Origin of the sequence: Duganella guangzhouensis (genome assembly GCF_009674535.1) — a bacterium.
Taxonomy (GTDB): domain Bacteria; phylum Pseudomonadota; class Gammaproteobacteria; order Burkholderiales; family Burkholderiaceae_D; genus Rugamonas; species Rugamonas guangzhouensis.
The window spans coordinates 458,357-515,298 of sequence record NZ_WKJK01000003.1 but is presented as its reverse complement, the minus strand read 5'-3'; the positions used below and the strand labels follow the sequence as shown (position 1 = coordinate 515,298).

At 65.4% G+C, this 56,942-nt stretch carries 49 protein-coding genes (2 of these 49 running past the window's edge); 18 read left to right on the top strand and 31 right to left on the bottom strand.

Annotated elements, in window-relative coordinates; genetic code table 11:
- The 8 genes from GJ699_RS08225 to GJ699_RS08190 all read right to left on the bottom strand — a co-directional run.
- Nucleotides 1–1,323, bottom strand: the 5' portion of a protein-coding gene (locus GJ699_RS08225; RefSeq protein ID WP_154374923.1) for an efflux transporter outer membrane subunit. Its footprint begins 78 nt before the window's first position; 1,323 of the gene's 1,401 nt are visible here — the first part of the coding sequence; it begins with the start codon at nt 1,321–1,323; its stop codon lies off the left edge, out of view.
- The gene (locus GJ699_RS08220) at nt 1,320–2,513 is read right to left on the bottom strand and encodes an efflux RND transporter periplasmic adaptor subunit (RefSeq protein ID WP_229261994.1); all 1,194 of its coding nucleotides are present in this window, start codon (nt 2,511–2,513) and stop codon (nt 1,320–1,322) included. Before GJ699_RS08220 ends, GJ699_RS08225 begins: the two co-directional genes overlap by 4 nt.
- A 100-nt stretch (nt 2,514–2,613) precedes the next feature.
- A complete protein-coding gene (locus GJ699_RS08215; RefSeq protein ID WP_154374921.1) occupies nt 2,614–3,201 on the bottom strand; it encodes a flavodoxin family protein in 588 nt (195 codons plus the stop codon).
- A 76-nt stretch (nt 3,202–3,277) separates the two neighbouring features.
- Nucleotides 3,278–3,628 carry a putative quinol monooxygenase gene (locus GJ699_RS08210; RefSeq protein ID WP_154374919.1) on the bottom strand — a complete coding sequence of 117 codons (351 nt, stop codon included), beginning with the start codon at nt 3,626–3,628 and terminating at the stop codon, nt 3,278–3,280.
- 14 nt (nt 3,629–3,642) lie between these two features.
- Complete coding sequence (locus GJ699_RS08205; protein WP_154374917.1) at nt 3,643–4,386, bottom strand: SDR family oxidoreductase; 744 nt, start codon at nt 4,384–4,386, stop codon at nt 3,643–3,645.
- 129 nt (nt 4,387–4,515) lie between these two features.
- Entirely contained in the window at nt 4,516–5,439 is a 924-nt protein-coding gene (locus GJ699_RS08200) for a sensor domain-containing diguanylate cyclase (protein ID WP_195763494.1), read from the bottom strand.
- An 83-nt stretch (nt 5,440–5,522) separates the two neighbouring features.
- Complete coding sequence (locus GJ699_RS08195; protein ID WP_154374913.1) at nt 5,523–5,840, bottom strand: hypothetical protein; 318 nt, start codon at nt 5,838–5,840, stop codon at nt 5,523–5,525.
- 42 nt (nt 5,841–5,882) lie between these two features.
- A complete protein-coding gene (locus GJ699_RS08190; RefSeq protein ID WP_195763493.1) occupies nt 5,883–6,665 on the bottom strand; it encodes a Crp/Fnr family transcriptional regulator in 783 nt (260 codons plus the stop codon).
- A gap of 300 nt (nt 6,666–6,965) precedes the next feature.
- Here GJ699_RS08190 and GJ699_RS08185 point away from each other — a divergent pair, with 300 nt between their 5' ends.
- Both GJ699_RS08185 and GJ699_RS34140 read left to right on the top strand, forming a co-directional pair.
- A complete protein-coding gene (locus GJ699_RS08185; protein ID WP_154374909.1) occupies nt 6,966–7,694 on the top strand; it encodes a polysaccharide deacetylase family protein in 729 nt (242 codons plus the stop codon).
- Nucleotides 7,695–8,122: 428 nt separating this feature from the next.
- Nucleotides 8,123–10,645, top strand: a complete 2,523-nt coding sequence (locus GJ699_RS34140) for a hypothetical protein (RefSeq protein ID WP_195763492.1) — start codon at nt 8,123–8,125, stop codon at nt 10,643–10,645.
- Here the strand turns inward: GJ699_RS34140 and GJ699_RS08175 are convergent, their stop codons facing one another.
- From GJ699_RS08175 to GJ699_RS08110, 14 genes are all read right to left on the bottom strand, one after another.
- Entirely contained in the window at nt 10,646–10,930 is a 285-nt protein-coding gene (locus GJ699_RS08175) for a hypothetical protein (protein ID WP_154374908.1), read from the bottom strand.
- Nucleotides 10,927–11,691 carry a WecB/TagA/CpsF family glycosyltransferase gene (locus GJ699_RS08170; protein WP_154374906.1) on the bottom strand — a complete coding sequence of 255 codons (765 nt, stop codon included), beginning with the start codon at nt 11,689–11,691 and terminating at the stop codon, nt 10,927–10,929. The genes GJ699_RS08175 and GJ699_RS08170 overlap by 4 nt, the downstream gene beginning before the upstream one ends.
- A complete protein-coding gene (locus GJ699_RS08165) occupies nt 11,681–12,865 on the bottom strand; it encodes a glycosyltransferase (protein ID WP_154374904.1) in 1,185 nt (394 codons plus the stop codon). The genes GJ699_RS08170 and GJ699_RS08165 overlap by 11 nt, the downstream gene beginning before the upstream one ends.
- Nucleotides 12,843–14,819 carry an acyltransferase family protein gene (locus tag GJ699_RS08160; RefSeq protein WP_154374902.1) on the bottom strand — a complete coding sequence of 659 codons (1,977 nt, stop codon included), beginning with the start codon at nt 14,817–14,819 and terminating at the stop codon, nt 12,843–12,845. Before GJ699_RS08160 ends, GJ699_RS08165 begins: the two co-directional genes overlap by 23 nt.
- Complete coding sequence (locus tag GJ699_RS08155; protein WP_154374900.1) at nt 14,806–16,128, bottom strand: O-antigen ligase family protein; 1,323 nt, start codon at nt 16,126–16,128, stop codon at nt 14,806–14,808. The genes GJ699_RS08160 and GJ699_RS08155 overlap by 14 nt, the downstream gene beginning before the upstream one ends.
- Nucleotides 16,109–17,029 (bottom strand): glycosyltransferase family 2 protein, encoded by a 921-nt coding sequence (locus tag GJ699_RS08150; protein WP_154374898.1) that lies wholly within the window; start codon nt 17,027–17,029, stop codon nt 16,109–16,111. The genes GJ699_RS08155 and GJ699_RS08150 overlap by 20 nt, the downstream gene beginning before the upstream one ends.
- Nucleotides 17,004–18,290 (bottom strand): lipopolysaccharide biosynthesis protein, encoded by a 1,287-nt coding sequence (locus tag GJ699_RS08145; protein ID WP_154374896.1) that lies wholly within the window; start codon nt 18,288–18,290, stop codon nt 17,004–17,006. The genes GJ699_RS08150 and GJ699_RS08145 overlap by 26 nt, the downstream gene beginning before the upstream one ends.
- 12 nt (nt 18,291–18,302) lie before the next feature.
- Complete coding sequence (locus GJ699_RS08140; RefSeq protein WP_154374894.1) at nt 18,303–19,379, bottom strand: GDP-L-fucose synthase family protein; 1,077 nt, start codon at nt 19,377–19,379, stop codon at nt 18,303–18,305.
- Complete coding sequence (gene gmd / locus GJ699_RS08135) at nt 19,376–20,554, bottom strand: GDP-mannose 4,6-dehydratase (protein WP_154374892.1); 1,179 nt, start codon at nt 20,552–20,554, stop codon at nt 19,376–19,378. The genes GJ699_RS08140 and gmd overlap by 4 nt, the downstream gene beginning before the upstream one ends.
- Before the next feature lie 26 nt (nt 20,555–20,580).
- Nucleotides 20,581–21,960 (bottom strand): undecaprenyl-phosphate glucose phosphotransferase, encoded by a 1,380-nt coding sequence (locus GJ699_RS08130; RefSeq protein WP_154374890.1) that lies wholly within the window; start codon nt 21,958–21,960, stop codon nt 20,581–20,583.
- Nucleotides 21,961–21,977: 17 nt separating this feature from the next.
- Nucleotides 21,978–23,642 carry an FAD-dependent oxidoreductase gene (locus GJ699_RS08125; RefSeq protein WP_154374889.1) on the bottom strand — a complete coding sequence of 555 codons (1,665 nt, stop codon included), beginning with the start codon at nt 23,640–23,642 and terminating at the stop codon, nt 21,978–21,980.
- Nucleotides 23,643–23,716: 74 nt separating this feature from the next.
- Entirely contained in the window at nt 23,717–24,832 is a 1,116-nt protein-coding gene (locus tag GJ699_RS08120; RefSeq protein WP_154374887.1) for a GNAT family N-acetyltransferase, read from the bottom strand.
- Nucleotides 24,833–24,843: 11 nt separating this feature from the next.
- Nucleotides 24,844–27,147 carry a polysaccharide biosynthesis tyrosine autokinase gene (locus tag GJ699_RS08115; protein ID WP_154374885.1) on the bottom strand — a complete coding sequence of 768 codons (2,304 nt, stop codon included), beginning with the start codon at nt 27,145–27,147 and terminating at the stop codon, nt 24,844–24,846.
- A complete protein-coding gene (locus tag GJ699_RS08110; RefSeq protein ID WP_154374883.1) occupies nt 27,144–28,247 on the bottom strand; it encodes a polysaccharide biosynthesis/export family protein in 1,104 nt (367 codons plus the stop codon). Before GJ699_RS08110 ends, GJ699_RS08115 begins: the two co-directional genes overlap by 4 nt.
- Nucleotides 28,248–28,469: 222 nt before the next feature.
- On the opposite strand from GJ699_RS08110, the gene GJ699_RS08105 reads away from it, so the two are divergent.
- A complete protein-coding gene (locus tag GJ699_RS08105) occupies nt 28,470–30,713 on the top strand; it encodes a glycosyltransferase family 4 protein (protein ID WP_154374881.1) in 2,244 nt (747 codons plus the stop codon).
- A 25-nt stretch (nt 30,714–30,738) separates the two neighbouring features.
- Nucleotides 30,739–31,020 (top strand): hypothetical protein, encoded by a 282-nt coding sequence (locus GJ699_RS08100; RefSeq protein WP_154374879.1) that lies wholly within the window; start codon nt 30,739–30,741, stop codon nt 31,018–31,020.
- A gap of 17 nt (nt 31,021–31,037) precedes the next feature.
- Here the strand turns inward: GJ699_RS08100 and GJ699_RS08095 are convergent, their stop codons facing one another.
- Together GJ699_RS08095 and GJ699_RS08090 are read right to left on the bottom strand one after the other, a co-directional pair.
- Complete coding sequence (locus GJ699_RS08095; RefSeq protein WP_154374877.1) at nt 31,038–31,595, bottom strand: hypothetical protein; 558 nt, start codon at nt 31,593–31,595, stop codon at nt 31,038–31,040.
- 118 nt (nt 31,596–31,713) lie between these two features.
- A complete protein-coding gene (locus GJ699_RS08090; protein WP_229261993.1) occupies nt 31,714–32,478 on the bottom strand; it encodes a hypothetical protein in 765 nt (254 codons plus the stop codon).
- A 162-nt stretch (nt 32,479–32,640) separates the two neighbouring features.
- On the opposite strand from GJ699_RS08090, the gene GJ699_RS08085 reads away from it, so the two are divergent.
- A complete protein-coding gene (locus GJ699_RS08085) occupies nt 32,641–33,372 on the top strand; it encodes an ABC transporter substrate-binding protein (RefSeq protein ID WP_371867502.1) in 732 nt (243 codons plus the stop codon).
- 46 nt (nt 33,373–33,418) lie between these two features.
- On the opposite strand, the gene GJ699_RS08080 is transcribed toward GJ699_RS08085, so the two are convergent.
- The 3 genes from GJ699_RS08080 to GJ699_RS08070 all read right to left on the bottom strand — a co-directional run bounded on the left by GJ699_RS08080 (nt 33,419) and on the right by GJ699_RS08070 (nt 37,488).
- The gene (locus tag GJ699_RS08080) at nt 33,419–35,800 is read right to left on the bottom strand and encodes a TonB-dependent receptor (RefSeq protein ID WP_154374873.1); all 2,382 of its coding nucleotides are present in this window, start codon (nt 35,798–35,800) and stop codon (nt 33,419–33,421) included.
- Nucleotides 35,801–35,896: 96 nt separating this feature from the next.
- A complete protein-coding gene (locus tag GJ699_RS08075; RefSeq protein WP_154374871.1) occupies nt 35,897–37,000 on the bottom strand; it encodes a FecR family protein in 1,104 nt (367 codons plus the stop codon).
- Nucleotides 36,997–37,488 carry an RNA polymerase sigma factor gene (locus tag GJ699_RS08070; protein WP_371867493.1) on the bottom strand — a complete coding sequence of 164 codons (492 nt, stop codon included), beginning with the start codon at nt 37,486–37,488 and terminating at the stop codon, nt 36,997–36,999. Before GJ699_RS08070 ends, GJ699_RS08075 begins: the two co-directional genes overlap by 4 nt.
- A gap of 458 nt (nt 37,489–37,946) precedes the next feature.
- Between GJ699_RS08070 and proV the strand changes: the two genes are divergently transcribed.
- From proV to GJ699_RS08040, 6 genes are all read left to right on the top strand, one after another.
- Entirely contained in the window at nt 37,947–39,182 is a 1,236-nt protein-coding gene (gene proV / locus GJ699_RS08065) for a glycine betaine/L-proline ABC transporter ATP-binding protein ProV (protein ID WP_371867492.1), read from the top strand.
- Complete coding sequence (gene proW, locus GJ699_RS08060; protein WP_154374865.1) at nt 39,179–40,249, top strand: glycine betaine/L-proline ABC transporter permease ProW; 1,071 nt, start codon at nt 39,179–39,181, stop codon at nt 40,247–40,249. Before proV ends, proW begins: the two co-directional genes overlap by 4 nt.
- A 15-nt stretch (nt 40,250–40,264) precedes the next feature.
- Nucleotides 40,265–41,296 carry a glycine betaine/L-proline ABC transporter substrate-binding protein ProX gene (gene proX, locus GJ699_RS08055; RefSeq protein WP_154374863.1) on the top strand — a complete coding sequence of 344 codons (1,032 nt, stop codon included), beginning with the start codon at nt 40,265–40,267 and terminating at the stop codon, nt 41,294–41,296.
- An 84-nt stretch (nt 41,297–41,380) separates the two neighbouring features.
- Nucleotides 41,381–41,842, top strand: coding sequence for a Fur family transcriptional regulator (locus tag GJ699_RS08050; protein WP_154374861.1), 462 nt, complete (start codon nt 41,381–41,383; stop codon nt 41,840–41,842).
- A 70-nt stretch (nt 41,843–41,912) separates the two neighbouring features.
- Nucleotides 41,913–42,575 carry a response regulator gene (locus GJ699_RS08045; protein WP_371867491.1) on the top strand — a complete coding sequence of 221 codons (663 nt, stop codon included), beginning with the start codon at nt 41,913–41,915 and terminating at the stop codon, nt 42,573–42,575.
- Entirely contained in the window at nt 42,572–43,849 is a 1,278-nt protein-coding gene (locus GJ699_RS08040) for an ATP-binding protein (RefSeq protein ID WP_154374857.1), read from the top strand. Before GJ699_RS08045 ends, GJ699_RS08040 begins: the two co-directional genes overlap by 4 nt.
- Nucleotides 43,850–43,864: 15 nt before the next feature.
- On the opposite strand, the gene GJ699_RS08035 is transcribed toward GJ699_RS08040, so the two are convergent.
- A complete protein-coding gene (locus tag GJ699_RS08035) occupies nt 43,865–44,566 on the bottom strand; it encodes an acid phosphatase (RefSeq protein WP_154374855.1) in 702 nt (233 codons plus the stop codon).
- Nucleotides 44,567–44,584: 18 nt separating this feature from the next.
- Nucleotides 44,585–46,810 (bottom strand): TonB-dependent receptor, encoded by a 2,226-nt coding sequence (locus GJ699_RS08030; RefSeq protein ID WP_154374853.1) that lies wholly within the window; start codon nt 46,808–46,810, stop codon nt 44,585–44,587.
- A gap of 218 nt (nt 46,811–47,028) precedes the next feature.
- Here GJ699_RS08030 and GJ699_RS08025 point away from each other — a divergent pair, with 218 nt between their 5' ends.
- From GJ699_RS08025 to GJ699_RS08010, 4 genes are read left to right on the top strand one after another with little or no spacing between them, the layout of a single operon-like run.
- On the top strand, nt 47,029–47,688 hold the full coding sequence (locus GJ699_RS08025) for a response regulator transcription factor (protein ID WP_154375125.1): 660 nt from the start codon (nt 47,029–47,031) through the stop codon (nt 47,686–47,688).
- On the top strand, nt 47,685–49,004 hold the full coding sequence (locus tag GJ699_RS08020) for an ATP-binding protein (protein ID WP_154374852.1): 1,320 nt from the start codon (nt 47,685–47,687) through the stop codon (nt 49,002–49,004). Before GJ699_RS08025 ends, GJ699_RS08020 begins: the two co-directional genes overlap by 4 nt.
- 47 nt (nt 49,005–49,051) lie before the next feature.
- Nucleotides 49,052–50,707 carry a glycosyltransferase family 39 protein gene (locus tag GJ699_RS08015; RefSeq protein ID WP_154374850.1) on the top strand — a complete coding sequence of 552 codons (1,656 nt, stop codon included), beginning with the start codon at nt 49,052–49,054 and terminating at the stop codon, nt 50,705–50,707.
- 42 nt (nt 50,708–50,749) lie between these two features.
- Nucleotides 50,750–51,172, top strand: a complete 423-nt coding sequence (locus GJ699_RS08010; RefSeq protein WP_154374848.1) for a CC0125/CC1285 family lipoprotein — start codon at nt 50,750–50,752, stop codon at nt 51,170–51,172.
- Here GJ699_RS08010 and GJ699_RS08005 read toward each other — a convergent pair.
- Together GJ699_RS08005 and GJ699_RS08000 are read right to left on the bottom strand one after the other, a co-directional pair.
- A complete protein-coding gene (locus tag GJ699_RS08005; protein WP_229261992.1) occupies nt 51,165–52,568 on the bottom strand; it encodes an ATP-binding protein in 1,404 nt (467 codons plus the stop codon). The genes GJ699_RS08010 and GJ699_RS08005 overlap by 8 nt on opposite strands.
- Nucleotides 52,565–53,299: a response regulator gene (locus GJ699_RS08000; protein ID WP_154374846.1), complete on the bottom strand. Its 735-nt coding sequence runs from the start codon at nt 53,297–53,299 to the stop codon at nt 52,565–52,567. Before GJ699_RS08000 ends, GJ699_RS08005 begins: the two co-directional genes overlap by 4 nt.
- A 165-nt stretch (nt 53,300–53,464) precedes the next feature.
- On the opposite strand from GJ699_RS08000, the gene GJ699_RS07995 reads away from it, so the two are divergent.
- The 3 genes in view from GJ699_RS07995 to GJ699_RS07985 are tightly spaced (each overlapping or abutting the next) and all read left to right on the top strand, a layout consistent with a single transcriptional unit that may run on beyond the window.
- Complete coding sequence (locus tag GJ699_RS07995) at nt 53,465–55,843, top strand: TonB-dependent receptor (protein WP_154374844.1); 2,379 nt, start codon at nt 53,465–53,467, stop codon at nt 55,841–55,843.
- On the top strand, nt 55,843–56,607 hold the full coding sequence (locus GJ699_RS07990; RefSeq protein ID WP_371867490.1) for a tetratricopeptide repeat protein: 765 nt from the start codon (nt 55,843–55,845) through the stop codon (nt 56,605–56,607). The genes GJ699_RS07995 and GJ699_RS07990 overlap by 1 nt, the downstream gene beginning before the upstream one ends.
- Nucleotides 56,604–56,942, top strand: the 5' end (the start) of a protein-coding gene (locus GJ699_RS07985; protein ID WP_154374842.1) for a Fe2+-dependent dioxygenase. The gene runs 348 nt beyond the window's last position; the window shows 339 of its 687 coding nt (coding positions 1–339); the start codon lies at nt 56,604–56,606; its stop codon lies off the right edge, out of view. Before GJ699_RS07990 ends, GJ699_RS07985 begins: the two co-directional genes overlap by 4 nt.

Here is a 56,942-nt window from a genome sequence, read left to right as displayed (position 1 = left end):
CAGCTCGTTTTGCACGTCCGACAGGCTGCGTTGGGTATCGAGCACGGTCATCAAGTCTTCCGCGCCGGCCTTGTAGCGGATCTCGGATAAATTGAACGCCAGACGGGTTTGTTCCAGTTCCACCTCTTTCAAGCGGCGCTGTTCGTCCAGACTGTTGATTTGGCCCAGCACCGTGTCCACTTCGGCCAGCGCCGCGAGGACGGTTGAGCGATAGGTCTGCACCAGTTCCTGTTTTTGTTCGATCGCGAGATCACGCTCGGTCCGCAGACGTCCACCGTCGAATATCGGCGCCACCAACGAGGCACCGATATTCGTGAACAAGTTCTGGGCGTTGAGCAGCGAGGTCAAGGCACTGCTTTGGGTGCCGGTCGATCCGGTCAGGCGTATGCTGGGAAACAAGGCCGCGCGCGCCACTTCGACGTTGGCGCTGGCGGCCGCCAGCACGGCTTCCGAACGCTGAATATCGGGCCTTCGCGACAGTAGTTCGGAGGGCAGGCCCGCCGTCACTTCGGGCAGGTGGATTGTGCTGAGTCCGCTATCGCTGATCTTGAAGGTTTGCGGCGACTGGCCAAGCAAGATGGCCAGCGCGGATTGCGCTTCGCGCTCCTGCTGCAGTAAAGCGGGGATGGCGGCACGTTGGCTGGCGACAGCGGAACGCTGGCGCGCCAGATCGACCGTGGTGGCGGCGCCAACGCTGCTCTGGGCCTCGACCAGCGACAACACATGTTCCGCGGTCCTGGTGTTCTCGCGCGCCACCTCAAGCCGGTCGTGCAGAGACAGCAGTTGCAGATAAGTCGACACGATGCCGCTGGTCACGGTGAGCGCCACGGTTTGGCGATCGTAGAAGTTAGCCCTGAGCGACGCCTCGGCGGCGGCCACGCCGGCGGCGTTCTTGCCCCAAAAATCGAGTTCGTAAGACACCTGCAACTGTCCGCTCGATGAAACGTTGGCGTTGTGATTGCCGGCAATCGGCAGATCCCGGCTGGCGCCGGCGTAGGCATCGACCGTCGGCAGCAGCGCGACCCCGGCAATCCGCGCCTGCGCCTCCGCCTGACGCACCCGCGACAGCGCTGCGGCCAGTTCCAGGTTGCTTTGCTGGCCCTGGCTGACCAGTTGGCTCAGTTCGGCGCTGCCGAAGCGTTGCCACCAGTGACTGTCCGGCCATTCCTGGCTACCCGGCTTGCCGGCCTGCGACCAGCCGGCCGGCAACGCGACGGCGGGCGCCGGTTCCGCTACGGGAATGGTGTGGGTGCAGCCAGCCAGAAAAACGCCGGCGAGGCAGCCGGCCAGTGACAAGCCGCAGGGCAGGGCGCGCCGTTTCATGGCTTACCCACTGGCGCGGTCGGCTTGGACTGAAGCACCAATGCCGGTGCGGGCACCGGACCGACCAGTACTTGTTCGCCCGCTTCCAGGCCGGACAGCACTTGTACCTGCTGCGCATTGCGCAAGCCGATTTTGACTTTGCGTGCCACGATGCGCCGCTCGGGGTTCACCACCTGGACCTGATACATGCCCGCCGCATCGCGCTGGCCCAGCAAGTTAGCCGGCAGCAGCAACGCATCCTTGGCCTGGGCGACGATGAACTGCACCTGGGTCGTCATGCCGCTCATCAGCTCCTGCTCCGGATTGTCGACCTCGAACAGCACATTGTAAAAAGTCGGCTTGCCTTGCTCGCCGCTGCCCTCGGCGGGCACCAGCAGCACCTGGCGCAGTTTGCCCGACCAGGTGCGGCCGGGATAACCCGGCGTCTGGAAGTTGGCGGTCATGCCGCGCCGCAGGCGGGTCACATCCACCTCCGCCACCCGCGCCTGGACGGTCATTTGCGACAGATCGGCAATCCGCATCAAGGGCTGGCCCGCTTGGCCGACGCTCACCGTTTGCCCGGCGCGCGCATTCAGCGCCACCACGGTGCCCGACAGCGGCGCCACCAGCTGCGTGTTGTGGCTGCTTTCTTCGTCGGACTTCAGCGTCACCTCCAGCTGCTGGATCTGGGCGTTGATGGCGTCGATCCGGGCGCGCGCCGTAGAAGCCCCCATGCGACTCGACTCAAAGGCGTCTTCGCGGGTGGCATTTTGTGCTTTGAGCAAGGTCTGACGCTTAAACTGCGACTCGGCGTAGTCGGTCTGGGCCTGCTGGTCCGCCAGTTCGGCGCGCAGCCGCGCCATTTGTGCGCGATTAGTTTCCAGCTGATTGGCGCGGATCGCAGGCGAAATCTCCATCACCAGCTTGCCTTCCTGCACCGTGTCGCCGATCGCAAACAGCACGTTCTTGATCTGGCCGGCGACTTGGACATTCACATCCGCAAAGCGGTGGAATTGTAATTTGCCTACCGCGTCGACCGTTTGCTGCAGCTCGCCGCGCTGCACCGTTACCGTATCGAGCTTGACCTCCGTGGCCGGTGCCTTCGGTGCGTCCAGAGCTTGCGCAAAGGAAATATCGGCGTTGAGCGCCAGCATGAGCGCCGCCGCCACCAGGCGGGCAGGTTGACGGCAGCCGTTTTTATCGTCGTTCATCGGTTTTACATCGTTAAAAACAGCTGCCATTTTAGCGCATTCAGGCGCTTTTCTATTTACCCATCTGTCTTACTCCGGCCGGGGGAATTGTGTCATGCGCTTAGCCGCGACCGCGCACGAATTGCAGCGCGGTCTCCGCCACGCGCGCGCCGAGGTGTTCGGCGGTGCGCAAGTCAGACTGCGATGGCGCCACGTCCGCGCCCTGATCCGCGTTCGATTGCGCGGCCGCACCCAGGAAGAAGCCGAGACGGTTCAAGTCTTCTTCCGAGCCCTTGCTGGAATTGTTGCCGGGAGGGAGGCCCAGGCTGACCCAGTGCATGCCGTGCTGGGCGGCGAAAATCGCGATCTGCTGCAGGCTGGCCAGCTTGTCGCCGGAGCGCGAGGCCGAATTGGTGAAGCCTGCGGCCAGCTTGTTGCGCCAGGTGCCGCCAGCCGCGAACACGGTCTTGGAGGTGGCATCCTGGAACGCTTTGAACTGGGCCGACGGGCCACCCATATAGGTCGGGGCGCCGAAAATGATGGCGTCGGCTTGTTCCAGTTCAGCCCAGGGCGCGTCTTCGCCGTTGACGGCATACAGGCGGGCGGTCACGCCGTCGACCCGCGCGGCGCCATTGCTGACGGCTTCCGCCTGGCGCGCGGTGTGTCCATAACCCGAGTGATACACCACGGCGACGATTGCTTTGCTCATTTTTTGCTCCTGAAGTGATTGTTGACCCGCTAGCATAGGATGACGTCCGCCTAATTGTTACGCTAGATAGGGGGTGTCACTCCTCTTCCGGAAGGCTGGTTGCGCGCAGTTGCAGGGCCGGCGAGACGGCGTCGAGGAATTCAATGCGGCGCTCGGCGGCCAGGCGGCCGGGCAGCTCGCGTTCGAAGTCGGCGCGATAGTGGCGCGGCAAGTGATGTTGCAGGAAGTATTCGCGATCGCAGCTCCAGCTTTCATACACCACCAGCGTGTTGGGATCGTTTTGCGAACGATGCAGGGTGCACTCGATGAAGTCCGGTTCGTGCGACATATCGGTCAATACCTGGCGCACGCCGGCTTCCAGCTCCGCATAGCGTTCCGGTTTGGCGGGCAGGTGCACGATGAAGGTTAAACGGGATGGGGTAGGCATGATGACTCCTTAAGTTACGCGGCGAAGCCACCGTCGATCAGCAGGTCGGCGCCGGTGATGAACCCAGCTTCCGGGCCGGCCAGATAGGCCACCATCGCCGCGATCTCGTCGGCATGGCCGTGGCGCGGGATCGCCATCAGGCCGTGCAGGGCGGCGGCGAAATCACCGTTGGCCGGATTCATGTCGGTATCGATCGGACCAGGCGACACGTTGTTGACCGTGATGCCGCGCGCGCCCAGGTCGCGCGCCAGGCCTTTGACCAGGCCGGTCAGCGCGGCTTTGCTCATGGCGTAGGCGGCACCGCCGGCGAACGGCATGCGCTGGGCATTGGTGCTGCCGATGTTGATGATGCGGCCGCCATCTTTCATATGGGCGGCGGCGGCTTTGCTTGCGACGAAGACGGCGCGGACGTTGACCGCCACGGTTTGGTCGAAATCGGCCAGCGAGAACTGGTCGACCGACCCCATAAGCAGTATTCCGGCGCTGTTCAGCAGGATATCCAGGCGGCCGAATTGGGCGGCGACGCCGTCGATGGCTTGGGTCAGCGCCGTGGCGTCCGTGGCGTCGGCTTTGACGGCGATGGCGGTGCCGCCGCTGGCTTTGATTTCCTCTACCAGCGCTTCGGCGGCGCTGGCCGACGAGGCATAGCCGATGGCGACCGTAGCGCCTTCGCGTGCCAGGCGGCGGGCGCTGGCGGCGCCGATGCCGCGCGAACCACCGTTGATGAAAGCGACTTTACCGTTCAGATTGGAGCTCATGATGTGTTCCCTTACGAAGTGGTTGGTTGATGAACACAGTATGGTCGCACCATTACCCGAGCGGTAGCCGGTAATTCGCATATTCAGTTTCAACCATTGGTATCAAATAAAGTTCGGTTGGTTGAGGGTTTATTTGGCGCCGTTGCTGAGTGGCCAGAGCCCGACGCCGTTACCACCGCTGTGCTTGATGCGGTACATGGAACGGTCGGCTTTGAGCAGCAGCGTGCGCGCATCCTGGCCATCGCGCGGGTGGATGGCGACGCCGATGCTGGCGCTGATGGTGACGCGATGGCTCTGCAGGGTGAAGGGCCGGCTCAGCGCCGCCAGCAGTTTCGCCGCCAGCGCTTCCGCCATGCTGGCTTCCGGCAGGTCGATCAACAACACCGCAAATTCATCGCCACCGAAACGCGCGATATGGTCGCCGGTGCGCACCGCGTTGCGCAGCCGGTGGGCGACCGCCGCCAGCAGCAGATCGCCGACGTCGTGCCCCAGCTGGTCGTTGACCGGCTTGAAATGATCGAGGTCGATAAACAGCGTGGCCAGCGTGCGCGGACTGTGCCGGGCATGGCCGATGGCGCTGGCCAATTCCTTGCGGAACTTGCTACGGTTCAGCAAGCCGGTTAAATCATCGTGGTCCGCCAGGTGCTGGATGTGTTCGCTGTGCTGGGTGCGCTGTGTGATGTCATGCCGTATCACGAAGAAATGCGTGATCACGCCGTCATCGTCAAACAGCGGGGTGATGAATTCCTCGACCGTATAGCGGCTGCCGTTGCGATGCGCGCCGATCACTTCATTGTGCAATTCGTGGCCGCGCTGCAATGCGCGCCAGGCGCGCGCATAGTCGCTGCTGTCGCGCTTGCCATCGCGCAGGATCGGCGCCTGCCTGCCCAGCAGTTCGTGCTCGGCGTCGCCGCTGAAGGCGACAAACGCGTGGTTGACCCAGATGATCTTGCCATGGGCGTCGGCCAGCAGCGCTGGCGTTCCGGTGGCGGCAAGCGCCTTGGCCAGCAATGGCTGCTGTGCGACCGCTTGGGTAGGGATAAATGGCAGCATGGTTTGCCTTCCATTGTGATCCATTGAAATCAGCATCGTGCCCTGTCCTCCAGATAAGATTTTTGCTGATTGTCACTTCGCGGCTATTCGCCGGTTTTCGGGTCATGTGACGGCGTGAACGGCATGGTGCAGGTCGGCTGATAGCGGGTTAACTGGTCGTAGATCACCATGACCTTGATGGCGGCCTGGGCGATCTGCGCGTCGTTGAGGGCGCGCACCAGCGTGGCACCGGTGGGGGCGGTTGCCGGTGCGGTCCAGCTTTTGCCGACGAGGTGAAGCAAGGCGTCAAATTCCGCCCGCACTTCCTGCGGAATTTCTTTGCGCTTCATGTGCAGCATGTCGGCGCTACAGGCGTGAGCCAGACGCTCCCGCTGGTCGCCGGGGCCAGCCAGGTGCTTCATCGCTCTACTGAATGTGATCCAGGCGGTGGACATGATGGCGCGTCAATCCGGTGAATGGCGTTGGCGCGGCATTCGCTTTAAGGTCAGCAGCACCTGCCGGTCATGAATGCAGACGGTACGGTGGTTGATGCTGATCAAGCCATCTTCTTCCAATGCGAGCAGGGCGCGGGTGGCGGTCTCCTGCGCCATGCCCAGGTAACTGCCCATGTCGCCGCGCGACATCGGCAGATTGAAGACGTTGCGCGCGTAGCCCATGCTGGCGAAGCGTTCCGACCAGTCCAGCAGGAAGCGGCCGATTCTGGCTTTGGCGCTCAAGCCACGGCGCTTGCTCACCGACAGTTCGCGCGCCAGCTCGCCGGCCATGACCAGGCACATGCTCCGGCTCAGACCGACGCAGTCGCGGCTGAGCAGGGCCAGGGTGTCGAGCGGAATGACGACCAGTTCGCAATCCGTCAACGCCGTCACGTCGACCGTATGGTGGCCGGAGGCGATGCCTTCAACCCCGACCAGCGAGGCGCGCATGGGAAAGCCGACCACCGGCGGGCGCTTGGCGTCGGCAGTCAGTGTGGCTTTCAGAAAACCGGTCTTGACGGCGTAAAGCTGCAGGCACGGCTGACCAGTCTGATAAAGCTGCTGATCGCGGCGCAGCCGCACGTGATGAAACCGGAAGTGGTGGTGGTGGCGTATGTCGGCGCTGATGTTGAGTAGTGTGCACAGCTCGGTCAGCGACGAGGAATGCAGAGGAGCTGCTGGCGCTGGCGCCACAGGCGGGGGTTCGTCCGCGCTGGACTTCGCATCTAAAAAAAGTTCCTGCATAGAAAACATTGACATCTCCTGATATTAAACAAACTCGCGGAATACCGGATACCGCAATCGGGCACTAAATGAATGACCATGAGAACGACGATGTTGAATACGGGGAAAAATTAAGTAAGGAAAAAAGCAGCAGTGTCAATAGGACAATGCTTAATTAGAGTATCAGACTGATCTGCAAATTACCGGAAGTTGCGAGTCTTTCTGATAATTCTCATGATAAAAGTCACAACGAATGCAATATATCGTGCACGGTTCCGTGTCAAAACTACAATCTTGTAAGTAATTAACTATCAAAAGGGAGTTTTCGATATGATATTTAGCTGTTCAGTGGATGATGGCCATCCCGCCGATATGCGGCTGGCGCAATATCTGGCGCGGCACGGAGTCAACGCGACGTTTTATCTCCCCATTAATAATGTGGAGGGATGGCCGGTATTGCAGGGCGCCCAGATGCGCGAGCTGGCGCAGGGATTTGAGATCGGCTCGCATACCCATGACCATTGTTTTTTGAACCGTCTGGATGATCAGCAGGCGCGGTTCCAGATCCAGCAGGGCAAGCGTGCGCTGGAGCAAATCCTCGGGCGTGGGGTGACGGGCTTCTGTTATCCCGGCGGGAAGTACCGGCCGGTGCACCTGCAAATGGTGCGGGCGGCGGGTTTTCACTATGCGCGCACCACCCGCAATCTGCATTTGGACCCCGGTCCCGGCCGCTTTGAACTGGCGACCAGCTGTCAGTTCTATGCGCACGGCCGCGCGGTCTATCTGCGCAACTTCCTGCGCGGTGGCCACTGGATGCGGCGCGCGCCGTTATTGTTGGATGGCTTGCGGCGGCGGCAATGGCAAGGCCGGCTGCACGCCATGCTGGACCAGGCGCTGGCGCGCGGCGGCGTATTCCATTTGTGGTTGCACAGTATCGATATCGAGCAGATGGCGGCTTGGGACGCGCTGGATGGTTTCCTGCGCCATGTGGCCGGTGCCGTGTCGCCCGCCCAGCGCTGGACCAATGCGCAATTGGCGGCGCATTATTTTTCTGACTAAATTTTCATTTAGTTATTATTAATTTTTGAATACCGCTTTTTAAGCGCGGGAGAAATATTGTCAAAAATTTTTTCTGCGCTTAAAAACTAGTTGTCACGGAAAGGTTGTTGAATATTCCATAATTAATTTATTAAATAATAATAAATTAATCGATGGTATGTGAATAAATGGATTTCTCATGGGGAACAGATTAAAAGAAATATTAATTCGTGGAACTGAGAATAAGATAAACGCCATGGAAAAAGGAAATTGTATAGGACATTTTGGCATGGAATTATTTCATTTTTTTTGAAGTGAAACTATTCCATGGAAAATTGCTAATTTGAAATTTTCCTTGTGGAATCAAAATACACTGACCTAATATTGCCGCACAACAAAAGGCGGCTACGTCGGAAAGTATTTTATTTATTTCTACAAGGGAATTTCAAATGATAGATTTGACTTTATTTGCCCGCCGTGGCGGCGTGGCCCTGTCGTCGGCCGCCTTGGCCGCCCTGGCGGCATGCGGCGGCGGCGCCGGCAGCACGGCCGACACGGCCGGGCAGCAAAATCTGCTGTTGGCGGAGACCACCAGCGCCACCCAGGCGCAGACGCTGAGCGCGGCGACCACCGTGACCACCGTGGCGAAGTCGGTGAACGCGGCCAGCTGCGGCTTCAACGACGTGCAAGCGGCCGTCAAGTCGGCCAGTAGCGGCATGACAGTGCAGATCCCGGCCGGCAGTTGCAGCTGGGGTACCCAGCAGTTGAATGTGCCGGCCGGCGTGTATCTGCGCGGCGCCGGCCAGGATGCCACCGTCATCAGCCGGGTGGGCGCGGTCGGCCGCGACACCTATCTGGTGGCTTACGATTGCTCCAACGGCAAGGTCGCCGATTTCTCCGCCATGACGCTGGTCGGCAACCGCAAGGGCTCGATCCAGGACAGCGGCCTCGGCTTGTTGAAGGGCTGCGCCGGCTTCAAGGTGACGGCCTCGACCTTCAAGAATTTCGTCCATGCGGCGGTCTATGTTGGCGATGCCGCCAATCAGCGCGGCGTGATCGCGCAAAACCGCTTTGTTGACAACTACAGTCCCGACCTGAAGGATCTGGGCTTTGGGGTGCTGGTCTCGGGCGGCGGCGCCTGGCCGGCGCTCAGCCTGGGTTCGGTCAACGCGGTCTACGTGGAAGATAATAGTTTTTCCGGCAATCGTCAAAGCGTGTCCTCGACCAATGGGGCAAGCTATGTGTTCCGGTATAACACCATTGCCGCGACCGACGCCACGAAAGACTTTTACATGACCGATGTCCAGGGCTTGAGCAGCGCCACCCACGGCACGCGCAGCTATGAGATTTACGCCAACACCTACCAGGCTTCCGGCCTCAGCGGCCTGGCCCGCACCGCGATCGGCGTTGGCGGCGGCGATGGCGTGATTTTCAACAACGTGATTCCAGCCACCATCAGCCGTGGCGTCGAGATCAGCACCGCCGGCTTCACCTGCGGCAAATATCCTGGCGCCGATCAGGTCCGCTCGCTGTACATCTGGGGCAATACGATCGGCAATACCAGCTATGCCAGCGGCGGCATCGCGAATAATTGTCCGTCGTCGGTGGCGCTGAACCGGGATTACTTCCTGACCACCCGCACCGGCTACACCGCGTACGCCTATCCGCATCCGGCGCGCGCGCTGGCCAGCCCCGGTCCCGGCACCAGCACCCCGGCGCCAACCTGCGATTACCCCGAGCACGTGTCGGGCACCAACTACGCGGTCGGCGCGATCGTCCGCTACAAGGGCCTGTTCTATCAAGCCACGCACGCCAATCCAGGCTGGGATCCGGTCATCAGCACTTATTTCTGGAGTCCCTACACCTGCAAGGCAAGCACCACGCCAACTCCGACCCCGACGCCGACCCCGGCGCCGATCGTCAGCGCCGACCGCACCGCCAAGAGCTGCGGCTATGCCGACGTCAGCGCCGCGGTGAATACCGCCAGCAAGGGCATGACCGTGGCGATCCCGGCTGGCGATTGCAGCTGGGGCACTCAGCAGCTGAACCTGCCGGCCGGCCTGCATCTGCAAGGCGCGGGGCAGGATAAGACCACGATTCGCCGGGTCGGCGCCGTGTCCAACACCAGTTATCTGGTGGCGATCGATTGCAGCAATGGCGCGGCGGCCGCGTTCTCCGGCATGACGTTGATCGGCAATGGTAACGGCGCGATCCAGGACAAGGGGCTGGGGCTGCTGAACGGCTGCCGCGACTTCCGCGTCTACGACTCGACCTTCAAGAACTTCGTGTTCAGCGCGGTCTACGTGGGCGACGCCGCCAATCAGCGCGGCGTCATCTACAACAACAACTTCATCAACAACTACAGCGCGGACTTGAAGAACCTGGGCTATGGCGTGGTGGTGTATGGTGGCGGCGCGTGGCCGGCGCTTGACCTGGGCTCGGCCAATGCGGTGTTCGTCGAAAGCAATAGCTTCTCGGGCAATCGCCACAATATCGCGTCCAACAACGGCTCGGTCTACGTGTTCCGCTATAACAAGGTGGTCGGCACCGATGCGGCCAAGGACTACGCCATGACCGATGCGCACGGCGTGTCGTCCTCGCCACGCGGTTCGCGCAGCTATGAGATCTACAACAACGACTACTCGACCAATATCACCGGCGGCCTGCAGCGCACCGCGATTGGCATCCGGGGCGGCGATGGCGTGATCTTCAATAACACCGCGACCGCCACCATCAGCCGCACCATCGAGCTGATGACCGAGGGCTTCAGCTGCGGCGCCTATGCCGGTGCCGACCAGATCCGTTCGCTGTACATCTGGAACAACGCCAACAATTCGTCGAATGGCTACACCACGAACGGCATCGATAACACTTGCCCGTCGTCGATCGGATTGAACCGCGATTACTTCCTCAGCGCCAAGCCCGGCTACACGCCGTTCACCTACCCGCATCCACTGCGCAACGCCGACTAGTCAGCGCTGTTGCCCCAGGGCGCCCGGTAAGCGCATGCGCGCGCGCCGGTCGCCCATCAGGGCGCGCAGTTCATCAATGCTGAGGTTGCTCACCTCGTGCATGCGCAACAACATCGCCGCCCCGACCCGCAGCCGCTTGTGACGGATTTTGCTGATGGTGGGCGCCTCCACCCCAAGCAGGCGGGACAGGGCGGCATCATTTTTCAGGCGCAGCCTGGCCACCAGCACGTCCAGCAGCCGGGCCGGACTGTACTCGCGCTCCTCGGAGTCGGGCGGCTGGTTCATGGCCGTTTGACGGGACGCTGCCGCAGCATCTGGCGCAGCAAACCCAGCACGAACAGGCTATTGCCGACCAGATAGCGTCCGGCCAGCCGGCGCGGTTCGCGCCCCAGCCGATACAACCATTCCAATCCATGTTGCTGCCACCACAGCGGCGCGCGTTTGAGCGTGCCGGCGTGGTAGTCGAAGGCGGCGCCGACGCCGATCAGCGGCGCCGCCACCAGCGCGCAATTGCGCGCCATCCAGCGTTCCTGCTTGGGACAGCCGAGACTGATAAACACCAGCCCGGCGCCGCTGTGATTGATGCGCGCGATATCGGCCAGTTCCTCCTCGCGCGTCGGCGCCCGGAATGGCGGCGCCGCGCTGCCGGCAAGGCGCAGGCCCGGGAAGTCGCGCTGGCTGGCGGCGCCCAGCGCCGCCAGCGTGGCCGGGCTGCTGCCGTAGAAATACACCGAAATCCCGGCCTTGGCGGCGGCGGCCAGCGCCTTCCACATCAAGTCCGGCCCGTTGACGCGCGCCTGCGGCTGGCCGCTGAAATGGCGCACCGCCCAGGCGATCGGCGCGCCGTCCGGCGTGGCCAGGTCGGCCTGATTGAGGATGCTCTGGAATTCGGCGTCGTAGGCGGCGGTGACCACCGAGTGCACATTACACATGCAGGCATAGCGGCGATCGTGGTTGCGGCCCCATTCAAGCAGGCGTTGCAGCGCCGCTTCCCAGGTCAGCACATCGATTTTGGTCTGAAGAACAAGTTGGCGTTTACGCGACATGGCGGGCTCCTGGCAGGGATAAAACGTGTTGGTAGATGGCGTGCAGCAGCGCGAAATTGCGCTGCGGCGTGTAGTGCTCCAGATAGCGGGCGCGGGCGGCGCGGCCCATCGCCAGCATGGCGGCCGGATGGCGCCGCGCCCAGCCGATGGCGCTGGCCAGGTCGGCGGCGTCGCCCGGCCGCACATGCAGGCCGGTGACGCCATCCTGAATCAACTCGCCCAGTCCGCCGTGGCCGCTGGCGATCACCGGCAAGCCGGCCGCGAAGGCTTCCACCGCCGCCAGCCCGAAGGTTTCCAGGCAAGTGCTGGGCGCGACCAGAAAGCTGCTGCCGCGCATCAGGTCCTGTACCTGCGGCGCGCTGCGCGGCCCCAGATAGTCGAGTTGCGCCGCCTGCGCGACGGCCTCGGCCAGCGGACCGTCGCCCACCACCCGCAGCGGGCCGGCGTGTTGGCCCAGCAGGGCGCTGGCGGCGATCAGCGTGGCCACGCCTTTCTCGGCCGACAGCCGGCCCACGAACAGGCCGCCGTCGCGTTGCTGTTGCTGCTGTTGTTGTTGCGACGCGGCGTGATCGGGCACGAAGTTGGGCTTGACGTGGAGGCGTTGCGGCGGCAAGCCGCCGGCCAGATATTGCAGGCGGCTGAACTGGCTCAGCGCGATATACGCCTGCACCCGGTGGCGGTAGCTGCCGAGCAGCCGGTGCGCCACCAGCGCGCCGGCCGCCACCCCGGATTGCAGCAGCGAGTCGCGGTAGCAGCGATGGGCCACGGCGCGCCATGGCAGCCGGCCGACGCAGTCGTGGCACGGCCGGCCGTCACGCAGCAACATCGCCTGCGGGCACAGCAGGCGGAAGTTGTGCAGCGTTTGCACCACCGGGATGCCGCGCGCCGCCGCCGTCCAGTAGGGGGCGGCCGAGACAAGCGGGAAGGTATTGTGGAAGTGGATCAGGTCGGGGCGCCGTTGCTGGCACAGATCGGCGATCTCGCGCGCCGCGCGCCGCGACCAGATGGTGCTTAGCGCCGCCTGCGCCGCCGACATGTCGCGCAGCTCGTCGTTGCTGCGCTGGTAAACCTGGACCTCGACGCCGTTGGCGCGCAGCAGTGCCGCCTCGGCCTCGGCCACCACGTCTTCGCCACCGCGCAACTGGTAGCGGTTATGGACGATCAGCACGCGCATCGACTGGCCTCTTTTCAGTGGATTCCGGGGACGGCGCCAGCGGGTTGGCCGCCAGCGCCAGATAGCGCTCGGCCAGCAGCCGCGCCGCCGGCGCGTTCAAGTGATTGCCATCCTTGTACAGCGCGGTGTTGCCGATCGCCGTCAGGCAGCGCTGCTGGTCGCACATCACGCGTTTGGCGTTGATCACCCGCACCTGCGGCATGGCCGTTTGCAGGCGGTCGATTTCGCGGTCCATCGAGCCCTGCGCGGCTTGCACATCGGCGTAGCGGAAGTCGCAGTCGCTGCCGGCGGGCAGCCAGCCACGGCGGCGGAACAGCACGCAGCGCGACAGGTCGGCATCGGTCGAGGGATTGTCCTTGAACAGCACCAGCGTGGTGTGGCCGCCGTCCAGCGCCTGCGCCACCTGGCGCAGGCGGCGCGCGAACAAGGCTTCCTGGCTGCGGTATTGCCAGCGTCCGGCCAGCACCACATAGCGATACTGGCGCGCCAGCAGCAGCATGTCGGCGTTGCGGCGCTGGCAGACGGTGGCCGCAGCGCCGGGCTCGGCCAGGTCGAACGGTTCGCAACTGCCGGCGATGTGGTACACCGCGCGCCAGCCGGCCTGGCGCGCCAACTGCTCGACAAACGGCTTGAAATGGTGGGCGTGCGAGTCGCCATACAGCAGCACCGCCGGCCGCACGCCGACCTCGGCTGGCGCGCCGAACCCGCAGTGGCGCCGCAGATAGGCCGCGGTGACGGTGGCGGCGACGCCGCTGCGCAGCGCGCAGGCGCCGCCCAGGTCGCGCTCATAGGAATAGCTGGCCAGCAGTTCGCGGGCGTCGGCGGCGAAGCGCTGCGGCGCGCCGTCGCTGGCATAGGAGTACAGCCCGACCGCCAGGCAGGCGGCGGCCGGCGCCGCATAGTAGCGCAGCGCGCTGGCGCGCAGCGACAGGCGGCGCCGGCGCAGCGGCAGTTCGACATAGCGCCACGTCAGCCAGGACAGCGCGAAGATCAAGGCCAGCACCGCCACCCCGGCGGCGCCATCCAGCGCGATGTGGCGATAGCGCAGCAGCGACAGCACCGGCCAATGCCACAGATACAGCGAATACGACATCAGGCCGATGGCGACCAGCGGCGCGCGCCCCAGCAGCGCGGAGACCGGATTGGCGCGGGCGCCGCCGTACAGCAGCAGCGCCGCGCCCAGGCACGGCGGCAGCGAATACAGGCCCGGGAACGGCAGTTCGCGGCGCAACAGCAGCAGCGAGCCGGCCAGCAGCAGCAAGCCGGCCAGCGCGGCAACGCCGGCCTGGCGCGGTCCGGGCGGGTGGCGTTCCAGCGCGCGCGCGATCAGCGCGCCGATCAGCAATTCGTGGGCGCGATAGGGCAGCAGGAAATAGCTGCCGACCTGATCCGCCTGCCACTGTGAGCACAGCAGCGCGATCAGCGCCAGCAGCGCCAGCAGCGGCGTCAGATAGCGCTGCCAGTGCCGGTGCAGCAGCATCAGCAGCAGCGGATAGGCAAAGTAGAATTGTTCCTCGACCGATAGCGACCAGGTATGCAGCAAGGGGAACTGTTCGGCGCGCTGGCCGAAGTAACCCCAGCTGAGCATGGAGAAAAAGATGTTGGAGACGAAGGCCCACGAGGCCGCCAGCGAGGTGGTGTAAAACAGGTAGTCGTCGGGAATCAGCAGATAGCTGGCCGCCGCCAGCGTGGCGGCGCTGACCAGCGCGTAGGCCGGCAGCAGCCGCATGATGCGGTGCTGATAGAAGTCGGCCAGGCGCCAGCGCCGCTGCTCGAGCGCGGCGGTGATCAGCCGGGTGATCAGGTAGCCGGAGATGACGAAGAAGGCATCGACCCCGGCGAAGCCGCCCGGCAGCCAGCCCGGCGCCAGGTGGAAGACTATCACCGCCAGCACCGCCAGTGCGCGCAGGCCGTCGATGTCGGCGCGGTAGCCGTGGCGCTCAGCGGGCTGCATGGCCGGGCTCCGCGAAGTAGAGGGCGGGCGCGCCGTCGTGGCGTGGCGGGCGGCAGGCGCCCAGCAACAGCAGCGCCAGGAAAATCACCCACATCTGGCCGCGCGGCGACACATACGAGGCTTCGGCCCGGTTGTGCAGCATATAGGCCAGCACGAATGCCACCGAGTACGGCGCGATCCTGGCCGCCAGCAGGCGCGGCTGCAGCATCGCGCCGGCCCAGTTCAGCATCAGCAGCGCCAGCAGCAGCACCGCCACGCCGCCGCCGTTGACCGCCAGATCGAGCACGCCGTTGTGGTAGCTGGAATACGGCATGCCGGCCGAGGCGATCAGGTAGGCGTGGTCGTCGAAACTCCAGCCCAGCAGGGGACGGGCGCCGATCGCCTGGTAGGCGTCGCGCCACACCTCGTCGCGGCCGGTCAGCTGGCTGTTGCGGCCCAGCAGCGCGTACAGCCATTCGGTGTCGACCGCGCCGGCCAGCAATTTCAGCAACGCCAGCAGCAGCACTGCGGCGGCCAGCAGCCGCAGATAGTCGCGGCGGCCGGCGCCACGGCGCCGCAGCCAGCGCAGGCTCAGCAGCACCAGCAGCACCAGCGCGGCGCACACCTTGGAGGTGACGCTGTCGGCGCCGGCGATGGCCAGCAGCGACAGCGCGCAGCCCAGCCAGTGGCAGCGCGGGCAGGGCGGCGGCGGCCCGGCGCTGAGCGCCGCCGCGTTGGCCCAGAAGGCGGTGAAGCCGAGCCCGCCCAGCGTATTCGGGTGCACGGTCAAGCCTTGCCACCGGCCCTGCCAATCGATGGCATAGCCGGGAAGCAGCAACACCGCCGCCACCTGCAGCAGCATGTTCGCGCCCAGCACCAGTCCCAGCTGTTGCGGCAGGCTGGCGGGCTGGTGGCGGTAATGCAGCGCGGCCGACAGCGCGATCAGCAGCACGCCGTTGTTGTGCACCACGTTGAGCATGACTTTTTCCGGCAGATAGCTCCACAACGCGCTGCTCAGCAGCAGCGCCATCAGCAGCAACAGCGGCCAACAGCGCAGCAGCACCGCCGCCGCGCTGCGCGGCCGGCTCAGCAGCAGGGCCCCGGCCCAGCTGTACAAGCCGCCCAGCAGCAGCAGGTTGCCGAGCGAGCCCAGGGTGCTGGCGCTGGACGCGGCGGCGGCGGTCTGCTCGGCCACGTCGGCCACCGCCATGATGCGGCTCGGGGTCAGGCTGTAGCTGATCGGCAGGCCGGACGCGGCCATCAGGATCAGCAGCGGCCAGGCGCACCAGCGGTCGGGCCGGGCGGCCGGATCAACCCTGCCGGCGCGCATGGTATTCCTCGTAATCGTAGGGCAGCAGGCAGCGCGACAGCTGGCCGGCGGCGCCGGCCAGGCGCAGCGTCAAGCGCACGAAGGCCGGATAGCTGGCGCAGCGCAGCAGCGGCGCCAGCGCCAGCCCGAGCAGCAGTTGCAGCGCCTTGGCGCCAAACCACAGCAGGCGGCGGCGCCACGGGCGGCGCCGCACCACCACCCGGTAATAGGTCTGGCCGCCACGGAAGGCGCGGCGGCGCGCCCAGCGCAGTTGCAGCCGCGCCGCCGGCACCGCCTCGCTGGCGCTGGCTTCGGCGCACCACACCAGCCGCTTGCCGGCCAGGTGCAGGCGGTAAAACCAATCCAGGTCTTCGCCGCCGGTCAGGCCGAAACCGGGATCGAACCAGAGGCCGGGCTGGGCCAGCACGCTGCGCCGCAGCAGCACGTTGCCGGCGCCGCCATAGCGCAGCAGCGCGCCGGTGGCCAGCGCCGGCTTGCTGAAACAGGCGTGGGCCCAGGCCGGCGCGTCGGCCGGCAGCACGCTGTCGACCGGGCCGAACACCAGGTCGGCGTCGCAGCGCCGGCAGCAGTCCAGCAGCGCCGCCAGCCAGCCGGGCGCCGGGGTTTCATCGTCGTCGATAAAGACGATGTAGTCGGCCGCGCTCAGCCACAGGGCGCGGTTGCGCGCCAGCGCGATGTTTTGCCGCGGCTCGATCTGGTACAGCAGCGGCAGGCCGCACTGGGCGGCGCCGGCCTGGGCCGCCGCGTGCGCCGTGCCGTGCTGGTCGTTGTCGATCACGATCAGGCGCAGCGCCATGCCGCGCCGGTCCTGCAGCGCCAGCGCGGCCAGCAGCGCCCCCAGCAAGGCCGGCCGGCGATAGGTGGCGATGCAGATGTCAATGGTATTCAGTGCGGGCGCCATGCGCGATCTCCTTCCAGATAAGTAGGGCCAGCAAGCCTTCGCCCGCCAGCACGCCGGCGATGGCGCCGGCGGCCTGGTAATGCCGCATCAGCAACACCGCCGTGCTCACCGCCAGCACCGCGCACGGCAGCGTGATCAGCGTCAGCTGGCGGAATTTCATTTGCGTCTGCAACAACAGCGCGCCGCAGCTGCGCCCGACCTGGAACAGCAGCACCAGGCACCACACCGCCACCAGTTGCGGCAGCTGCGGCACGTGATGGCCCAGCACCAACGGCGCCAGCCAGCCCAGGCAGCACAGCAGCAGCAGCGCGTACAACGCCGCCAGCAGCACCATCACCAGCGCCAGCTGGGTGGCCAGCCGGCGCATGCGGCGCGGATCGCTGGCGCGCAGCGCGGCCAGCCGTGGCAGCGCGATCTTGTTCACCGCCGGCACCAGGAAGGTGAACGGCGAGATGAACAGGCGGCTCAGATTGGCCAGCCCGGCGCCGGCCGGCCCCAGCATCGCCGCCAGCGTGTAGGTCGCGCTTTGCGCCTGCACCCAACTGATCGCCACGCCGCCCAGCGACCAGCCGCCGTGGCCCCTGGCGCTGCGCCAGTGGCCACGCAGCTGCGGCAGCGGCTGGCGCCACGCCAGCGGCGCGCTCAGGTAGGCCAGCGCGGCCCCCAGCGCGTTGCCGCCGGCATACAGCAACAGCACGTCGGCGGCGTCGGGCGCGCGGCCGAGCAGGCGCAGCGCCGCCAGTCCGCCCGCCACCACCACCAGCGCGGCGGCATTGACCAGCAACGCGGCGCGTTCGTGATGGCGGATGTAGGCATAGGTGATGAAAAACTCGCCGCACAACATCAGCGCCGCCGCCAGCGCCACCGGCACCACCAGCCCCAGGTAGGGCGCCGCGCCCAGCCACAGCCACAGCGCCACGCCAGCGCCGGCGCCGGCCAGCAGCACGGTGCCGCCCAGCAGCAGGATGGTGGCCAGCACCCGTCCGGCATAGGCGGCCTGGGCGGCGAGCGGCTGGCCCGCCATGCTGACCGTCATCTGGGTCAGCAGCATGGCGTTGCCGACGCCGATATACAGCGTGCAGAGGCCGTAGCAGATGCCGTACAGGCCAAACTCGGCCAGCGCCAGGCTGCGCGCCAGATAGATCCCGACCAGAAAATTGGCGCCGCTGCCGAGCAGCTGGTTGGTCAGGCTGACGAGCAACGGCCGGCGCAACGCCGCCAGTGTGGTGGCGCGCGCCGCGTGCTCACGGGTGGTCGACACGGGCACCCGGGCTCAGTAGGGCACGCGCATGTCGGCGTAGGCGTGCGCCAGCGACGGCGCCGGCTGGAACTGGCCGCGCAGCCGGCGCGAGACCGGATCGAGCGCGCGCGCCGGCTGCTGGCGGCTGCCGGCCTGCTCGGCGCGCAGGAAACTATGGTAGGTTTCCTGCAGGCCGCGCGCCAGCGTCACGCTGGCGCGCCAGCCCAGCTTGCCGAGGCTGGCGCTGTCGAGCAGCTTGCGCGGCGTGCCGTCGGGGCGCGTCAAGTCAAACACCAGGCGGCCGCTGTAGCCGACCACTTGCGCCACCAGCTGCGCCAGCATGGCGATGGTGATTTCCTCGCCGCTGCCGATGTTCAGGTGCGACACCATCGGCTTGGTCACGCTGCGGTAGCAATCCTCGCTGACGCTCATCACGTGCAGGCAGGCGTCGGCCAGGTCGTCGACATACAGGAACTCGCGGCGGGCCTCGCCGGTGCCCCAGATCAGCACCTCGCCGGCGCCGCTGTGTTTGGCCTCGTGCAGGCGCCGTATCAGGGCCGGGATCACATGGCTGTTCTCGGCATGGTAGTTGTCGCCCGGCCCGTACAAATTGGTCGGCATGACGCTGCGGAAGCGGGTGCCGTACTGGCGGTTGTAGCTTTCGCAGATCTTGATGCCGGCGATCTTGGCGATGGCGTAAGGCTCGTTGGTCGGTTCCAGCGCGCCGTGCAGCAGCGCCGCCTCGGGGATCGGTTGCGGCGCCAGCCGCGGGTAGATGCACGATGAGCCGAGGAATAGCAGCTTCTGGGTGCCATGGCGCCACGCCTCGTGGATCACATTGGCCTCGATCGCCATGTTGGAGTAGATGAATTCGGCCGGGTAGCTGTTGTTGGCATGGATGCCGCCGACGGTGGCGGCGGCCAGGTAGACCACGTCGATCGATTCGCGCTTGAACAGGCTGCGCACCTGGGCCTGGTCGGTCAAGTCGAGCTGGGCCCGCGAACAGGTCAGCAGGTTGGTATAGCCCTGGCGGCGCAGCGCGCGCAGGATCGCCGAGCCGACCAGCCCGGTGTGGCCGGCGACGAAAATCCGTTGACTGAATTGGTTCATGCGAGATTCTCCTGGTGAGTGGCGGCCGCCGGAATGGCGGCCGGCGCGCTCATGGCCAGCGCCAGGTCGGACCGCACCATGGCGCGCACCAGTTGCGCAAAGCTGTGTTGCGGCACCCAGCCCAGTTGCTGGCGCGCCAGGCTGGCGTCGCCCAGCAGGGCACCGACCTCGGTCGGGCGGAACAGCGCCGGGTCGACCTGCGCCACCACCTGGCCGAGGTGGCAATGCGCGGCCGCCGCCGAACCGGCCTGCAGCGCGCAGATTCTGGCGCGCTCGTGCAGGCCGCTGCCGGACCATTCGAGCGTCATGCCGAGTTCGCTTGCGGCGGATTCGACGAAGTGGCGCACGCTGTATTGGACGCCGGTGGCGATGACGTAGTCGCGCGCGCTGCGCTGCTGCAGCATCAGCCATTGCATCGCCACGTAATCGCGCGCGTGGCCCCAGTCGCGCAGCGCGGCCAGATTGCCGAGCAACAGCGTTTGCTGCTGGCCGCAGGCGATACGGGCCAGCGCCAGGGTGATCTTGCGCGTCACGAACTCGCTGCCGCGGCGCGGCGATTCGTGGTTGAACAGGATGCCGTTGCAGGCGTAGATGCCATAGGCCTCGCGGTAATTGACGGTGATCCAGTAGGCGTACAGCTTGGCCGCCGCGTACGGGCTGCGCGGCGCGAACACGGTGCTTTCCGATTGTGGCGAGACCAGCGTCTGGCCATACAGTTCCGAGCTGGAGGCCTGATAAAAGCGGGTGTGGTGGGTCAGGCCCAGCGTGCGGATCGCCTCCAGCAGCCGCAACGGTCCCAGCGCGTCGGTCTGGGCGGTGTACTCGGGCACCTGGAACGAGCTGGCGACATGGCTTTGGGCGGCCAGGTTGTAGACCTCGTCCGGCCGCACCGCCGCCATGATGCGCAGCAGCGAGGCGCCGTCGATCAAGTCGCCGTCGTGCAGGTACAGGCGGCCGCCGGCGGCGTCGCTGGCGCCCAGCAGATGATCGATGCGGCCGGTGTTGTGACCGGAGGTGCGGCGCACGATGCCATGCACCACATAGCCCTTGTCGAGCAGCAGCTCGGCCAGATAGGATCCGTCTTGACCGGTGATGCCGGTAATCAGCGCTACTTTGGCGGCTTGCGGCAACAGCGTGGCGCTGTCCAGCGCGGATAGTATGGGCGTGTCATTCATTCTGCTTCTCCACAGTGGTGTCGGGGTTAATAAACGTTGTTGCCGGTCCAGCCCTTGCAGGCGGTCCACAGCACGATGCGCAGATCCAGCCAGAGCGACCAGTGCTGCAGGTAGTACAGGTCCAGTTGCACCCGCCGGATCATCTTGTCGAGGGTGTCGGTTTCGCCGCGGGCGCCATTGATCTGGGCCCAGCCGGTGATGCCGGGCTTGGCGCGGTGGCGCACCATGTAGACGTCGAGCTGGCGGCAATACAGCTCGGTGTGCGAGACCGCGTGCGGGCGCGGCCCGACCACCGACATGTCGCCGCGCAGCACGTTGAAAAACTGCGGCAGCTCGTCCAGGCTGGTGCGCCGCAGCCAGCGTCCGAGCCGGGTCACGCGCGGGTCGTCGCGGCCGGCCTGTTGCAGAATGGTGGCGGCGGCGTGGCGCCGCATGCTGCGGAACTTGTAGAGGTTGAACTGGCGGCCATTCAGGCCGATGCGGGGCTGGACGAACAGCGCCGGGCCCTTGGAATCGCTCTTGATGGCGAGCGCGATCAACAGCATCAGCGGCGCCAGCAACACCAGCGCCAGCAGCGCGAAGGCCTTGTCGAACAGGTATTTTTGCAGCTGGCCGGCGGCGCTGGTTTTCATGCAATTCAAGTCCAGCACCGGAAAATCGTACAGCGTGCGGCCGTTCAGGTTCAGCACCTGCAGGTCGCGCAAGTCTTGCAGCCAGCGGATATGCACCATGGTGTTGCGCAGCAGGTGCTGCAGCCGGGCCAGGGCGGCGGCGTCGCTGAGCGGCAGCACGATCCAGATCTGGTCGATGGCGTGGCTGCCGACATAGGCCGGCACCTGGCTGCTGCGGTCGATCCGCTCGATGCCGGCCGCCGGCGGCGCGGTGGCGCCGTCGGTCAGGCACAGCGCGATGATCTGGTAGGGGCCGGCGCCAGCGCGGCGATGGCGCTGGCACAGCGTCTGGCTGGCGGCGGCGTGACCGATCACCAGCACCCGCGCCGGGCTCACACCGGCGCCACGGGCGGCCATGTGCAAGGCCCACATCGGCGCCAGCGCCAGCAGCAGCCAGCGCCCCAGCCACAGCGCGCTGAGCGGCGGCGCTTGTTCCAGCACCAGGCCGCACAGCATGGCCGCCGTCAGCAGGCCCAGCCAGGCCATCAGCAGCCGCGCCAGCAGCGCGCGCGGCGCCCCCGGCAAGTCCATCAGGTACAGCCCGCAGCGCGGCAGCAGCGCCACGCCCAGCGCCACGCACAGCGGCAGCCAGAGCGGCGTCGGCGCCGGCCAAGCCGGCTGGCTGAGCGACTGCCAGCGGCCGGCGCCCAGCCCCGCCAGCGTCAGCAGCGCGAGGTCGCCCAGGCGCAGCGCAAAGCTGAGCCGTTCGGTATCGTTGAGGAAAGGGATGCGCATGGCGTCGTGGGCGGGCGTTAGTGGGGGCTTGGGATTGGGTCGCGGCGACCGGCGCTGGCCACCGGCCGCCGCACTTCGGCGGCCAGGTGGTTGGCCAGCCGCAGCGCCAGCGCGGTCAGGGTAATGGTGGGGAAATTGGCGCCGGCGGTCGGGAACAGCGAGCTGCCGGCCAGGTACAGATTGCCGATGCCATGCACCCGGCAGTCGGCGTCGGCCACACCGTGGCGCGGCGACTGGTGCATGCGGGTGGTACCCATGTGGTGCCAGGTGCCTTCCGGCTCCAGGCTGGACGGCCACGGCCCGCCCTCCAGCGCCGGCCCCAGCGTCACCTTGGCCACGCCGTCGCGCTCCAGCTCGGCGCCGATGATGGCCAGCGTGCGGTCGAAGGTGCGCTGCACATTGCTGCCCAGCCGCCAGTCGACCTGGACCCGGCGCATGCCCAGCGCGTCGCGCTCGCCGGCCGCCAGCGTGACGCGGCTGTCGGGGTCCGGCTGCGGCTCGACGATGGCCTGGAAGCGCACCTCGCGCACCAGCCAGCGCGGCTGCAGCAGCCGGGTCATGCCATAGCCCAGCGTGTCGAGCGGATGGCGCGCCATCAGCAGCGCGTCGGCCAGCGGCTGCCAGCCGGGCTGGTCCTTGCTGAGCGCCGCCTGCTTGTAGCGGAACAGCGCCGCCGCCGCCGCGCTGCCTTCGCCCGGGAAGGTCGACGCCAGCCAGACCCGGGCGTTGAGCAAGCCCTCGCTGGCCTGGGTCGCCTCGCTCAGCGCCAGCTGGGCCGCGATCTTGGTGGCGCCGGCCGCCACCGCGCTGTTCTGGTAGTGGTATTTGATGTCGTACAGCTTGTTGCGGCGCCAGCCAGGCTGCAGCGTCAGTTGTCCCGACAGCAGGCGCGGATGGTCCATGAAGTAGCGGCCGACCAGGTCGTTGCCATTGCCCAGTCCACCCGGCTGGACATCGTCGGCGGCCAGCAGCAGGCGCGCGTTCTCGATGCCGCCGGCCGCCAGCACGTAGTAGCGGGCCCGCACCTGCAACTGGCGGCCGCACAGCGTGCGGGCCTCGATCCGTTCCAGCTGGCGCGCCGGGCGGGTGGCGGCGAGGTGGGTGACATTGGCCCACAGGTAGACCCGGACCTGGCGCGCGCGCTGCAAATCCTGGCGGTAGGCGCTGCCGAAGCGCACCGGCGCGCTGAACTGCGAAATGGTGTCGCGCACCTTGCCGCTGCGCAGCGGCAGCCGCCGCACGTCGACGCGGCCGATGGCGTCGACCCAGTATTGCGGTGCGTAGTTATACGGCCCCAGCTGCAACACCGCGTGCGCCCGCAGATAGTAGGGCGCCAGCGTCTCCAGCCCGAACGGCCAGCCGCTGTGCGGGATCCAGCGGCGCTGCTGAAAGTCCCACGGATCGAGCGGCCGGCACCAGCCGCCCCAGCAATTGCTGCTGCCGCCCAGGTAGCGGCTGCGGCAGCCGTCGGCGAAGCGGTAGGGCAAGCCGAGGTCGCTGCCACGGTAGAGGTCGCGGGTGGCGTCGTCGGCATGGAAGCCGCCGCTTTCCAGCAGGCAGGTGGCGATGCCGAGGCGCTCCATTTCCAGCGCGATGGTGAGGCCGGCGACGCCGCCGCCGACGATGCAGACGGTGGTGTCCACCTTGGTGAGCGGGCCGAGCTGGCGCGTATCGATGAACATGGCAATCTTTCGGGTGGGCGGATGGTGGTAACAGTGGCAATGGTGGCAACAGTGGATTGGGGGAGCGGCCGGCGTCAGCGCGGGGTCTGCCACGTCAGGCGCTGGCCCCAGCGCCGCAGCAGGGTGTAGCCTTGCCACACGGTGCGCGCGCTGGCGGTGTCGCTGTGGCGGGCCGCGTGCAGCCAGACCATCAGGCGCCGCCGCCGCGCGCGCCACCAGCTGCGCAGCCACAGGCCGGCGTGGCCCAGCAATGCCAGCCGCGAGCGGTACAACTGCACCTGATCCAGTTGTCGCAGCTGGCCGAGGAACAGCCGCTTGTAGTCGTAACGCCCCCACAGGAAATGGAATTCCCGGCCGCCGCGTTCGATGCAGGCGCTGATGGTCCAGTAGCAGCACAGGAAGCCCAGGCTGTAGCGGTCGTACTCGGGCGCGTGCGCCAGCACCACCAGGAAGAAATTGTCGCCGACGCGGTAGCTGATGGCGCCAGCGCAGACCCGGCCGTCGATGGTCACCAGCGCCACCAGGCCGCAGCTGCGCGCCAGGCTCTGCAGCCGCTCGGTTTCGGCCTGGTCGATGATCGAGCGCCGCTGCTTGCCGGCCATGCGGGCATGGTTGAGCGCGATCACGGCGTCGATCTGGCGCGGATCGACCGCGGCGCCCTCGGTCACCGAGAAGCGGTAGCCGGGCAGCTCGCGCGCCACGCTCTGGCCGTAGCGGCGCACATTGCGGCGGGTATTCTTGCTCAGGCTGTCGGTATAGCCGGCCACGTTGTCCGGCAGCGTCACCACGGTGTCTTCCAGATAATCGTATTGCTGGCTGGGGTAGCGGTAGACATGGCGTCCGGCCTGCACCGCGCGCAGGCTGATCACCTGGGCCGTCGCGAACTCGGCGAACACATAGTCGGCGAAGTCCTGGATCTCGGCCGCGCTCAGCGCAATCACTTCGTTGTACAGCGTGACCACGCCGTGCCGCAGGCTGAACACGAACAGCGTACGCAGTTCGCCGCGCTGGTACACAGCGTACGTGTGGGCGGCGTGCAGGCCGCGGCTGGCGCGGAACTGCGGCAGCGAGGCGAACAGATTGCCGTACAGCCGTTCCAACGCCGGACCGGTCCAGTCGGGCACGTGGTCGCGCCAGCAATGAACCTGGTGCTCGTGGGTGGTCAGCGGCGGCGGGGACAGGGAGGCCATGGGAGTTCCAATCAGGACAAGGACGGCGCGCCGGCCAGCGCCGGCAGCGCCGGTGCCGGCAAGCGGGGATGGGCGGCGTCGCGCAGCCGCAGGTCGTTGAACAGCACGCCTTGCGGGGCGACCCCGGCATGGTTCAGGCGTTTCACCGATTCATTCAGTTCATCGTCGCTGGTGTGGCCGGCGCGCGCCACGATGAACACCGCGCCGGCGTGGCTGCCCAGCACCAGCGCGTCCGACACCGCCAGCAGCGGCGGCACGTCGAGCAGCACATAGTCCCAGTCCAGCGAGGCCAGCGCCAGCAGCGCGCCCACGTTGGGGTGCAACAGGAATTCGGCCGGGTTGGGCGGCAAGGCGCCGGTGCTCAACAGCTGCAGGTTGCCGATGCCGGTCTCGCGCACCGCTTGCGGCAAGGGCAGGCTGGCGGCGATCGCCTCGCTCAGGCCGGTGCCGCGCGGCAGATTGAAATAGCAGTGCAACTGGCCGCCGCGCAGGTCGGCGTCGATCAGCAGCACGCGCTTGCCGCTGGAGGCCAGCACCGCCGCGAAATTGGCGCAGATGAAGGACTTGCCCAGCTGCGCGCTGGCGCCGCAGATCTGTACCACGTTGTTGCGCTGGCGCGGCATGCTCACTTGCAGCGTGGTGCGGAAGCAGCGCAGGCTCTCCACCGCCGGGTCGCCCGGCGCCAGCGCGGCCAGCAGCGGCAGCGCGCCGTGCCCGGCCTTGGCGGCGTGCAGGCGGTAGCGCTGCTGCGCCGGGCTGTGCGGAATATTGGCGTACACCACGCGCGCGCCCAGCAATTGCTCGATGGCGCGCGCGCTCTGGATGCCTTTGACCAGCAGCCGTTGCAGCGCCACCACCGTCAGCCCCAGGCACAGCCCGACCGCCGCCGCGATCGCCATGATGGTGCCGCGGTGGGGCCGCGCCGGCTGCTCGGGCTGCATCGGCAAGTCGATCAGGCGCACATTGCTGACCTTGCCCGCCTTGACCAGCCGCAATTGCTGCGCCGAGTTCAGCAGCGCGCTGTACAGCTCGGTGTTGACCTTGACTTCGCGGTTCAGGCGCAGCAATTCCTGCTCCAGGATCGGCAGCTGGCGGATGTGCTGGTTGGCACGCCCGCTCTCGCGGTCTAGCTGCGCGAGCTGCTGGTCCAGCGCCTCGACCAGCGGGTGGGCTGCGGTGTAGCTGACCAGCAGTTCGTCGCGCTTTTGCCGCAGCTCCAGCTGGCGCGTCCGGATCGCCGCCAGCTGCTGCAGGCTGAGTTTGCTTTCCTCGGCCAGATCCACCGTGCCGCTCTGGTGGCGGAAGCGGTAGAAGGCGCTCTCCGAGTCGTCCAGCCGTTGCTTGATGTCGGGCAGTTGCTTTTCCAGGAAGGCCAGCGAGTTTTCCGCCTCCTCCAGCTTGCGGGTGACATTCTGGTGAATGTATTCGCGCCCGATCGCGCTCAGGGTGTCAAACGTGCTCTTGGCCTCCGGCCCGCTGATGGTGACGCTGATCAGGCCCGACTGTTTGCCGATCTCGGCCACCAGCAGCGCCTTCTGCACCTGCTCGATGGCCGCCAGCTTGGGCACGTAGCGCAGGTAGAACAGCGCGCCCGGCCGCGCCGCCAGTTGCTCGATGGTCAGCAGCAGCCGGCCCTGCGGCAGGTCCAGCGTCAGCGGCACGCCGAGGCTGCCATGCACGTCGATGCCGGCCTGCTCGTGCAGCAGGCGGTAGTCGCGGCCGGGGCCGGCAATCACCGTGAAACGGCTGTTTTGCAGCGCCTCTGGCACGTAGAAGCGGGTGACGTCGATGGTTTCCGCTCCCCACACATAGCCGCCGTAGCCGAACAGGCCGGGCTCGGACAAGCCGCGCCGGGAGCGCGCAATGGCGGCGCCGATCAGCGGCAGATAGGCCGGCTTGGCATCGATATACAGGCCGAGGCTGTCGACCGACTTGGCGATCACCATGCGCGACTTGATCAGTTCCATTTCCGAGATGGCGGCCGCCTTGACATCGAACATGGCGGAGATTTCGCCGATCATGTTCTTGGTATTGTTGTTGGGCAGATCTTCTTCGACGTGGATCAACATGGTGGCCTCGTAGACCGGCGCCACCAGCAGCGCGTACAGCCCGCCGCAGAACAGGCACAGCGCCATGATCCAGGCCATGCGCCAGCGCTGCTCGCCCAGGATCTGCAGGTAGCCGGCCAGTTCGATTTCGGCCTCGTAGTGCGGCAGCGGCGCCGCCGCCTGCAAGCTGGCGGGGGCCGGCACCGCGTGCGGCGGCGCGGACGCGGCGGCGGGCAGGGCGCGGCTGGGGGGCGGCGTGGTCATCATTGCTTGCCCGCGCTGACGGCGGAGGTGAGCGCGCCGGGGATGACCATGCTCAGCGTCCGGTACCACTGGGCCAGGCCGCTGGCATCGATGAACACCAGGTCGCGCGGCGCCAGCTCGAAGCTCTCGGCCAGCGCCAGCGCGCCGGTGTCGCGCGCGTCCAGCTGATACAGCTCGATGGCGTCCTGCCGGCGCCGCACCACGAACACCCGCCGCGCGTCGCCGGTCAGCGGGTTGATGCCGCCCGACTCGCCGATCGCCTCGTTCAGCGACAGGCGGCCGCTGTGCATCAGCAGCGCCTTGGGCGTGACCACTTCGCCGCTGACGAAGACCTTGCTCTCGTCCAGCGCCTTTACGCGCAGCACATCGCCGTTGCGCAGCAGCAGGCGGTTCGGATCCTGGCCTTGCTGCACCAGCAGCGGCAAGTCGATGTGATAGCTGTGGCCGCCGCGCAGCAGCCACAGCTGGCTCTGGTCGCCGGCCGGGGTGATGCCGCCGGCGCGGTTGACGGCCTCGGTCAGCGTCATCGGCAAGTCATTGATCGCTTGCACCCCGGGTTGCTTGACTTCGCCATCGACGTAGATGCGCTGGCTGCGGAAGGCTTGCACCTGCAGCTTGACGCTGGGGCGCTGCAGGTATTTGCCCAGCCGTTCGGTCAACAGCGCCTTGGCCTGCACCGCGCTCAGCCCGGCCAGCGTCAGCTCGCCCACCAGCGGAAACTGGATCGCGCCCGAGGCGTTGATCAGGAAACCCTGCTGGTTGGCGGCATTTTGCTCGCCGGCGCCGCCCGCCGCGTTCTGCGCCGCCATGGTCAGGTCGGCGTTCTGGTAGACGCTGATCGCCAGCAAGTCACCGACCCCCAGCGTGTAGGCCGACGGCGCCGCGCGCAGCGCTTCCAGATCGTCGCCCTGGAGGCGTTGGCGCGCGTCGCGCTGCTCGGCGATCAGCGCGGCGGTAATCAGTACTGGCGTGGCCGGCAAGTCGGCGTGGCCGGCGCTATCGGCATGACCGCCGCGGCTGGCGCAACCGGCCAGCAGCAGGCCGCCGCACGTCACCAGCAGGTAGAGCAATTGCAGGCGGCAGCGTGGGATGGAAATCGACATGGCGGGGTTCCTCGCATCGGGTTTCAGTCAGATTAAGCGGCTGTGCTGCCGCAATTTTGTTGATTGTCATGACGCTCATCCGTAGTCTCGAAATAATGCGGCGGCTGTGGCGTCGAATCGTGATCGAAAGCATCTATGACAGTAAGCAAATTGGCGTCGCCGATCTGGTATCCAATGGCGGATGTCGTGGCCGCCGGCCCGCTCTTCACGGGGAACAATCTCATGCTCAACATCGCGATAGTCACCAACACGCTGGCGCCTTACCGTACCCCGGTGTTTTCCGCGCTGGCGGCCATGCCGGGCGTCGCGGTACACGTGTTTAGCTGCGTCGAGCGCGAGCCCAACCGGCAATGGGATTACGCGCCGCTGCGGACCGGCCTGACCACGCTGCAGCGTTGCTTCGTGGTCTGGCGCCAGCGCTACATCCACAGCAATCTCGACGTGGTGGCCGGCCTGCGCCGCTTTCAGCCCGACGTGGTGGTGACCGATGGTTTCAACCCGACCCACTTGTATGCGTTTGCCTATTGCCGGCTGCGCGGCATCGCCCATGTGGCGATGACCGACGGCACGCTGGCGTCGGAGCAAAAGTTGACGCCGCTGCACCGCTGGGTGCGACGCCGGGTGTATGCCGGGTCGCAGGCGTTCGTGGCCGCCAGCGCCGGCGGCCATGCCTTATATGACGGCTACGGCGTCTCGCATGCGCAGCGGTTTACTTCCTGTCTGGCGATCGACAATCAGGTGTTTGCGCGGGCCCCGGCGATGCCGCAATTTGACCTGCTGTTCTGCGGCCGGCTGGAGGCGGTGAAACGGCCGGGCTTCGTGCTGGAGATGGCGCTGGCGCTGGCCTTGCGCTGCGGCCGCCAAATCACGGTGCTGATGGTCGGCAGCGGATCGCAGATGGCGGCGCTGAAAGCCGAGGCGGCCCGGCACCCGGATCAGGTGGCGGTGACCTTCAGCGGCTTTGCCAGCCAGCACGCGCTGCCGGCGCTATACCGCAGCGCGCGCCTGTTCGTGATGCCGACCAGTTGGGAGCCGTGGGGCGTGGTCTTCAACGAGGCCTGCGCCGCCGGCTTGCCGATCCTGACCACGCCGGCCGCCGGCGCGGTGGGGGAGCTGGTACTGGATGGCGAAAACGGTTATGTCGACCAGCCCGATGCCGGCCGCTGGGCCGAGCGCGCGGCCGGGCTGCTGGCCGACGCCGCCACCTATCAGCGCTTTGCGGCGCGCTCGCAGCAACTGGTGGCCGGCTACACCTACGATCAGGCGGCGCAGGGGTTGCGGCAGGCGTGCCTGCGGGCGTGGCAACGGCAGCAGGCCGGCGCGCGCACGGACGGCAATTATCGCTCGCGCCCACGGGTCCTGATCGTCGAGCGCCAACTGCTGCACTACCGGGTCGGCATCTATGTGCGACTGCGGGAGTTGCTGGCCGCGCAGGGCATGGAGCTGCAATTGCTGGTGGGGGAGGGGACGCCGGCCGAAAAGCTCAAGCGCAATGAAGCGCATTTGGACTGGGTGATATCGATCCCGACGCGCTACTTCCTGGACGGTCAGTTGTGCTGGCAGCCGTATGGACGCTATGCGCGCGGTGCCGACATCGTCATCGTCATGCACGAGAACAAAATCCTGTACAACCTGTGGCTGATGTTCGTGCGGCGGCCGGCGCGGCTGGCGTTCTGGGGCCACGGCGCCAACCTGCAGTCGGCGCGCCCGGACGGCTGGCGGGAGCGTTTCAAGCGCTGGACCATCACGCGCGCCGATTGGTGGTTTGCCTATACCGACCTGAGTGCGGCGCTGATCGCGGCCGCCGGCTTTCCGTCGGACCGCACCACGGTGGTCCGCAACGCCATCGACACCACCGAGATGGTGGCCTTGTGCCAGGGCATAGACAGCCAGACCCTGGCGGCGCGGCGGCAACAGCTGGGGCTGGGCGAGGGGCCGGTGGCCATCTATCTGGGCTCGCTGTACAAGGAAAAACGGCTCGACTTCCTGCTGGCCGCGGCGCTGGAGGTACGGCGCCAGATCCCGGATTTCCAGCTGCTGGTGGTTGGCGCCGGGCCGGAACAGGCGCTGATCGATCAGGCGAATGACAGCTATCACTGGATCCATGCGCTTGGCGCCTTGCAAGGCGAGGAAAAGGCCTTGGCCTTGCGCCTGTCGGACGTGATGCTGAATCCGGGCCTGGTCGGGCTGGGCATTCTGGATTCGTTTGCCGGCGGCACGCCGATGTTTACCACCGACTGCGGCTTGCATTCGCCGGAAATCGTGTACCTGGAAAACGGCGTCAACGGCGTGATGACGGCCGACGACCGCGCCGCGTTCGCGGCCGAAATCGTGCGCACCTTGCTGACGCCGTCGCTGCTGGCGCGGCTGCGCGCGGGCGCCCGGCGCAGCGCGGCCCAGTATACGCTGGATGAGATGGCAGGCCGTCTCAGCACCGGCATCGAGGCGGCCTTGGCCAGCCTGTAGCGGCAAGTGCCTGCCGGCCTGCGCCATGAGCCACGTCTATGATCCAGACCAGTTGTTTGATCGCACCATTGCGCACCTCAAGTTGCGCGGTGACCGCGAGCTCGGCCGCATCTTGCAGGTGACCGCGCCGCTGCTGCGCAAGATGCGGCAGCACCAGTTTCCAGTCAGCGGCGTGGTGCTGCTGCGTATCCATGAGGTGACGGGCATCAGTTTGCCGGAACTGCGGCAGTTGATGGGGGACCGGCGCCAGAAGTTTCGCCTGTCCTCGCATGGCCCCGATGTGCTGACGGTGCGACAGCGCGGCTAATCCTGGCTAATCGTGGCTTACACGGCGGTGGGAGCGGCCTCGATCGCCACCCGAACGTAATCTGCGTGGCCGAGGTTGACTTGATTGCCGCCGGGACCGTCCTGAAAACGGAAATACACCCCGTCTTCACTCTCCACCAGCCAGGCGTCGACTTCAATGCAGTCATACGGATTGTCGATGTTGACCACATCAATTTTCAAGCGCATGCCGGGCTGTAGCAGTTTGACCGCGCTCTTGGTCTTGAGGGTGGGCAGCGGGAAGAAATTAGCGCTGTCGCGATCGACGATAAACTGTTTTCCACTGGCGTCCAGATTAGCGGCCATGTCCTGCTCGGCGGCGTAACCTTGCTGCAGGCGGGCCAGATTGCCTAGCCGCTGCGTTTCCTTTGCGGTCAAGGGATGGCGGACATCCGTCGTCCGCCTTTTGGCCGGGACCGCCAACACGCGCAACATCACCTTGCGCGGCACTTTGTAATGCATCATGTAGGCCCAGGCGGCGGCAGCGCCATTGACCGTATCGATCAGGATGCCGGTGCGGACCTTGATCGCCAGTGCGACGTTTTCGCGATTCTGCATGGCAGCCCCTGGGCGGATGATTGAGATCAGACCACCTTATCAGGTTGACAGCCGGTGTCCACCGCGACCTGCCGATATTATGACAAGTAACAAAGCGGGCCGTGGTCGTCCGAGATGATCAATCCGCAAGACGCAGGCGCACACGGTGGTTCAGATTCAGCGCCCTGATGTCGGCGCCGAACGCTTCATCGAGCAGGCGTGCCTTGAGTCCGCTGGCTTCCGCGGCTTTCAAGGCGCGTTCGATGACGGGACGATAGCGGGCGGCCGATGGGCTCAGATAGAAACCGAAGTCGGCGCGATATTCGAGTAGCAGGTGCGGTTCCACCACCAGCTCGGGATGGGCGCGCGCCTCTTCCCGCACCTCAATCACGCCGCGCGGCAGATAGTCGACGTGGCGGTTTCCCGCCGCCACCATGGCGTAAATCGTGTTCCACGGCGCGTTGTGCTGGTACAGCGGCAAATCCGCCGCCATCCACACTTTGGTATCGCCCCAGCCGGCGCCGAATCCGGCGATGAGTCCGGTGCGTTTTAAATCGGCGATGGATCGGACCTGGTCGAAGGCCGGTGCGTCGGTGCGACGTATCAACAACACGCGCTGGCCGATCAAGCCATTGGTCAAGGCGTTACGCACCGGGACCAGTTGCGGATCGTTATCCTTGTCCGGCGATTGCATGCCGTAGAACAGATTGATGTCGCCCCGGCCCAGCATCCACCACATGCGGCGCGCGGGAATGTCCTTGACGAACTGGAGGTGGTAGGGCTGCTTAATCAGCTTCAACGATTCTTCGAGCAGGCGCACGAAGTAGTCGGCACGTGCGTCCGATACCACCGCGATACGCAGTTCAAGCGGCGCATCGCTGGACGCCGGCATCGCCGCCGACATAAACATAGTGCAAGCGACAAAACAAATACATCGCAGCTTGAAAATCATCTCCGCGACTCCGGCGAAAAGACAGGATTGTAGCCTAAGCAAGCCAGGAATTCTGATAGCCTGTCGGTTGACCCCCGATCCTGATTTTTTTAAAACCGAGAGACCATGATGACTATCGCCATTTCTTCCTCTGTGCGAGCGGCGTTTGCGCCGACCGGCAAGCTGCGTGCTTCGATTAATTTGGGGAATCCGATTCTGGCGCATGCCGGCGCGGATGGCCAGCCGGGCGGCGTCTCCGTCGACCTGGCGCGTGAATTGGCGCGCGTGCTGGGTATTGAACTGGAATTGGTGGTATTCGATACCGCCGGCAAGTCGGTGGAGGCGGTGGAGCAGGGCAAGGCCGATTTCGGCTTCTTCGCCATCGATCCGGTGCGCGGCCAGAACATCGCGTTCACCGCGCCGTATGTGCTGATCGAGGGCTATTACCTGGTCAGACAGGATGCGCCGCTAACCAGCAACGCGCAGGTCGACGTGGCGGGCAACCGCGTGGTGGTGGGCAAGGGCAGCGCCTACGATCTGTTCCTGACGCGCGAGCTGAAACAGGCCAGCATCCTGCGTTCGCCCAGCTCGCCCACGGTGGTCGAGGTGTTTCTTGAACAGGGCGCGGAAGTGGCGGCCGGCGTCAAGCAGCAGCTGGAGGCGGACGCGCAGCGGCTGGGTGGCCTGCGCCTGCTGGATCAACGCTTCATGGTGATTCAGCAGGCGATGGGCATCCACAAGGCGCGCGGCGAGCAGGCGGCCGAAGTGCTGCGCCAGTTCGTCGAACAGATGAAGGCCGGCGGCTTGGTGGCGCAGGCGCTGGAGCGCCACCAGATCAAGGGCGCATCGGTGGCGCCGGCCGCCTGATGTTCACCGCGCTCGCGCGAGGTGAGCGCTGTTACCCCAACGGGCCTTAAAAGTCGATGCTGGCCGACAGTGCGACGGTGCGTGGTTGCGCCGGATACAACCAGGCGCCGGAGCCGCTGGCCCAGTAGGTGCGCGCGAGCAGGTTGCTGACGCTGGCGCGCAGCGTCAGCGGGTGGCTCCAGGCCACAGTCGCGTAGCGCGCGCCGGCATCCCAGCGGGTCCAGCCGGGAATGCTGCGCTGGTTGTCCTGGTCGATCACCTGCGAGCTGGTGGCGGTCAGGCGCGCCGTCACGGTCAGCCCGGCCACGCCTGGCCAGTCATACTCGGTGCCCAGGTTGAGTTGGCGGCGCGAGACGTTGGGCGCCAAGTTGTCGTCGTACAGGCCGCCGTCTGTGTGAGTCAGGCGGGCGTCGGTGATCACTACGCCGCCCAGCGCGCGCAGGCCCGGCGCCGGCTCGCCGAAGAAGGTCAGTTCCAGGCCACGGTTGCGCTGCTCGCCGTCGACCTTGTAGGTCGAGCTGCCATCGCTGTTGGCGATGATCAGGCCGCTGGGACGGCTGATCTGGAACAGCGCGGCGGCGGCACTGAAGCGGCCGAAGTCGACCTTGGCGCCCAGCTCGTATTGCTTGCTCTCCTTGGGGGCGAACACCTGGCCGGCGTTGGTGGTGCCGATCGGCGCGGTGTCGCCCTGGCTCAAGCCTTCGATATAGTTACCGTACAGCGACAGATTGGGACGCAGCTTGAACAGCACCGCCAGCACCGGCGTGGTGGCGCCCTGGTCATAGGTGACGCTGGCGGCGCCGTTGCTGGAGTCGTAGGTCAGGTACTTGATGTTCTGGCGGCGCGCGCCGAGCGTGACGACAATTCGCTCGTCGGTCGATGAGATGGTGTCGGAAATGGCGTAGGAACCGAGTTCCAGCTGGTCGGTCTTGGCCGCGTCCGCGGCGAAGCCGGCCAGGGACGGCGCGCCGACGAAGGATGGATGGTAGATATTGGTATCGAAGCTCTGGATGCCGTAGTAGTCAACCGTGTAGCCGTGCTCACGCTTCAGGTAGGCGCTGGTCAGATTCAGCTGGTGCTTGAGGCCGGCCACGGTCACGCTGCCGCGTGCGCCGCCCTGGACACTGCGATAGTCGTTGAAGTCGGGCCAGTAGTACGCCGTGGCCTGAGCGTTGCCAGCGCTGTCGGTGACGTAGATGTCGGTCGACAGGTAGGTGAAGCGGTTGTTGCTATAGCCGGCCGCCCCATACACGGTCCACGCCGGCGCCAAGTCGTATTCCAGCTTGCCGAGCGCGTAATCGCTTTTGGTATGGGCATATTCCCAGTCCTGCGCGGTCTGGCGGCGGCCGTCCGGCGCGGCCGGAATGGCGATGCCGTCGGCAAAACCGAGCCCGCCCGCGCCCTGCGGCGCCTGGTTGTTCATGGTCTGGTGGCCGGCGTCCAGCGACGCCCGCAGACGCTCGCCGCGGTAATCGATGGCCACGGTGAAGGCGCGTAAATCGAGCTTCTGATGGTCGGTGCTGGTGTCGCCGTTGCGATAGACGCCGTTGACGCGCACGCCCCATTGCTGCCGCTCGCCGAAACGGCGGCTCAGATCCAGATGGCTGCCGAAGATACCGTCGCCAATATAGTTGGCCGTCAGCCGCGTCAGCGGCGTGTCGCCGGCGCGCTTCGGGACCAGGTTGATGGCGCCGCCGGAGGCGTCGTAGGGTGCCATGCCATTCAGCAGCGCGTTTGGTCCTTTCAGCACTTCCACCCGCTCGGCGGTTTCGACCGGCAGGGTGCGCGACGGCGCGATGCCGTACATGCCGTCGAACAGCACCGAGTTTTGCACATAGAAGCCCCGGATCATGAAGGAATCGCCGGCGCCGGCCGCGTTGGTCAGACCGTAGGACACGGTGCGCACCGCCGGATCGTTGGCCATGACGTCGGCCACGCTGACCGCCTGCTGGTTGGCGATCAGTTCGGCGGTGTAGCTGGTGACGCTGAACGGGGTGTCGAGCACCTCACGGTTGCCCAGCAATCCCAGTCGGCTGCCGTCGGCGACCTGGCCGCCGGCATAAACGGCCGGCAGCGCGTCGGGCTGCAGCGCGCTGGCTGCCACGCTGACCAGCGGCAGCGTGCTTTCGGCGGCGCGGACGATGATGATGGTGGCGCCTTGCTGCTGCGCTTCCAGACCGCTGCCGGCCAGCAACCGGGCCAGCGCCTGCTGCGGCGTCAGCGTGCCGGTGACGGCAGGCGCTGTCTTGCCGGCCACCAGCGCCGGGGGAAACGCGACCGGAATCCCGCTCACGCTGGAGAATTCGTTCAAGGCGTCGCCCAGCGGCTGGCCCGTACTCTGGGCGTGGACCCAGGCCGGCGTGGTCAGCGCCAGCGCGACGGCGAGCGACAGGGGAGCGAGCGGAAAGCGGGGAAGTGCGTGCGGCATAAAAGTGTGGTCCTGAAGGATAGTGGTTGAATGAAAATCGATCTCATTACTATCCAAGACGCACGACCGGCCAAAATGTGCACCCCGGCCAGCACATCAATTTTTGCGCACCACCTCGGTCATGCCGTCGTCACGCCGCAGCAGGCGCACCGGCAGGATGTGCGGCAGCGCTTGCGCGAATGCGGCCGGGTCCGAAGAGCGGAAGCTGCCTCCTACCCGTAACCGCGCTACTTCGGGGTCGCGCACCACCAGCGTCAGCGGGGCATAGCGTTCAAACTCGCGCAGCGCCTCGGCCAGCGGGATATTGGAAAAGCGGATCAGCCCCTTGCGCCAGGGCGCGACACTAGCCGGGCTGATGGCGCCGACCGGACCGAGGCCCGCAGCGGACACCTGGATCGTCTGGCCAGCCTGTAGCTGCGTGCTGGCGGCGTTGGCGGCCACGCCGACCCGGCCTTCCTCAACCTCGACCTCGGTTGCCGCGCTAACACCGTCGCCATCGCCATCGCAGGCGCGGCAGCGCACCGCGAAGCGGGTGCCGAGCACGGTCACGCGGGCCGGACCTGCCAGCACCGTGAACGGCCGCGCCGGGTCCCGCGCGACGCTGAACATGGCCTGGCCCTGTGCCAGCCGCACCAGGCGGCGGTCGCGGTACAGCGTGACCGTGACGCGGGTGTCGGTGTCCAGCGCCAACTGGCTGCCGTCCGGCAGGACGACGTCAAGACGCTGACCGCGTGGCGCGCTGTATGCCTGTTCGAACTGCGGTTGCCGCAGCCAATGCCAGCCGCCGACGCTGGCGGCTAGCAGCACCACGCAGCACAGCGCGAGCGCGGCCGGGCGGCGCGCGGTCGCGGCCAGCCAGCCGGCCACGGTGTCGAGGATGCGGCCGCCGCCTGCCCGCGCCGACGGCGCTGGGCGGCCTCGGCGCAGGTGGGCGGTGCGTTCCGGCGGCAGGCTGCGCAGCAGGCGCAGACTTTGGTCGAGGCGGGAATACGCTGCCTGATGCGCCGCCGCCGCCGCCAGCCACTGCTGGAAGCGCGCGGCGTCAACGGCGTCCAGCCCCTGTTCACACAGAGCGTGCCATTGCAGCGCGGCCAGATCGGCCGGTGCGCTGGCGCGCAGATAGTCAGCCGACTCGCGCATGGCCAACTGGTCGGGGGAGGCCGGCGCGGCGCGGCGGCTGAAGAGGGAGTGAGGTTTCATTCTTCGTAGGCGTCGCGGCAGGCGGCACAGGCAAGCTTGCCCCGGCCGATATATTGATTAACCATGCTCAGCGAGATGCCCATGTGTTGTGCGATTTCCTTGTTGGACAGATCGTCGAAGGCATACAGGCTGAACGCTTCGCGGCAGCGCGCCGGCAGTTGCTCGATCGCCTGCAGATAGGCTTCGGCCAGCTGTGTGCCGGCATACACGGCGTCCGGCTGCAGATGCGGCGGCTGCGCCGGCATGTCGGGTTCGGTCAGGGCGTCGATATCGTCGTGGCGCCGCAGTTCGGCGCGGCGGTCCATGTCGATCTTCAGATGGAGCGCCACCTTGCGCAGCAGCGCGCGCGGATCGAGGATGGGCCGCCCGGACTGCTCCATGGCCAGCACGCGCACATAACTCTCCTGCGCCAGATCGGCCGCGACGTCGGCATCCCTGACTTTGCGCAGACAAAAATTAAACAACTCTCGGTAATAATGGGTGATCACAATTCAGTCCCAGTCACAGGGCGAGCAAGCCCCGAGATGCGACGTTCGGGGAACCAAGCCATTCCCAGGCTTGCTACATTGACGCTGTGGCTGGCGCAGGCCGGAATCGGCGCTGGCGGGAAATTGACGTTGCTATTCTAGACAGTCTTTTGCCACCTAGCACATTCCGTTCTGGAATGCCACTGGACTTTGTTGTTTTTTTGAGTTATACTTGACGCAGATTTACAACAACCATCTTCAGTAGCACCTCATCGGGCCTTGCGCCCACACCGCGTGGCTGAAAGTCCTGTCGCCCAGCCTCTTTCAGCACGCATCTGACACTCCGGCACATTGGCACCACCTCCGCCGATCCACCCGTGTCTCGTCCCTTTTTCGTCGCTTGCGTGCGCCTTTGCGCCCTTGTATCGCCGACGGTCCAGGGTTACATCCATTCGTCTAAACCGAAGGAGAACCACAACGTGGCTAAACAAATCATCATCGACCATGTCTTCAAAGTATTCGGCGATCAGCCCGAAGCAGCGTTGGCCCTGGTCCGCCAAGGCGCCAGCAAGCAAGACATCCTGGCCCAAACCGAATGCACCATCGGCGTGTTTGACGCCACCTTCACGATTGAAGCAGGCGAAGTGTTCGTCATCATGGGCTTGTCCGGCTCCGGCAAATCGACCCTGGTGCGCATGCTGAATCGTCTGATCGAACCGACCGACGGCCGGATTCTGATCGACGGCAATGACATCAATACGCTGCCCGACGCGCAGCTGCGCGCCTTGCGCCGCAAGGACATCAGCATGGTGTTCCAGTCGTTCGCGCTGCTGCCGCAACTGACCGTGCTCGACAACACCGCCTTTGGCATGGAGCTGGCCGGCGTGCCGAAAGCTGAGCGCCACGCGCTGGCGCGGCAAGCGCTGGAGCAGGTGGGGCTTGCCGCGTATGCCGGCAGCTATCCCGATGAACTGTCGGGCGGCATGCAGCAGCGTGTCGGCCTGGCGCGCGCGCTGGCCTGCGATCCATCGATCCTGCTGATGGACGAGGCGTTCTCCGCGCTAGACCCGATCATGCGTACCGAAATGCAATCGGAAATCCTGCGCCTGCAGCAGATCAAGCGCCGCACCATCGTCTTCATCTCGCACGATCTGGATGAAGCCATGCGCATCGGCGACCGCGTCGCGATCATGAAGGATGGCCATGTGGTGCAAGTTGGCACGCCGGAAGAAATCCTGCGCAAGCCGGCCAACGATTACGTGCGCAACTTCGTGCGCGGTGTCGATGCGGCGGCCGTGTTCAAGGCCAGCGATATCGCCCGCAAGAGCCAGATCGTGGTGTCGGAATCGCCCACGCGCGGGGCGCGCGCGGCGCTGACCATGCTGGAAGAGCAGGACCGCAGCTATGCCTATGTGGTCGATCCCAAGCGTAAGTTCCTCGGCCTGGTCTCGGCCGATTCGCTGCGCGACGCGCTGGATGGTCACAGCGGTCCGCTCGGCCTGGCGCATGCCTTCCTGCCGGAAGTGCAGTCGATCAATGCCAACGATCCGGTGGCGGGCCTGTTCGGCCAGGTGGCGCAGCTGCCATACGCGGTGCCGGTGGTGGCCGATGACGGCAGCTTCCACGGCGCCATCAGCAGAACCACCTTGCTGAAATTCCTCGACCGCGACACGCCACCGATTGCCGAGCCACAGACTCAGAAAGGACAAGCATGAATCCGAACATCGTTACCGCCGCTCCCCAAACCAATCCATGGCTGCCGACGCCGCCCGGCGACACGGCCTGGCTTGACGCCGCCAAGCCGGCCGTCGCGCCGGTTCACAACGACGGTTTGCACCAGCTGACGCAACTGTTTGACGGCGCCTTGCCGCTGCAATCCTGGATCAATCAGGGGCTGGGCTGGGTGGTCGAACATTGCCGTCCATTTTTCCAGGCCGTGCGCGCGCCGATTGACGCCACCCTGAACGGCGTCGGCGACGTGCTGACGGCCGCGCCGTCAATGACAGTGATCGCTATCATCGGCCTGCTGGCCTGGCAGTTCACCAGCCGCGCGCTGGCGATCGGCACCGTGGTCGCGCTGCTGATCGTGGCGATGCTAGGCGTGTGGCCGGAAGCGATGACCACGCTGTCGCTGGTGCTGACCTCGTTGGCCTTCTGCCTGCTGATCGGCCTGCCGCTGGGCATCCTGCTGGCCAGCAGCGACCGCGCGCAGAACATCCTGCGTCCGCTGCTGGACGCGATGCAGACCACGCCGGCGTTTGTCTATCTGGTGCCGGTGGTGATGCTGTTCGGTATCGGCAACGCACCGGGCGTGATCGTGACCATCATCTTCGCGCTGCCGCCGCTGGTGCGCCTGACCAACCTCGGCATCCGCCAGGTGCGTCCAGACCTGATTGAAGCGGCGCGCGCCTATGGCGCCTCGCCGTGGCAGTTGCTGAGCCGGGTGCAACTGCCGCTGGCCATGCCGTCGATTATGGCCGGCATCAACCAGTCCCTGATGCTGTCGCTGTCGATGGTGGTGATCGCCTCGATGATCGCGGTGGGCGGCCTGGGCCAGATGGTGCTGCGTGGTATCGGCCGTCTCGATATGGGCCTGGCCACCGTTGGCGGTCTCGGCATCGTGCTGCTGGCCATCACGCTGGACCGCCTGACGCAATCGATGGGCCAGCCGCGTCGCGGCGTGCGTCACTGGTATCAGACCGGCCCGGTCGGCTGCGTGCTGCGTCTGCTGCGCGGCAAGCCGGCGTGCGCCGAAAGCGGCAAGCTCATCACCGCACAATAAGAAGAAAGGAACGCTATGCAACGGATTGAAAACTTTAAAGCCACCTATCAAACGCAACGCAAATGGAAATGGATTTCGGCGCTGGTATTGGCCGCGCTGGCCCTGACCACCAGTCTGGCCATGGCGCAGACGCTGCCCGGCAAGGGCATCCAAGTACAGGCGCTGCAAAGCTCGATCGCGGAAGAAACTTTCCAGACCATGCTGGTCGACCGCGCGCTGGAACAGCTGGGCTATGAGCCGCAGCCGATCCGCGAAGTCGAATATCCGACCGCGCACATCGCGGTCGCGAACGGCGACGCTACCTTCCTCGCGGTCCACTGGGACCCGATGCACAAGGACTATTACGAGCAGGCCGGCGGCGACGCCAAGCTGCTGCGCGTGGGCCAATACGCCGGCCCGGCCGCGCAGGGCTATCTGATCGACAAGGCCACGGCGGACAAGTACAACATCACCAATATCGAGCAATTGCGCGACCCCGGCCTGGCCAAGCTGTTCGACCATGACGGCGATGGCAAGGCCGACCTGACCGGCTGCAATCCGGGCTGGGGCTGCGAGACTATGATCGAAAATCATCTGGACGCCTACAAGCTGCGTGACACCGTCAAGCACGTGCAAGGCAGCTACGCCGCGCTGATGGCCGACACCATCGGCCGCTTCCAGCGCGGCGAATCGGTGCTGTATTACACCTGGACGCCATACTGGGTCAGCGGCGTGCTGGTGCCGGGCAAGGACGTGGTGTGGCTGCAGGTGCCATTTTCGTCCAACCCGGACCATGCCAATACCCGTCTGGAAGATGGCAGCGATTACGGCTTCCCGGTCAACACGCTGCGCATCGTCGTCAACCGCGCCTGGGCCGAAAAAAATCCAGCGGCCGTGAAGCTGTTTGAAGTGATGCAGCTGCCGATTGCCGACATCAACGCCCAGAACGAGCGCATGCGCAGCGGCGAGGCGACGCAGCAGGATATCGAGCGCCACGTGGAGGGCTGGATCAAATTCCACCAAGCGTTGTTCGATAGCTGGATCGCGCAGGCGCTGGCGGTACGATAGCCTTTAATGCTGCGTTAATTCTTGGTTGGTTAGCATGCGGAAGCTGCCCGGCAGCCCGCATGCAACTCCAATCCAAGACTGATCATGATCACCGCTCCAACCCGCAATCCAGATGAAGCATTCCTCGACCAGCTACGCAAACTGGGATTGCGTCCGACCAGCGCCCGTCTCGATATATTGCGCATCCTGACCGGCAGCCCGGGCGAAGCGCTGTCGGCCGAGCGGCTGTTTGTTCTGCTATCCGGCCAGGGGAGTGGCGCCAGCCTGGGGACAATTTACCGCGTGCTGAACGAATTGGAACTGCGCGGTATCGTCCACAAGGAATGGCGTAGTCAGAATGCCATGGCCAAGGCATGTTATCGGCTGGTGTCGTCGGCCGCGATGTCGGTTTGTCACTTCCTGTGTCCCAGTTGCGGCCATCGCCAGCCGGTCGACGATCCGGCGCTATTGGCTGCACTATCGCAATTGGCCTTGAAAAGCGGCTTTGGGCAGGGCATGGCCGACGCCAGCATCAGCTGCGTCTGCAATCAGTGCAGCGCGGACTGATGGCCTGAAATCCTGGTTCAGCCCGCTGGCGCGGTAAGATGGCGGCGGATGAACAAAGAAGGAGATGGCGGTGCGCCTGCTGCTGGTCGAAGACGACCCGATGATCGGGGAAAGTATAGAAGATGGCTTGCGCGGCGAGCGCTATGCCGTGGACTGGGTGCGTGACGGCCTGGCGGCCGATCTGGCGCTGACCACGGTGGGCTATGACTTGCTGCTGCTGGATCTGGGCCTGCCATCGAAACAGGGGATGGACGTGTTGCGCGCCTTGCGCGCGCGTGGCGACGATTTGCCGGTGCTGATCATCACCGCCCGTGACGCCACGCCGGACCGTGTCCAAGGCTTGGACAGCGGCGCCGACGACTATCTGGTCAAACCCTTCGATCTGGACGAGCTGCTGGCGCGCACCCGCGCCTTGCTGCGGCGCCGTGTCGCCCGCACCCAATCGGTGGTGGAACATGGTGGCGTCACGCTGGACCTGGCCAGCCACGAGGCGCGGCTGGATGGAACGCCGGTCAAACTGTCGGCGCGCGAATTCGCCGTGCTGCGCGCCTTGTTGGACAATCCCGGTTCGGTGGTCACCAAAAGCCAGCTGGAAGAGAAACTCTATGGCTGGAATTCCGAGGTGGAGAGCAACACGGTGGACGTGTATGTCCACCATCTGCGCAAGAAATTCGGGGCCGACTTCATCAAAAATGTTCGCGGCGTTGGATATAAAGTGAAGCCGCTGCCATGAAGACCATACGCCAGCAATTGCTGATCGGGCTGCTGTGTGCGACCGCCGCTTGTGTGGCCGTCGCCGGTGCCATGCTGTACCGGTCGCTGCTGAATGAAACCAATGAGCTGGCCGACCTGCAGCTGCGCCAGCTGGCAGCGGCGGCGGGAGACAAAGGCAAGCACGATCCCGAGGAGGCGTTCGTGCTGCAGGCGTGGGACGCCGACGGCCGGCTGGTGCAGGCAACTGTCGCGCCCGGGTTGGCCCAACTGGCGCGCTACGATCTGCAAGGCTATCTCGATAAGCAACTGAACGGCGCGGCCTGGCGGCTGTATGGCGTGCAGGACGCCGGCCGCTATGTGCAGGTGGCGCAGCCGCAGGCCGTGCGCGATCAATTGGCGATGCGCATGACGCTGCGCGCCGGCACGCCCTTGCTGGCGATCGCGCTGGTGTTTGCCGGCTTGATGCTGGCGGTGGTGGGCCGCGCGCTGCGGCCGCTGGATCGCCTGGCGCACGCTGTGGGCGGGCAGTCGGCGACGGCGTTGCAGCCGCTCGATCCCGCCAGCATGGCGCCGGATTTGCGTCCGGTGGTCGAGGCCTTGAATGGCCTGATGGGCCGGTTTGAACAGGCGCTGGCCGCGCAACGCACGTTTGTGGCCGACGCCGCGCATGAGCTGCGCTCGCCGCTGACCGCGCTGAAGCTACAGTTGCAACTGGCCGAACGCGCCGACAGCGAGGCGGCGCGCACCGAGGCGCTGGCCAAGCTGCATGAGCGGCTGGACCGTGGCAGTCATCTGGTGCAGCAGTTGCTGAGCCTGGCGCGCCACGAATCCGGCCTGACGCGGACGCAGCTGCGGCCGGTCGATGTCAACCAGCTGCTGAGCAATGTGGTGGCCGACCATTCCGCGCTGGCGGATAGCCGCGACATCGACCTCGGTGTCGAACCCGGTGGCGCGGTGGTGGTGCAAGCCGAGCAGGAGGGCTTGCGGGTGATGCTGAATAACCTGGTCGACAACGCGTTGCGCTACACCCAGCGTGGCGGCCAGGTCGACTTGCTGGCTGGCGTGGACAGCGGCAAACCCTTCATCCGCGTGCGCGACAACGGCCCCGGCGTCGCGCCGGAACATCGCGAACGCCTGTTCGATCGCTTCTTCCGGCCCGATGGCAACCAGGTCTGGGGCTGCGGCCTCGGCTTGTCGATAGTCCGCAACATCGCTGACCATCACCGCGCCGAGATACGGCTGGAGGATGGCGATAACGGCAAGGGACTCAGCGTCACCGTGGTATTTCCCTGAGTCCCGCCGTTCCGCTTAATCCGCCGCTGGAAGGCCCAACTGGCGTCGCAACTCAACCTTTGCGGCGGCCAGTTCCGACTGATACTTCGGATTGGTGACCATCACGGCATGCGTGGTGTAAGCCAGCAGCTTGGAGGCTGCGATATCGCTTGGATAATGCACCCCGCACACCAGGCGGCTCCGGGCATAGCCATCGGCGCGGGCCAGAATGGCGTCGCGCTGGTCGGGCACCATTTCAATCAACGTCAGCGCCGCCAGATAGCCGGCCGTGGCGTGGCCGCTGGGGTAGGAATCATCGATGGTTTTGGTTTTGCAGATCGGCGCCAGCGTTTTGTCCAGATTGTAGGGCCGCACGCGCTTGAACGCCTGTTTGGCGGGACCTGCATTGGCGCCTTCGTCGTTCTTGACCCGTTTGCCAAAGGCGGTGGTCAGCGGCAGTGCTTCGGGCGTGAACTTCTCGCCCAGCACGGTCTTGTAGATGTACAGCGATTCATCCGCCTCGTCGGCCTTGGCCTGTGCTTCCTCCGCGCTGGTGCGGCTGGACTGGATGCGGTGCAGTTCGGCCAGTTCGGCCCTGGTGATGGCGGAATCGGCGGACGGTGGCGCGGCCAGAATCAGCTGCGCGTGGGTTTGCGCCGGGCTCGCAAAAATCGGCTCGGCGGCGAAGGCGGGCGCCGCCAGCAGGGCGGCGATAGTCAATAGGGAGAGGGTTTTCATATTGGTGGTGGTCGTGAGTTAGAAGTCGATCGTCAGGGTGGCGGACAAGCTGCGCTCTGGCAGCACGGTCAGCAGATCGTTCGGCGACGGCGCGGCGCTGGAGCTGGTCTTGGTGCCGGCCGAGGCCACATCAACGATGCTGTGGCGGTTGAACAGGTTGTTGACACCAAATTGCAGCTTGGCTTGCTTGGTGAACGAAGTCGGATTTTTGATACGGTAGTTGACGAACAGATTGGCCAGCGTCACCGGATCGATGCTGAAGGCTTCATGGGTTGAGCCGTTGTCCGCATACACCTTGCCCACGCGCTTGAAGAACAGGCCGCTGCTCCAGCCGGCGTGCTGATAGTTCAGTGCCAGCGTTTCAGTATCTGGCGGCGCACCGGCGACCCATTTGCCGGTATCGTATTTGGTGCTGCCGAAGGTGGCGTTGCCGTACACGCTGAAGCCATTGCCCAGCATTACCGTGCCTTCCGCTTCCACACCCTGGCTGATTTCCTTACCGTTCAGGAAGTAGACCGCGTCACCGGTGGTTGGGTCGACCGACGACGAATACGGGCTGTCGAGGCGGATACGGTAGACGTCGGCCGACACATTCCATTTGTCGGACTGCCACACGGTGCCAACCTGGGTGGTGGTGGACTTGGTGGCTTTCGGCGTGGTGGCCACTTTGGCGTTGACCACGTCAAACACGCTGGTCGCGGGGATCTGGTCGCCACGGGCGATTTGCGCATACGCGGTCCAAGCCGGGGCGATCTGGTAGTGCAGGTCCAGCGACGGCAGGGTGTCGGTGTACTTGACCGAATTGTCGATGTACGGCGCGCCGCCGGTGATCACGCCGGTGGTCTTGTTGTAGACGCCGCCCAGCGTGCCCACCGCGCCGCCGTTGTCCTGCAGGTGGCGGAAGTCCTGCTTGTACGAAGCGTACTTGACGCCTGGCGTGATGCGCAGCGCCGGCGTGACCTGGAACTCGAATTCAACGTAGGGCTGAACCGTGGTGGTCTGGTAGGTTTCGCTGAAGTTGGGCGTGGCGAGGTCGACCCAGGTGCGTGGATCGCTTGGAATCTGGTAGCGGAAGCTTTTCGCGTAGTCGTACCAGAGGCCGGTGCGCAGCACGCCCAGCGAGGACTCCTGGCTGAGACGCAGCAGATTGCCCTTGGTCAGATAGGAATTCAGCTTGTCGACGGCGCTGCTGGTGCTGATGCTGCTGCCGTTGTAGTTCTGCTTGTTCCAGTAACGGTAGACGTAGGCCTTGTCTTCCAGCTTCCAGCCGCCGCCCAGATTGGTGCTCACGCCCAGGTAGCTGAAGGCGGTGGAAATGTCATAGAAGTTATAGCCCCAATAATTACCCTTGGTGGGATCGTCGCTCAGCAGCGCGTTGTAGTTGCCCTGATCGTAGTTGGCGCGCGTGACACCCTTGATGTTGGGCGTGTTGTTGGTCAGGTTCAGCCAGGACGAGAACAGGGTGATGGTGGTGTCGTCGTTCAGCTGGTAGCGGTATTTCAGCGAGGCGGCATCGCGCTTTTGCTTGTTGAACGTCTGATAGCCGTCCGATTGCATTTCGTGCACGTTGATCAGCAGATTGGAACTGCCGTTGGGACCGAACTGGCCGGTCTCATGTTCCAGGCCGACCAGTTTGGTATTCCAGGTGCCGTAGGAGCCGGTGAGGCTGGTGCGCTGCTGGTTTTCCAGTTCGCGCGACAGCAGGTTGATCGAGCCGCCGTAGGTGGCCTGGCCGATGGTGGCGGCGGAGCCGGGACTGCGGTCGATGACGGCGCCACCGGTGAACTGGCTGGGGAAGAATACCCAGGCGTGGTGGCTGACGCCATTGGTGTCGTTGAAGGGAATGCCATCGAACGCGATCACGCTATTGCCGTCGGCCAGGCCGCGCATGGTGGTCTTGTTATCACCCAGGCCAACACCGTTGGGGCTGTAGCTGAACATGCCCGGCGCCATTTGCAGTACCTGGCTGTAATCGGCCACCGGCGAGGTGTAGTCGCGCACGAACTGGTCGCTGACTTCGGAAACGGCCGAGCGCGCATCCAGCGAGCCCTTGGAAGGGGCGCTGGAGGATGCGGTGTTCAGCGAGCTACGGATCTCCACCACTGCCGTGGGGGCGGCGGCGGTAGCGGCGTCATCGGCCGCTGCGGCGCCGGCGCCATCGGCGGCCTGGGCGAACGTGGCCTGCAGCAGGCCGGTCAGCAGGGCCAGCGCGAAACGCGGTGGGAGAGTGGGGCGGAGATTCATACAATTCCTTTTGCTGGGGATGAAAAGCAGCCAAGGTTAGTAATGCTTTATGTCTGCTCCGTGACATGCTTGCATTGGAAAAGTATGGCGTTGTATTTGCATCTTCTTAATTCAGCGTTAATGTTTGCTGCGACATGCTGCGCGGTTCGGTCTGCGTTAATGAACGCTTAATGAAGCATTTCGTACACTGCGGTGTTTCAACTGGACGGGGTGCGCTGATGCGGCTGCTGTTGATCGAAGACGATCCGATGATCGGCGAGAGCATGGAAGAAGTGCTGCGGCGCGATAACTATGCGGTGGACTGGGTGCGCGATGGCGACAGCGGCATGCTGGCGCTGCGCCAGGATGTCTACGACCTGCTGTTGCTGGACCTCGGGCTGCCGAAGAAGCAGGGCATGCAGGTGCTGAAGCACTACCGCGCCCAAGGCGGCGCCGCGCCGGTCTTGATCGTGTCCGCGCGCGACGCCACCGCATCCCGCGTCGAGGGGCTGGATAGCGGCGCCGACGATTATCTGGTCAAGCCCTTCGATGTCGATGAACTGCTGGCGCGCATACGGGCCTTGCTCCGACGCGGCAAGGCGCCCAACCAGGCCGTGGTGCATTACCGTGGCCTGCAGGTCGACATGGCTTGCCACGTCGCCAGCTTCAATGGCCAGCCCTTGCATCTGCCGGCGCGCGAGTTCGCGGTGCTGCGCGCCTTGCTGGACTCGCCCGGCAGCGTGGTGCCCAAGATCCAGCTCGAAGAGCGCATCTACGGCTGGGGCGAAGAGATCGAAAGCAATACGATCGACGTCTATATCCATCACCTGCGCAAAAAACTGGGCACCGGCTTCATCCAGAATGTGCGCGGCGTCGGCTACAAACTGGCCGCCGCATGAAAACGATCCGCGCGCGCCTGCTGCTGGGGTTGATGAGCGGCGCGGTGGTCTGCACGCTGGCCGCCACCGCGTTGCTGTACAAGCTGGCGGACCACGAAGCCGATGAACAGTCCGACCAGCGACTGCGGTTGCTGGCCTGGTCGTTGCCATTGCAGGCCCAGAGCGGCTGGCGCCTGCCGCACGAGAGCGATCCGGACGACCGCTTTGAGGTGCAGGCATGGGCCGCCAGCGGTGTGCAGTTGCACCGTTCATCGATCGCACCGTCGTTGCCGCTGTCCCAGCCCAGCGGTTTTTCCACCGTGGGTTTCCGGGGCGAGCGCTGGCGTGTGTACAGCGAATCGGCATCCGGCTACCACGTGCAGGTATCGCAGCCGATCGCGGTGCGCCAGCGCATTGCCGCGCACATGGCGCTGCGCATCGCGCCGCCCTTGCTGCTGCTGTTGCCATCGATGGCGATGCTGATCTGGGTGGTGGTGGGGCGCGCCATGCAGCCGCTGGACCGGCTGACCCAGGCCGTCGGCGGCCGCACGCCGCAAGCCTTGCAGCCATTGGAAATGGATGGTTTGCCGCCCGAGCTTCATCAGATCGTGATTGCGCTGAACGGGCTGCTGAGCAAAGTGGAGGGCGCCATCAGTGCCCAGCGCAACTTTGTGGCCGACGCCGCGCATGAACTGCGCTCGCCGCTGACCGCGCTCAAGCTGCAATTGCAACTGACCGAGCGCGCCGACAGCGATCAGGCCAGGGGCAGCGGGTTCCGCAAGGTGCACGAGCGCCTGGACCGGGCCACCCATCTGGTGCAGCAGTTGATGACGCTGGCGCGCCAGGAGCAAAACGTGATGCCGCCGCCGCATGTTGCCTGCGACTTGCTGAAAATCGCGCGCCAGGTGGTGGCCGATCACACTTTGTATGCCGACAGCCGTCGGATCGACCTCGGCCTCAGCACCACGTTGGCGACGCTACCCGTGCGCGGCGCGCCGGACGGTCTGGCGATCATGCTGAGTAATCTGGTGGATAACGCCTTGCGCTACACCCAGCCAGGCGGGCAGGTCGACGTCGCCGTCGGCATGGAGGATGGCATGCCGTATCTGCAGGTGGCGGACAACGGTCCGGGCGTGCCGGAGCCGGATCGGGCGCGCTTGTTCGACCGTTTTTACCGTCCGGATGGCAACGAGGTCTGGGGCAGCGGGTTGGGCCTGTCCATCGTCAAAAGCGTGGCGGACGCGCACCAGGCCAGGCTGCGTCTCGGCGGCGGCCGCGATGGCCGGGGGCTCACAGTGACAGCGCAGTTCGCCAACGCCAGTTTAATCATGCGTTAATGATCGAAAGCATAGACTGGAACGCTGACTCCGCTTTGCCTTACTCCATGTCCGATCATCTGCGCGCCAGGGCGCCGCTCTACATTCTCATTGCTCTTTTCATTCTGGGTTCGCTGCTGGTATTGGATGTGCGTAGCCTGGTGGCGCCGGACGAAGGGCGCTACGCGGAAATGGCACGTGAAATGCTGCTCAGCGGCGACTGGGTTACCACCCGTCTCAACGGCATCAAGTATTTTGAAAAGCCACCGCTGCATGCCTGGATGAGCGCGTTGTCGTTCGCGCTGTTCGGCGTGGGCGAGTGGCAGGCACGGCTGTGGAATGCGGTCTGCGGCGCCGGCACCGTGCTGTTGATCGGCTACACCGGCGGCAAGGTGTTTGGCGGCAGGGCAGGCCTGTACGGCGCCATCGTGCTCGGCTCGATGGTGTTCTGGACCGCCGCATCGCAATTCAACACGCTCGATATCGGCGTTGCCGCCACCATGACGCTGGCCCTGTGCGCCTTGCTGCTGGCCCAGCGGGATGACGCCGGCGCGCGCGCGCGGCGCAACTGGATGCTGCTCTGCTGGGCGGCGATGGCCTTGTCGCTGCTGGCCAAGGGGCTGATCGGTCTGGTGCTGCCGGGCGCGGTACTGGTACTCTATTTCCTGTTCGCCGGCGACCGCGCCATCCTGCGTCGTCTGCATCCGCTAAGCGGTCTGGCCGTGCTGCTGCTGATCGCACTGCCGTGGTTTTTGCTGGTGGCGGCGCGCAATCCCGAGCAGCCGCACTTCTTCTTCATCCACGAACACTGGGACCGCTTCTTCCTGAAGACGCATCACAGGGAAGGACCGTGGTACTACTTCCTGGTGCTGCTGTTGCCCGCAACCTTGCCATGGCTGCCGCTGCTGCCCGTCAGTCTGGCGCAAGCCCGGCACAAGCTGCCCGGACAATTCCAGCCAGCATTGCTGCTGCTGATCTGGGTAGGGTTCATCCTGTTCTTCTTCAGCTATTCGAAATCCAAACTGCCGGGCTACATGCTGCCGGTGCTGCCGGCCATGGCCATGCTGATGGGAGCAACACTGGAACGCGCACCGAAGATGCTGCTGAATGCCGCCGCCGCGTTGCTGGCCTTGGCCGGTGCCGGGATACTGGCGGCTTGGCTGTGCGCCGGCATGCTGAACTTGTCGCCGTCCGACGCCACACTGCTGGCAACCGCGTGGCCGCTGCTGGTCGCCGCCGGCGTCGCCGCGTTGCTGTGCGCACTGGGCGGTTGGTATGCGGCGCGGCGCGGGCAGCGCTGTGCCATGGTGCTAGCGTTGGCACTCGGCGCCTGGCTGCTGACGCAGTTGGCGATGAGCGCATACGAACCGTTTGGCCGTCATCAGTCCGGCAAGGATCTGGCGCTGATGTTACGGCCGCAGTTGACCGCGCAGACGCCGGTGTATTCGGTCGGCACCTACGAGCAATCGATCACTTTCTATCTGGCGCACAGCGTGATTCCGGTGCGTTATACCGACGAACTCGAATTCGGCCTGCAACAGGAACCTGATCGCGGCATCGCCACCATGGACGCGTTTTACGCGCGCTGGATGCAAGGCGCGGCGCGCGGCGAGCAGCAATTCGCCCTGGTGCGCGCGGACCTGTACCAGGAGTTGTTGCTGCATCAGCTGCCAATGCGACAGCTTGCAAATAACGATCGAGTGGTAGTGATAGCCGGCCGCTAAATGTGGCTGTAGACTAGGTATGGCAAATCTTCGGGAGCCGACATGAAACGACTTACGATTGCTCTTCTCGCTGGCGCATGCATGCTCGCCGGCTGCGCGACTGAGTATCATCCATTGAACAGCGAGGGTGGCTATAGCGAGAAGCCGCTGGGGCCCGGCGTCTGGCAAGTTAAAATCGACTCTTCCCCCTATACGCATGCGCGGCTGGTGCAGGATTTCTCACTGCTGCGCAGCGCCGAGCTGACGCTGCAACAAGGCTATAGTAGCTTCGGATTGTCGGCCTCGGATAGCGCGGCGCTGGTGCTGAGCGGCCAGCCCGCTCAGGCGGTGCCGCCGGGGCCTGATCTGCTGGTGCGCATGTCGCACCAGCCGGCCGACAGCAAACGCGCCATCTACGACGCCCGCGTGGTGTGCGCGCAGCTGGGTTCATATTACGAAGTGACCTGCGCCCCGCGTTCTAATTGAGCGTGGCGGTGGCATTGCGCTGTCGCTGCAACTGCAGACGGACTTCCAGTCCGCCTTGCGGCAGATTGCGCAAGTTGAGTTGGCCGTGATGGGCGCGCGCCACGGTTTGCGCGATGTTCAAACCCAGTCCGTAACCGCCAGTGCTGGTGTTGCGCGACTGCTCCAGCCGGTAGAACGGCTCCATCACCTTGTCCAGCTGGTCTTCGGAAATGCCCGGACCACGGTCGGTGACGACGATGCATAAGGTCTCCGCGCTATCTTCCACCCGCACTGCGGCCTGTTCGCCGTAACGCACGGCGTTTTCCACGATGTTCTGCAGACAGCGCTTGAGGCTTTGCGCATAGCCCGGCAGCGGCGCCGCCTGGCCATGGACTTCAACCTGGGCGCCAATCTCACCAAAGTCCAGGCGCAAGCTGGTCAACAGACTATTGATGTCGACCAGCTGCAATTCTTCATGCACATCACTGTCCTGCACCAGTTGCAGGGTGGCGCCGATCAGCGCGTCCATTTCATCCAGATCCTTGCGAAAGCGCGCTTGCTGTTCCGCAGGCACGGCGATCTCGGTGCGCAGCCGCATGCGGGTGATCGGCGAGCGCAGGTCATGCGACACCGCCGCCAAAAAGCGCGTGCGCTCGGCGATGTTGTCGATCAGGCGGCGCTGCATGGCGTTGAATGCCAACGAAGCCGTGCGCACTTCCTGTGGTCCCGCCGTGTCCAGCGGCGGGCTGTGGATATTGTGACCCAGTTGTTCGGCCGCTGTGGCCAGGCGCTGCAATGGCTTCATCGCCAGCCGCACCGCCAGCCAGGCCAGCAGCACGATGACGGCGCCGCGTAGCACGTAGATGCGCAACAGATAATCGCCCATCGCCGCCAGCGGCGCCATGCTCATGCCGGCCTGGCCTTCGTGGAGTTCGGCCTGCAGCCAGCTGTGATCGGCCAGCGAGGCCTGGATCACAAAGCGGCCGCTGGGATAGGCTTCCAGCAGCATGGTGCGCAGGCTGCCGTTGTCGCCGTCGTCGATAGCGATGCTGGTCACTTGCAGGTCGGGCACCACGTTGTTCCGCTGGTGGAAGACTTGCTCGAACAAGCGGGCGGCGGCGGCCTGGTTGTGGTCCATCAGCGCTGGTTGCGCGTCCGGCGCGGCGATGGTTTGCAGTTGCAGGCCGGCGCCGGACAAGGCCCGCAGCAAGGCTGGGCGTGCGGCCGGCGTAGCGGCGTTGACGATGCTTAGCGTATCGGCCAATCGGGTGGCCGCCAGCCGGGTGGGGATTTCCAGCGCTTTGCCATAGCGCATATCGAACCAGACGGTGCCAGTCAGCGCCTGCGCCGCCAGCATGCCGCCGACCAGGATGATGGCCAGCCGTCCCGACAGCGATTGTGGCCACCAGCGCATCATGCCTCGGCGCGGACGTCGGCCGTCAGCATATAGCCCAGGTTGCGGATGGTCTTGATCAGCGCCGGGCTGCGCGGCTGGTCTTCCAGCTGCTGGCGCAGCCGGCTGATGCAGACGTCGATCGAACGGTCGAAGGGCTGGCTGTCCTTGCCGAAGGCGGTCTGGCACAGGAAGTCGCGGCTGAGCGTGCGGTGGGCGTGGTCCAGCAGCGCGCGCAGCACCAGATAGTCCGAGCTGCCCAGCGCGACCGTGAGGCCGGCCGGCGACAGCAGTTGGCGGCCATGGGTATCGAGCCGCCAGCCGTTGAAGTAAATGTGCTTGTGCTGATCCGCCTCGTGCTGCTCCGGGAAGCTGCGCGCGCGGCGCAGGATGACTTTGATGCGCGCCTGCAGTTCGCGTGGATCGAACGGCTTGGGCAGGTAATCATCGGCGCCGACCTCCAGTCCGATGATGCGGTCCAGCAGCGTGCCGCGCGCGGTCAGCATGATGACCGGCGTATTGCGTTTGGCGCGCAGCGCGCGGCACAGTTCGAGGCCGTCTTCGCCCGGCATCATCAGGTCCAGTATCACCAGGTCGACGCGCTCGCTGGCCAGCAACTGCCACATCGCCGCGCCGCTGTCGGCGCACAACGGATGGTAGCCGCAACTGCCCAGATAATCGGATAGCAGCTGGCGGATTTCGGCGTCGTCGTCAACGATAAGGATGCGGTCTGGGCGGGGTGGGGCTTGGTTCATGCTGGATCTGGTGGGCGCCTGAAAATGGAAATTTGTAATCGGATGTGATGAAAAAGCGCGCCAACACATTTCATTACATATTGCCTTTTTGCGCTCTTTTCAGCGGCGCTGGCCTGACGATATAGTGGTTGCAAATGAGAAGCATTATATTCTAAGGGAGTGAGAATGTCTGAACGCAGTACCGCAAATGCAATCGAATCCGTTTTCTCCAACTATGGCAAATGGTCGGCCGGCGTAGGTCTGGCACTGGGCACTTTATCGCTGGGCACGCCTGCGTTGGCCGAGGATGCGGCGGCCGCCGCCTCGGCGCCGCCCGATGCCGAAAAACTGAAGGAAGTGGTGGTCAAGGCCACGCGCGAGGCGCCGGCCTACAAGCCGGAAAATCTGAGCTCGCCCAAGTTCGCGCAACCGCTGCTGGACGTGCCGCAGAGCGTAACGGTGGTGCCGAAGGAAATCCTCAGCGAGCAAAACGCGCAGAGCCTGCAGGATGTGCTGAAGAACGTGCCCGGCATCACCTTCACCTCCGGCGAGGGCAATCTGGGCTGGGGCGACCTGTTCACCATTCGCGGTTTCTCTTCCGAGCAAAGCATTACCGTGGACGGCATGCGCGACGCGGGCATGTCGAGCCGTAACGACACCTTCAATATCGAACAGGTGGAAGTGTTCAAGGGCACCGGCTCGATCGAATCGGGCACCGCTTCGGTGGGAGGCACCGTCAATCTGGTCAGCAAGGAAGCGCGGCTGGACAACTTTTACAACCTGTCCGCCGGTGTGGGCAGTGCCGACTATGGCCGCCTGACCGCCGACCTGAACAAGCAAATCGGCGACGGCGCGGCGCTGCGGGTCAACCTGATGAAGCATCAGAACGGCGTTGCCGGACGCGACAAGGTCAACTTCCGCCGCGAAGGCGTGGCGGTCTCGCTGGGCCTGGGGCTGGACACCCACACCCGCTTCTACGTCGACGCCTTCCACCAGGAAGACAACAACGTGCCGGATACCGGCCTGCCGATCCAGCGCGGCACCGGCGGCCAGACCATGCCTTATGTGCCGCATTCGGCCTGGTATGGCGCCGACTCGTACATGCAGCACACCCAGTCCGATGCGCTGACCGGCAAGTTCGAACACGACTGGAGCGACAATCTGAAACTGCGCAGCCAGTTGCGCTGGGAGCAGAGCGACAATCTGCAGGTGCTGTCGCCGGCCCGCTTCAACGCCGCCAGCGCCGACGGAAAATCGCTCGGCACCTCGCTCGGCTACGCCGGCGTGGGCGGCCTGAGCGCCGCCGCCGGCATCCGCTCCTATACCGATTACAGCAACACCTCCAGCCAGTACGCGGTGCTGCGCGGCGCCGACTACGGCACGTCCAAGCGCTACCGCATCCTCGGCAGCCAGACCGATCTGACCGTCAAGTTCGATACCGGTGTGCTGCACCACGAGCTGGTGACTGGCCTGGACCTGTACCGTGAAACCTACGGCGACCTGCAGCGTACAGTGATGGCGCCGTCCGGCACGCTGTGGTTTGACCTGACCAATCCATCCACCAGTTTCACCGAAGTCGCCACCGTCAAAGGCGCGGCCGGTGTGGTGTCGCGCGTCAGCAATGCCGGCGTGTATGCCACCGACACCATCCGCATCACGCCGCAATGGCGCGTGCTGACGGCGCTGCGTTACGACCACTGGCGCGCGCTGACCACCACCAAGGGCGTGACCACGGCGGACAGCAGCGACGGCGCGGTCAGCGGCCGCGCCAGCCTGATGTACAAGCCGGAGCAAGACCTCAATCTGTACCTGGCCTACGCGCAGGCGGCCCAGCCATCGGCCATGGGCGCCACCACCAATAACGCTATCTACGGCAGCGCCGCCGCGTCGTCCTACGATCCGGCCACCTCCAAGACCGCCGAGGCCGGCGCCAAGTGGGATGTGGTGGCGCATCGCTTGTCGCTGACCGGCGCGCTGTTCCGGACTTCGGTCAGCGATTCGTGGGAGTACGGCGATACCGATACCTCGCCGGTGCGGGCACTGCCGGCCAAGCGGGTCGAGGGGCTGGAGCTGGGCCTGCAAGGCAATATCACCGACGCCTGGTCGATCTACAGCGGCTTGGCGCGCATGAACAGCAAGCAGACCAAGGGCGCCAACGCTGGCACCGAAGCGAAGAACACGCCACGCATGACTTTCAATCTGTGGACCTCGTATGAAGCCGCGAAAGGTCTGTTCCTCAGCTACGGCGCGCAATACGTCGGCAAGCGCCGCTATACCGATGCCAAGTATGTCGGCGGCCAGAACAACAATGCCAGCACCGTCAGCGGCAGCGCCGGCCTGGCCCCGGTGTATGTGCTGGATACCGAAAAGGCGCCTGAGTACTGGGTTTCCAGTGCGGCCGCGCGCTATCGCGTGAACAGTCATCTGGCATTGAACCTGAACGTGCAGAACCTGTTCAACAAGTTCTACTGGTCGCGCATCGGTTCCTCGCTGGACGGTTTCCAGCTGTACGGCGTGCCGGGCGCCAGCCGCACGGTGACGCTGAGCGCCGACCTGAGCTTCTGATGGGCGCCCCGGCAATGGCAGCGGATGTGCGCGCGCTGACGGCGCTTGACGGCAGCGGATGGCAGGATTTGTTGGCCTCGGAACCAACGCGGGCGCTGGCCGCCTTGCGGCTGGCGGCGCGGCATGGCGTGCCACGCGCGCAGGCGCTGCTGGGCCAGCGCCTGTTGAGCGGCATCGGCACTGTTGCCGATTCCGGCGAAGCCGCGCACTGGTTCCGCGTGGCGGCGGATAACGACGATGCCGACGCCATGAACATGCTGGGCCGCTGTTATCAGCATGGCTGGGGCATGGCGGTGGACGCGCAGATGGCGGTCTATTGGTATGGCCTGGCGGCGCAACGCGATCTGGACTGGGGCATGTACAACCTGGCCAATCTGATGATGATCGGCGCCGGCACGCCAGCCGACCGCGCCGGTGCTTTGGGGCTGTACCAGCGTGCGGCGGCCAAGGGCCATGCCAAGTCGATCAACATCATCGGCCGCTTCCATGAGGAAGGCTGGGAAATGCCGGCCGATGAGGAACAGGCGTTTGCGCTATACCGTCAGGCCGCCGATGGTGGCGATTTCCGCGCCTGCTTTAACTATGCCCGCCTGCTGGCCGAGCGCGGCGCGGCGGAGCAGGCGTGTGTTGTGCTGCGGCGGATTCCATCCTTGTCCACGCCGGCGTTCCTGCACAACGTGCGTGGCTGGCTGCGGGCGCACGCGTTGCCGGCGCTGCGGGCCTTGGCCAGCGAGCCCGCTTTTGCCGCAGGAGTCTCCGCATGATGCTGCATTTGAAATCGGTGTTGACCGATGATGAGGTCGCGGCGGTCCGCAACATCCTGGCGGCTGCCGAGTGGGTCGACGGCCGCCTGACCTCGGGCACGCAATCGGCCGACCTGAAGCGTAACCGCCAACTTCCGGAGCAGGGTGCGGCCTGTCAGCAGGCACAGCAAATCGTGCTGTCCGCGCTGCGTCGCAATCAGCTGTTCTTCTCCGCCGCCTTGCCAGGCAAGATCAGTCCGCCTTTGTTCAGCTGGTATGAGGCGGGCGATTATCTGGATGACCATGTGGATGTGGCCTTGCGTTACAGCGGTGGCGAGCGGGTGCGCGGCGACTTG

Excerpts from the sequence above, each read along its gene's own strand:
- GJ699_RS08090 (WP_229261993.1), bottom strand. The coding sequence starts at position 32,478 with ATGTCGGCGGCGATGCCGGCGTCCAGCGATGCGCCGCTTGAACTGCGT.
- GJ699_RS08025 (WP_154375125.1), top strand. The coding sequence starts at position 47,029 with ATGCGGCTGCTGTTGATCGAAGACGATCCGATGATCGGCGAGAGCATG.
- GJ699_RS08030 (WP_154374853.1), bottom strand. The coding sequence starts at position 46,810 with ATGAATCTCCGCCCCACTCTCCCACCGCGTTTCGCGCTGGCCCTGCTG.
- GJ699_RS08150 (WP_154374898.1), bottom strand. The coding sequence starts at position 17,029 with ATGGCGCCCGCACTGAATACCATTGACATCTGCATCGCCACCTATCGC.
- GJ699_RS08155 (WP_154374900.1), bottom strand. The coding sequence starts at position 16,128 with ATGCGCGCCGGCAGGGTTGATCCGGCCGCCCGGCCCGACCGCTGGTGC.
- GJ699_RS08040 (WP_154374857.1), top strand. The coding sequence starts at position 42,572 with ATGAAGACCATACGCCAGCAATTGCTGATCGGGCTGCTGTGTGCGACC.
- proX (WP_154374863.1), top strand. The coding sequence starts at position 40,265 with ATGCAACGGATTGAAAACTTTAAAGCCACCTATCAAACGCAACGCAAA.
- proW (WP_154374865.1), top strand. The coding sequence starts at position 39,179 with ATGAATCCGAACATCGTTACCGCCGCTCCCCAAACCAATCCATGGCTG.
- GJ699_RS08050 (WP_154374861.1), top strand. The coding sequence starts at position 41,381 with ATGATCACCGCTCCAACCCGCAATCCAGATGAAGCATTCCTCGACCAG.
- GJ699_RS07990 (WP_371867490.1), top strand. The coding sequence starts at position 55,843 with ATGGGCGCCCCGGCAATGGCAGCGGATGTGCGCGCGCTGACGGCGCTT.
- GJ699_RS07995 (WP_154374844.1), top strand. The coding sequence starts at position 53,465 with ATGTCTGAACGCAGTACCGCAAATGCAATCGAATCCGTTTTCTCCAAC.
- GJ699_RS08010 (WP_154374848.1), top strand. The coding sequence starts at position 50,750 with ATGAAACGACTTACGATTGCTCTTCTCGCTGGCGCATGCATGCTCGCC.
- GJ699_RS08195 (WP_154374913.1), bottom strand. The coding sequence starts at position 5,840 with ATGAAGCACCTGGCTGGCCCCGGCGACCAGCGGGAGCGTCTGGCTCAC.
- GJ699_RS08130 (WP_154374890.1), bottom strand. The coding sequence starts at position 21,960 with ATGCGCATCCCTTTCCTCAACGATACCGAACGGCTCAGCTTTGCGCTG.
- GJ699_RS08095 (WP_154374877.1), bottom strand. The coding sequence starts at position 31,595 with ATGCAGAATCGCGAAAACGTCGCACTGGCGATCAAGGTCCGCACCGGC.
- GJ699_RS08100 (WP_154374879.1), top strand. The coding sequence starts at position 30,739 with ATGAGCCACGTCTATGATCCAGACCAGTTGTTTGATCGCACCATTGCG.
- GJ699_RS08110 (WP_154374883.1), bottom strand. The coding sequence starts at position 28,247 with ATGTCGATTTCCATCCCACGCTGCCGCCTGCAATTGCTCTACCTGCTG.
- GJ699_RS08170 (WP_154374906.1), bottom strand. The coding sequence starts at position 11,691 with ATGTCGCGTAAACGCCAACTTGTTCTTCAGACCAAAATCGATGTGCTG.
- GJ699_RS08200 (WP_195763494.1), bottom strand. The coding sequence starts at position 5,439 with ATGCTGCCATTTATCCCTACCCAAGCGGTCGCACAGCAGCCATTGCTG.
- GJ699_RS08005 (WP_229261992.1), bottom strand. The coding sequence starts at position 52,568 with ATGATGCGCTGGTGGCCACAATCGCTGTCGGGACGGCTGGCCATCATC.
- GJ699_RS08080 (WP_154374873.1), bottom strand. The coding sequence starts at position 35,800 with ATGCCGCACGCACTTCCCCGCTTTCCGCTCGCTCCCCTGTCGCTCGCC.
- GJ699_RS08015 (WP_154374850.1), top strand. The coding sequence starts at position 49,052 with ATGTCCGATCATCTGCGCGCCAGGGCGCCGCTCTACATTCTCATTGCT.
- GJ699_RS08115 (WP_154374885.1), bottom strand. The coding sequence starts at position 27,147 with ATGATGACCACGCCGCCCCCCAGCCGCGCCCTGCCCGCCGCCGCGTCC.
- GJ699_RS08105 (WP_154374881.1), top strand. The coding sequence starts at position 28,470 with ATGCTCAACATCGCGATAGTCACCAACACGCTGGCGCCTTACCGTACC.
- GJ699_RS08140 (WP_154374894.1), bottom strand. The coding sequence starts at position 19,379 with ATGAACCAATTCAGTCAACGGATTTTCGTCGCCGGCCACACCGGGCTG.
- GJ699_RS08210 (WP_154374919.1), bottom strand. The coding sequence starts at position 3,628 with ATGCCTACCCCATCCCGTTTAACCTTCATCGTGCACCTGCCCGCCAAA.
- GJ699_RS08075 (WP_154374871.1), bottom strand. The coding sequence starts at position 37,000 with ATGAAACCTCACTCCCTCTTCAGCCGCCGCGCCGCGCCGGCCTCCCCC.
- GJ699_RS08120 (WP_154374887.1), bottom strand. The coding sequence starts at position 24,832 with ATGGCCTCCCTGTCCCCGCCGCCGCTGACCACCCACGAGCACCAGGTT.
- GJ699_RS08215 (WP_154374921.1), bottom strand. The coding sequence starts at position 3,201 with ATGAGCAAAGCAATCGTCGCCGTGGTGTATCACTCGGGTTATGGACAC.
- GJ699_RS08185 (WP_154374909.1), top strand. The coding sequence starts at position 6,966 with ATGATATTTAGCTGTTCAGTGGATGATGGCCATCCCGCCGATATGCGG.
- GJ699_RS08175 (WP_154374908.1), bottom strand. The coding sequence starts at position 10,930 with ATGAACCAGCCGCCCGACTCCGAGGAGCGCGAGTACAGTCCGGCCCGG.
- GJ699_RS08020 (WP_154374852.1), top strand. The coding sequence starts at position 47,685 with ATGAAAACGATCCGCGCGCGCCTGCTGCTGGGGTTGATGAGCGGCGCG.
- GJ699_RS08205 (WP_154374917.1), bottom strand. The coding sequence starts at position 4,386 with ATGAGCTCCAATCTGAACGGTAAAGTCGCTTTCATCAACGGTGGTTCG.
- gmd (WP_154374892.1), bottom strand. The coding sequence starts at position 20,554 with ATGAATGACACGCCCATACTATCCGCGCTGGACAGCGCCACGCTGTTG.
- GJ699_RS08125 (WP_154374889.1), bottom strand. The coding sequence starts at position 23,642 with ATGTTCATCGATACGCGCCAGCTCGGCCCGCTCACCAAGGTGGACACC.
- GJ699_RS08190 (WP_195763493.1), bottom strand. The coding sequence starts at position 6,665 with ATGTTTTCTATGCAGGAACTTTTTTTAGATGCGAAGTCCAGCGCGGAC.
- GJ699_RS34140 (WP_195763492.1), top strand. The coding sequence starts at position 8,123 with ATGATAGATTTGACTTTATTTGCCCGCCGTGGCGGCGTGGCCCTGTCG.
- GJ699_RS08035 (WP_154374855.1), bottom strand. The coding sequence starts at position 44,566 with ATGAAAACCCTCTCCCTATTGACTATCGCCGCCCTGCTGGCGGCGCCC.
- GJ699_RS08160 (WP_154374902.1), bottom strand. The coding sequence starts at position 14,819 with ATGCAGCCCGCTGAGCGCCACGGCTACCGCGCCGACATCGACGGCCTG.
- GJ699_RS08000 (WP_154374846.1), bottom strand. The coding sequence starts at position 53,299 with ATGAACCAAGCCCCACCCCGCCCAGACCGCATCCTTATCGTTGACGAC.
- GJ699_RS08165 (WP_154374904.1), bottom strand. The coding sequence starts at position 12,865 with ATGCGCGTGCTGATCGTCCATAACCGCTACCAGTTGCGCGGTGGCGAA.
- GJ699_RS08220 (WP_229261994.1), bottom strand. The coding sequence starts at position 2,513 with ATGAACGACGATAAAAACGGCTGCCGTCAACCTGCCCGCCTGGTGGCG.